The following is a 55,403-nucleotide window of genomic DNA, read 5'->3' on the forward strand; positions in this document are numbered from 1 at the left end:
GAACAGCGTGTCGGCGGCGAACAGCGTCTTCTCGGTATCGAACACGTAGGAGATGTGATCGAGCGTGTGACCGGGCGTTTCCAGCACGCGCCCCAGCAACGAGCCGACCTTGACCACGTCGGCATTGGCAACGCGCAGATCGACATTGGCGATCTTCGTCGTCTTGTCATGCGGCGCGACGACGCGGCAATTGTATTTCTGCTTGAGCTCGGCGACCCCGCCGACATGATCGCCGTGATGATGGGTGATCAGGATGTCAGTGAGCTGCCAGCCCTCACGCTCCAGCGCCTTGATGATGGGGCCGGCTTCGGGGGCGTCGATCGACGCGGTTGCCTTGGTTTCCACATCGTGGATCAGATAACCGAAATTGTCGTTTAAACAGGTGAAAGTACGAATTTCGGCGGCCATGACATCTCCATCGCGCTCAGCCCCGCCAGACAAATATGGCGTTAACGTTGCGCAGGCAATGCAATATTGGGCGCGCAGCCGCGCCCCAGCGCATGTTACATTGCCCTCATGACCATCGACGTCGTCGACCTCAGAGAATTCTATTCCCGCCGTCTCGGCATCGTGGCGCGGCAGATGATCAATCGCGGCATCAGGGAACGCTGGCCGGGCGCCGAGGGCCAGCGCGTGCTCGGCATCGGCTACCCCACGCCCTATCTCGGATTGTTCCGCGAGGACGCGGAGCGCTGTATCGCCTTCATGCCGGCAGCGCAGGGCGTGCTCAAATGGCCGACCGGGCGGCCCGCGCTGGCCGCGCTGGTCGATGAGTTCTCGCTGCCGCTTCCCGACGCTGCGGTGGACCGCATCCTGCTGATCCATGCGCTGGAGATGTCGGACGATCCGGCCGCGCTGCTGCGCGAGGTGTGGCGGGTGCTGTCGCCCTCAGGGCGCGTCATCGCGGTGATTCCGAACAGGCGCGGCGTCTGGACGCGGAGCGACAACACGCCGTTCGGCCACGGCCGTCCCTATTCGCGCTCGCAGATCACGGACCTGTTGCGCCAGACCTGGTTCACGCCGACCGGCTGGGGCGAGGCGCTGTTCATGCCGCCTTATGCCGGCCGCTGGGTGCTGAAGTCAGCGCAGATGTGGGAGCGGGCTGGAGCGGCGCTGTCGCTGCCCTTCGCCGGCGTCCACATCGTCGAAGCGACCAAGCAGGTCTATCGCGCGATCCCCGCCAAGCGCGAACGTGCCAGGCTGATTCCCTCGCTGGCGAAGCCGGTGCTGGTGCCGTCCTCGACCACGGTGAGGCGGGGCTGAAAACAAATCGTCCCGGCGAGGCCGGGACGATTGCAATCCATCACGATCGGAAGTGTGGCTTACTCGCCCGGGGCGAGATCGTCGCTGGTCGCGGCCGGAGCGGCCTCGCGCTCGGGACGCGGGCCACCATGCGGCCGGCGGCGTCGCCGCGGATAACGCTCGCCCCCGCCGCCATTGCCACCTTCGAAGCCGCCGGGCGCCCCGTTGGTCTGCGGCTGCGCGCCGGTGATGAAGGACGGCAGGCGATCGACGCTGCCGGCATCGGCGACGACAGGTTGCGGCTGGTTCTGCGGCTGCGGCTGCTGATGATATTGCGGCTGCGAACGATGGTCGCGCTCGCGATGCTCGCGCGGTTGCTGATCGCGCTGATAGGGCTGCTGGTTGTCGCGCTGCTGGTAGTCACGCTGGTGATCGCGCTGGCCGTCGCGGTCGCGCATGAAGGGCTGTTGCTGCGGCGGCTGCGGAACGAAACCCGGCTCCTGGCCGAAGGCCGAGAAATTATCGCCGTCGTCCTCGCCGTCATCGCTGCTGGTGCTGACGGGCTCGTCGCCGCGCGGTTGCTGGCTCTGGCGGAACTGCTCCTGGGCCGCCGCGATCAGGCGGAAATAGTGCTCGGCATGCTGGTAGTAGTTTTCGGCGGCAACCGGGTCGCCCGAGGAGCGGGCGTCGCGCGCCAGCTGAAGATATTTTTCGGCGATGTGGGAGGCAGTGCCGCGGATCTTGATGTCGGGGCCGTTCGATTCGTAGACCCGGGTCATCGGGTTCTGGCCGCGTCGGTTGTTGTTATTGTTGTTGTTGTTGCGGTTGCGCATCCGCTGCTTGTTCTGACCGTTTCTCATGTCCTGCCTTTAATTCCAGCCCTAGAGGTTGCACGCATTACTGATTGCTAGGAGCGACTGACGACAAGGGTTCACAGGCCTCGCGCGCACCGCGCGCAAGGGCGGTTTGAACCTTGCCAATGTTCGTCGGCCGTCGCGTTCAACAAAGACGCGTTCCCCACCCGCCAGCATCTATTGCCAGCGAACCCATTCATATCGCCTGCCGAAACAAGCCCAGCTTTGTTGCGTAAGTCTTCAAGCGCAATATCAGGCTTTCGTTCACGTTGCGGTCGGAGAACAGCGCAGCTCTACTGGCCATCGCGCTCAACAGGACCTGCGGCTTGGAACCTATAATCAGTAAAGCTCTCGCCCGAGAGCCCGGCTTTCGCCCGTTGGTCTACGGGGCCGGCACCGATGTGTTGACCGGAACGTAGTCGTTCCCACGGGATATTCCAAGAGGTTTTTCGAGCCCAATCCGGCTTTTATGGGGGCATTTTTCGGGCCGAGACGGCCCTGGGAATGCCCGCCAGGTCAGCCTTGGGGGGCCGGTCGATCGATAACGCGGCAGCTGCCATTAAGGTTTCAATCATCGGCGCCTGTCCCTGGCCGGCCTCGACGATCAGCGCCCCGCCGGGGGTGAGCAGGCCGGCTGCCTGGGGAATCAGGGCACGGTAGGCATCGTATCCGTCATTGCCGCCATCAAGCGCCAGGTGCGGATCGTACTCGCGGACCTCGATGCCCAATTTCGGAATCTCCCCTGCGGGAATATAGGGCGGGTTGGACACGATCAGATCGAACGGGCCGCGAAGGGCCGCCGCATACGAGCAGGCGACGAAGCTGGCGCGGTGGGCAAGGCTGAGGGCGGCGGCATTGACCCTGGCGGTATGAAGCGCGGTCAGGCTGAGATCGGTGCCGACACCAAAGGCTTCGGGAATCTCGTGCAGCAGCGCAAGCAGGATCGCGCCCGATCCGGTGCCGATATCGGCGATAACAGGCGGATGAGAGCGACCGAGCTCGCGAAAATGCTCGAGTGCACGCTCGACCACCGTCTCGGTATCGGGTCGGGGGACCAGGGTTGCTTCCGACAAACGAAACGGCAGACCCCAGAATTCCCTGATGCCGAGAATGCGGGCGACCGGCTCATGTGCGAGCCTTCGCTGCGCGTACCCTTCGAGCCGCGCTGCCTCCTCTGGCGTGAGCGGTCGCGCCGCCTCCGTGATCAGGCCGGTCAGATCGAGCCCCAGTGCAGCGCCAACAAGCAGGCGCGCATCGAGGGACGGCTCCTCGACGCCGGCCGATTGCAGCAGCGCCGACAGCGCACGTCGCGCGCTCTCGATGCTCTGTCCGGGATCAAGGCCTGTCGCCAAGGGGAACCATCCTGCCTGGCATCGTGGATAGATCGGCTGCCTTGCTTGCGTCAACGGAAACGAGCACGCTTGATCACCGCGCAGCGCAGGAGGGACATCCCCATCGGATAGCTGTGCATCCGTGACATCGGCCGGTTGGTCCGGCTACGGCCGCTTGCTACTTTAGGCTAAGCCTCCCGCGACGGCGGGCGGCATGGTCGAGGCAGGCATGGCTCAAGCCAAGAGGGCGCGGCGGTTGAAGGTGGTGGCATCGGCGAGGCGCAGCACGATGCGTGACTCCGATTACGCAGCACTGGCGCAGTTTCGCTACCAGATCCGAAGCTTTCTGGCATTCAGCGAGGCGGCCGCCGCCGTACAGGGATTGACGCCGACGCAACATCAGGCGCTGCTCGGCATCAAGGGCTTTGTCCGCCCGGGCCCGGCAACCGTCGGCGACGTCGCGAAATTTCTGCTGATCCGGCATCACTCCGCTGTCGAGCTGATCAATCGCCTCGAAAAGCAGGGCCTTGTCGCTCGCCTCGCCGATCCGGAGGATGCCAGGCGCGTGCATCTCAAGCTGACGAAAAAAGGCGAGCAGAAGCTCCAGGCGCTCTCGCGCAAGAACCTCGAGGAGCTCCGCCGCGCCGCGAGCCCGGCGCTGAGCCGTCTGTTGAAATCCTTCGGAGCGCCCGGCGAGGCCTGAACGCCCCGCGGCCTGTCAGGCCGCTGCGCCCTGTGCGGCGAGCTGCGCGGCCTGGTGCTCCGTGGTCAGCGCATCGGTGAGTTCGCCGAGCGCTTCGCCTGATATCACCTGCGGCAGCTTGTAGAGCGTCAGATTGATGCGGTGGTCGGTGACGCGGCCTTGCGGGAAATTATAGGTGCGGATGCGCTCGGAGCGGTCGCCGGAGCCGACCTTCTCCTTACGCTCGGCCGAACGTGCGGCATCGACGCGCTGCCGCTCGGCATCGTAGATGCGCGAGCGCAGGATGTTCATCGCCGAGGCGCGGTTCTTGTGCTGCGAGCGGCTGTCCTGCATCATCACTACGATGCCGGTCGGAATATGGGTGATGCGGATCGCCGATTCCGTCTTGTTGACGTGCTGGCCGCCGGCGCCTTGCGCGCGCATGGTCTCGATGCGCAGATCCTCGTTCTTGATGTCGACGTCGACATCCTCGACCTCGGGCAGCACCGCGACGGTGGCCGCCGAGGTGTGGATGCGCCCCTGCGTCTCGGTGTCGGGCACGCGCTGCACCCGGTGCACGCCGGATTCGAATTTCAGCTTCGAGAACGCGCCGCGGCCCTGCACCTCCGCGATGATTTCCTTGTAGCCGCCGACAGTGCCTTCGCTCGCCGAGATCACCTCGACCTTCCAGCCCTGCAGGGCGGCGAAGCGCTCGTACATCCGGAACAGATCGCCGGCGAACAGCGAGGCCTCGTCGCCGCCGGTGCCGGCGCGGATTTCCAGCACGACGTTGCGGTCGTCCATGGCGTCCTTGGGCAGCAGCGCGATGCGGATCTTCTGGACGAGCTCCTCGATCTTCGGATTGAGCTCGTCGCGCTCGGCTTCGGCCATGCTGCGCATCTCGGCATCGGTCGCGGGATCGGCGATCAGCGCCTCGGTGTCGGCGAGCTCCTTGACGGCAGAGCGATACGTCTTCACCGCCTCGATCAGCGGGGTGATCTCGGCGAGCTCGCGCGTGACCTGGACGTAGCGCTCGGAGGAGAGCTGTCCGAGCGACTCGGCCTCGAGGGACGCGTGATGCGCGAGCAGGAGGTCCAGTTTGGCTTCGGGGAGTGACGACATGGTTCAGTCTCGAATGGCGGAGGGAAGCGAGGCGGCGACGGCGAGCGGCAGGTCCGCTACAACGCCAGGCCCTCGGCCTCGGCAAATTCCGTCAGCTTCTGCCGGATCGAAACGCTGCCGCTAGGTGCATCCAGCAGGGGTCCAAGCATGGCTGCGGCCTTGTTGACGTCGAGGTCGATCACCATCGCCTTGACCGGGCCGAGCGCGGTCGCCGACAGCGACAGCGAGCGGTAGCCCATCGCCAGCAGCGCCAGCGCGCCGATCGGCTTCGAGGCCATCTCGCCGCAGAGCGACAGCGATTTCTTCGCGGCCAGCGTTTTTTGCGCGATGTCGCGCAGCGCGCGCAGGATCGGCGTCGACATGGTGTCGAAGCGCTCGGAGACCTTGGCATTGCCGCGGTCGACCGCGAACAGGAACTGGAACAGATCGTTGGAGCCGACCGAGATGAAGTCGACCTTCTTCAGGAGTTCGTCGAGCTGGTAGAGCAGGGCGGGCACCTCGACCATGGTGCCGATGTCGATGCGCTCCGGCAGGGTGTGGCCATGCTGGCGCAAATAAGTCAGCTCGCGCTCGACCAGCGCCTTCGCCGAATCGAATTCGGCGACCTCCGTGATCATCGGGAACATGATCCGCAGTGCGCGGCCGCCGCCGGCGCGGAGCAACGCGCGGATCTGGCCGCGTAAGAGGCCGGGACGGTCCAGTCCGAGCCGGATCGCGCGCCAGCCGAGCGCGGGATTCTCCTCGATCACCGTCTCCATATAGGGCAGCGCCTTGTCGCCGCCGATGTCGAGGGTGCGGAAGGTGACGGGCTTGGGGCCTGCGGCGTCCAGCACGGCGCGGTAGAGCGCGAGCTGGTCGCTGGTGCGCGGCAGGCTCTGTCCCACCATGAATTGCAGCTCGGTGCGGAACAGGCCGATGCCGGCGCTGCCGGTGTCGTCGATATGCGGCAGGTCGATGGCAAGGCCCGCATTGATCAGGAGCTCGACCTTCTCGCCGTCCTTGGTGACGCAGGGCCGGTCGCGCAGCGCCAGATATTGCGCCTGGCGGCGGGCACGGAAGCGCACCCGTTCGGCATAGGCTGCTTCGATCTCCTGCGACGGGCGCACATAGATCGCGCCCGAGGTGCCGTCGACGATAATGGCGTCGCCTGGATCGGCAATGCCGGGCGCATTCGGCACTTCGCCGACCGCGGGAATGCCGAGCGCGCGGGCCACGATCGAGACGTGGGAGTTGGCGGTGCCTTCCTCCAGCACGATGCCGCGCAGGCGCTTGCGGTCGTAATCGAGCAGTGCCGCCGGGCCCATCGCACGCGCGATGACGATGGCATTGTCGGGCAATTGTTCGCGCGAAGGCGCGTGGTCCTGGCCGACCAGCTGCCGCATCAGGCGGTAGCCGAGGTCTTCCAGGTCATGCAGGCGATCGCGCAGGTATGGATCGGTGGAGCGCAGCATGCGGGCGCGGGTGTCGGATTGGACGCGCTCGACGGCGGCTTCCGCGGTGAGGCCGGTGGCGACCGCCTCGTGGAGCTTGTGCGACCAGCCCTGATCGTTGGCGAACATGCGGTAGGCTTCGAGCACGTCGCGGTGCTCGCCGCCCTCGGCGACATCGCCGCGCTCCAGCATGCGGTCGAGATCCGAGCGCAGCTTGGCCAGCGCGGTGTCGAGCCGCTTGATTTCCTTCGGCAGGTCCTCGGCAATGTAGTCCTTGATGACGACGCGCGGCTCGTGCAGCACGACATGGCCGAGCGCAATGCCTTCCGAGAGGATCGCGCCGGCCTTCTGCGTCGAATGGCGCGCGGCCGGCTCCAGGCCCGGCTGGGCCAGCGCGGACAATTCGCCTGACGCGATCAGCTCCGCCAGCACCATGGCGGTGGTCTGCAGCGCCTCGAGCTCTTCCTCGACATAGGTGCGCTTGGCGCGGTTCTGCACCACCAGCACGCCGAGCGTGTTGCCGGCGCGCAGGATCGGCACGCCGAGGAAGGAGTGATAGATCTCTTCGCCGGTCTCCGGGCGGAACGAGAAGGCCGGATGGCTCTGCGCGTCGTTCAAGTTGAGCGGCGTCGCCTCGCTGGCGACAAGGCCGACCAGGCCCTCATGGGCGCTGAGTACGGTGTGGTGCACGGCCTCGCGGTTGAGGCCTTCGGTGGCGTAGAGCTCGAGGGTGTTGTCAACGCGCAGCACATAGACGGAGCACACCTCGGCCACCATGTTGGCGGCGATCAGCACCACGATCTTGTCCAGCCGCTCCTGGGCCGAGACCTGCTCCGCCATGGTTTCGCGGAGCCGTCTCAACAAGACGCGGGGACCTCCCGACGCGCTCCGCATGAACCGTCAATCTCCTCCGTCTGCCCGGTCCGGCGATATTGGCCGGCGGCTGGCCTAAAATTCCAGAAAAACAATTAAATTGTTTGTCCGGCGCAGGCGCAAACGCAAATCTTCCTGAGATCTTGTGCTTGCGTCGAATCAGCGCCGCCTGAACTGGGACACAGTCTGCGGCAGCCCACCCTGTCCGCCGTATAGCGAATTGAGGCTTGTTTTGCCAAGCAAAACGCCTGCCAAACGCGAAGGTGTGTACACCCCAGCGTTTGCTGCGACCGCTAAGAGAAAATTAGCCTTGGTATGGTCCGGAAAAGTGCGAAGCGGTTTTCCGGCAAGACCATGCGACGGTCGCGCTTCAGGCCTGATCGAGGCCGTAGAGCGTGTGCAGCGTGCGCACCGCAAGCTCGGTATAGGCGGCGTCGATCAAAACCGAGAATTTGATCTCGGAGGTTGTAATGGCCCGGATGTTGATATTCCGTCCTGCGAGGGCCGAAAACGCCTGGGCCGCGACGCCGGCATGGCTGCGCATGCCGCTGCCGATCACCGAGATCTTGGCGACGTCGGTCGCGGTATCCAGCCGTGCATACCCGATCTTGGCCTTGGCGGCGGTAATCGTCTCCTTGGCCCTGACGTGGTCGGCGGCCGGCACCGTGAAGGTCAGGTCGGTGGTCTTGCCGTCTTCAGACACGTTCTGGACGATCATGTCGACGTTGATATTGGCATCCGCGAGCGGGCCGAAGATCGATGCGGCAACGCCAGGCTTGTCCTCGATCTGGCGCACCGAGATCTGGGCCTCGTCCTTCGAAAAGGCGATACCGGTGACGACGTGGTTTTCCATGATCTCCTCCTCGCCGCAGATCAGGGTGCCGGGCGGCTGGTTGGCATGCGGGTCGATATCCTCAGGCTTGTCGAAGCTCGAGCGCACGAAGATCGGCATGTTGTGGACCATGCCGAGTTCCACCGAGCGCACCTGGAGCACCTTGGCGCCCTGGGAGGCCAGTTCCAGCATGTCTTCGAATGCGATCTTGTCGAGCCGCTTGGCCTTCGGCACGATGCGCGGGTCGGTGGTGTAGACGCCATCGACGTCGGTGTAGATGTCGCAGCGATCGGCCTTGACGGCGGCGGCAATCGCCACGGCCGAGGTATCGGAGCCGCCACGGCCAAGGGTGGTGATGCGGCCCGTCCTGGGATCGATGCCTTGGAAGCCGGCGATGACAGCGACCTCTTTCCGTTCCTGGAAGCGCTTGATGATCTCGCTGCCGTCGATGTCCTCGATCCGGGCCGAGGCATGAGCATCGCTGGTCTTGATCGGGATCTGCCAGCCCTGCCAGGAGCGGGCCTGGATGCCCATGCTCTGGAGCACGATGGCCAGCAGGCCCGAGGTGACCTGTTCGCCGGAGGCGACGACGGCGTCGTATTCGCGCGCGTCGTGCATCGGCGAGGCCTCGGTGCACCAGGCCACCAGCTCGTTGGTCTTGCCCGACATCGCCGAGACGACCACAGCCACTTCATGGCCGGCGTCGACCTCACGCTTCACATGGCGTGCGACGTTGCGGATACGTTCGATGTTGGCGACGGACGTGCCGCCGAATTTCATCACGAGACGGCTCATGACGACGCGTGCATTCCCTCTTGAGGATCAGTATGGTGACCCGCGCCGGACGGATGCCCTGGGGGATACCGACCGCGCGTATACAGAGGGGCGGGGCCGGGGGCAAGCGGGTTCCTGCACCGGCCAATCCAGGCAATGGGTCATCAGAGGTCATGGCGCGCTATATTGACGAAATCCTGCAGCCCGGCGAGCGGGTGCTGTATTCGACCAATGCGCACTGGATCTTCTACTTCCCGGCCATTCTGGCCTGGATCGTGGCGATCGCCCTGTTCGTGGTCTCTCGCCGGACCGACATCTACGGCGTGATGATCATCTGTCTGTTCGGCTCCGGCCTGGTGGCGCTGGCCGCCCTGTTCTGGACCGTGAAAGGCTGGTTCCATCGCTTCACCACCGAGACCGACGTCACCAATCTCAGGGTTGTGCATAAGACCGGGTTCATCAAGCGTCGCACCTTTGAAATGGCGCTGGATAAGGTCGAGAGTGTTGATGTCGACCAGACGATTCTTGGACGAATTCTCAACTATGGCGACGTGACCATCCGCGGCGTCGGCGAAGGGATCGAGACGATCAAGACCATCGCCGATCCGCTTGCCTTCCGTAGTTCGATCACCACGCGTTAGGACCGCGCGTATCCATGAGCATGCAGCAAGATAGTTCCGCAACTGCCACCGTGCCGCCGGGCTCGACCGTCGACGCCGCCGAGATCGCGAAATTCTCAAAGCTGTCAGCCGAGTGGTGGGACCCCAAAGGCAAGATGGCGCCGCTGCACCGGATCAATCCGCTGCGCCTCGGCTATATCCGGGACGCCGCTTGCCGCAAGTTCGAGCGCAATGTGCGCAGCCTCAACAGCCTCGGTGGCCTGCGTGTGCTCGACATCGGCTGCGGCGCCGGACTGTTGTGCGAGCCGCTGTCGCGCCTGGGCGCACAGGTCATCGGCGTCGACCCGTCGGCCAGCAACATTGCGGCCGCGAAGCTGCATGCCGACAAGAGCCATCTGTCGATCGATTACCGCTGCACCACGGTGGAGGAGATCGATCCGCGCGAGCGCTTCGACATCGTGCTGGCGATGGAGGTGATCGAGCACGTCGTCGACGTCGGCGTTTTTCTCAAGCGCTGCGCCTCGATGCTGAAGCCGAACGGCCTGATGGTGGTGTCCACGCTCAACCGCAATTGGAAGAGCTTTGCGCTCGCCATCGTCGGCGCCGAATACGTGTTGCGCTGGCTGCCGCCCGGCACCCACGAATGGAACAAGTTCGTCACCCCTGACGAACTGACCAAACATCTCCTCGACAACCGCCTCGTCATCACCGAGCAGACCGGCGTCGTCTACTCCCCCTTCGCCGACAAATGGACGCTCTCGTCCGATATGGACGTGAACTACATGGTGGTGGCTGAAGCGATGGTGTGAGGGGGGCTGCTCGTCGTGGCCTAGCTGCTTCCACAAACACTGAGTTTGTGGCGCGAGCATCGCTCCCATGACGTTCGTGTGGTTGACCCATTGAATAGCTGACGGCACGGTGGCCGCAATCCTTTACCTGCATTAGCCACCCGTCCCATGTTCACCGTCACCAGTCTCTGGATTCCCTTCACCGTCATCGCTGCGCTCGGCCAGGTCGCGCGCAATGCGATGCAGCGGTCGCTGACGAAGCCGCTGGGGACATGGGGCGCGACCAATATCCGCTTCCTGTTCGGCTTCCCGTTCTCGCTGCTGTTTCTGGGGCTGGTGCTGATCGCGACCGGCGATCATCTGGGCATGCCGCCGTCGGCGTTCTGGCCATGGCTGCTGCTCGGCGCGCTCAGCCAGATCGTCGGCACCGGTTTGATGCTGCTCGCGATGAACGACCGCTCCTTCGTGGTGACGACGGCCTACCTCAAGACCGAGGCGATCCAGACCGCGATCTTCGGCTTCGTCTTCCTCGGCGATCACCTGACCTGGCTGAAGGTGCTGGCGATCGTGATTGCGACCGTCGGCGTCGTCGTCACGGCGCTTCGGCCCGGTGGCGAGAAGAGTTTTGCGGAGCTGCAGCCGACCATCACGGGGCTTGTCGCTGCAGCGGCGTTCGCGCTGTCCGCGGTTGGCTTCCGTGGTGCTATCATTAATGTGCCCGGTGTCTCCTTCGTGACCGCGGCGTCGTTCACGTTGGTGCTCGGCCTGTTCGTGCAAACGCTGATCCTGTCGATCTATCTGCTCTGGCGCGCGCCAAAAGTGCTCCGGGCGATCCTCGGCCTGTGGAAGCCATCGTTGTTCGCGGGCTTCATGGGCGCGTTCTCTTCGCAGTTCTGGTTTTTGGCGTTTGCGCTGACGGCCGCGGCCAATGTTCGCACGCTCGCGCTGATCGAGGTGCTGTTCGCACAAGGCGTCGCCTACTACTCGTTCAAGCAGCCGATCGCGCCGCGCGAGATTGTTGGAATCGTGCTGATCGTGGTGGGCGTGGCGTTGTTGGTTGGGGTGTAACTTGGTGTCATTCCGGGGCGCCCGTAGGGCGAACCCGGAATCTCGAGGTTCTCAGCGGCGCAATTGCGCCCCCGTAGTTCGATGCTCTGCATCGCCCCGGAACGACAGCAACCTTCAGTTCCGGTCTTCCGGCAGGGTCGGTAGCGGCGAGACCTCGATGCCCTCGTCGATCAGCGACTTCGCTTCATCAGGCGAAGCCTCGCCGTAGATCGGGCGATGTTCCTTGTCGCCGTAATGCATTGCGCGGGCTTCGTTGGCGAAGCGGTCGCCGACATTGTCGGCGTTCTTCACGATATGGTCGCGCAGCTCCTTCAGCTTGGCGCGCAGCTCGCGCTCCTGCGCCAGCATCAGCGAGGTCGGACCTGACGACGCAGCCTCGGGTGCGGCGGTTGTTGTCGGCTCCGCCGGCGGCGTGGCGCGCCCCTTCTTGCCGACGATGCGCGGCGCCATGATCGCCTTGTCGACCTTGGCCGAGCCGCAGATCGGACAGGTCACCAGCTTGCGCTTGACCTGCGAATCATAGGCCGACGAGCTCTGGAACCAGCTCTCGAACTCGTGGTTACGGTCGCAACGGAGCGCGTAGCGGATCATGCCGATCCTCGCACCAGGTGCAGATGATCCGGCCCGGCCTTGGGATCGGAGACGCCGAACCGGCGGCCGTGCTGGAGCGACGGGATGGCGCGGCGCGCGGTCTCGACCTTGGCCGGGTCGATCTTGGCCATGATGATGCCGGGCTCGACATCGCCCTCGGCGAGGATCTCGCCCCAGGGATCGATGATCAGCGAGTGGCCATAGGTCTCGCGCTTGTTCTCATGGATGCCTGCCTGGGCCGCCGCGAAGATGAAGCAGCCGGTCTCGATCGCGCGCGCACGCAGCAGGATGTGCCAGTGCGCCTCGCCGGTCTTGCGGGTGAAGGCGGAGGGAACGGTGATGAAATGAGCGCCGCTCTCGGCCAATGCGCGGTAGAGCGCGGGGAAGCGCACGTCGTAGCAGATCGTCAAGCCAACACGGCCCCAGGGCAGGTCGGAGATCACGGCGGTCTCGCCCGGCTGGTAATTGGCGGATTCGCGATAGCTCTCGCCGTCCGGCAGCTCGATGTCGAACATGTGGATCTTGTCGTAGCTCGCGAGCACATTGCCCTCGGGCCCGATCAGAAACGAGCGGTTGACCGCCTTTTCGGGCGAGAACCGCAGCGCCAGCGAGCCGACATGGATGTGGATCTTCAGCTCGGCCGCCAATGCGCGATAGGCCTTGAGCGAGGCGTCGTCCTCCTCGCTCTGCAGATGCTCGAACAGCGCCTGGCGGTTCAGCTGCATCATGTTGCTGACTTCGGGCGTCTGCACGTAGTCCGCGCCCTTGGCAGCCGCCTCCCGGATCAGCTTGCTGGCTTGCGCGAGGCTCGGCTCCGGCATCAGGCCGGTGCGCATCTGCACCATGGCGGCGGTGAAGGTCCTGTTCTCACTCATGAGACCGCCTTGACGCTTTCGAGCAGGCCGTCGAGCTTGCCTTCGCGGTCGAGCGCGTAGAGGTCGTCGCAGCCGCCGATATAAGTTCCGCCGATCCAGATCTGCGGGAAGGTCGAGCCCGCGCCGGCGCGGTCGTACATCTCCTCACGCCAGGACGGGTTCTTGGCGACATCGAATTCCGTGAAGCTCGCCTTCTTTCGGGTCAGAAGCGACCTGGCGGCGGAACAATAGCCGCATCCCGGCCTGGTATAGATCTCGACAGCAGCGGTCATGGTATCAAGCGCTCTCATGTCATGAATTTGTTGAATTATATGGGGGTTTACCTGGTCTCGACAACCCGGGCAAAGACCAGCACGTCGACCTGGGCTGCCTTGGCGCGCAGCAAAGCGCGGGCGCAGGCGTCCAGGGTCGCACCCGATGTCAGGACATCGTCGACAAGGACGATGCGTCGGCCCTGGACCTCGGACTGGTGGTCGGGGGATACCTGGAACGCGCCCTGCACATTGGTGGCGCGCTGCGCCCGCGACAGGCCGATCTGCTGCTCGGTGGCGCGCACCCGGCGCAGCACCTCAGCTCTCACCTTCACACCGCTCTGGCGTGCGATGATCTGTGCCAGCGCGCCTGATTGGTTGTAGCGGCGGCGCCAGGCCCGCCGCCAATGCAGGGGCACCGGCACCAGCATGTCGGCGCCGTTGAGCAACTCGCCGCCCGCGCGCGCCATCCAGCGGCCCATGGCCGGCGCGAGATCGGTACGGTCCTGGTATTTCAGCGCATGCACCAGCGTGCGCGCGACATCGTCATAGCGCACCGCCGCGCGTGCCCGCATGTAAGCCGGCGGGCTCGCGATCGCCTCCATCGACAGCATGTCGGGGCCGGGATCATAGACGAAGGGAATGCCGAGCCGTGGGCAATAGGGCCGTTCAATGAACGACAGCCGCGACCAGCACGCTGCGCACACACCCTCGCCATCGACCGGCTCGCGACAGGACACGCACAGCGTCGGCAGCGCAATGTCGAGCGCGAGCTTTGCCGCCCGTGTCAGCACATGGCGGCCAGCCGTCCACGCGGCACGCAAAGGCGCGGCAAGGGAACGGGACGGGGCGGCATCAGCTTCCATGAAAGGAGGCTAGCGTTCCACGGCAATCCGCTCAAGCCACGCTCTCGTGCACCCGGGCGCAGCGCTGAAAGCGCTGCTGCGCGTCCGGGACACGAGAGAGGACATTGCAATGGCCTGCATGATCGGCGTAACCAGCGGCATGGCTCAGACCCCACAGACCCCGCCCGCCTTGTTCGATCGCGCCCTGCTTCATGCGCGGCAGCGGCGTGCGCTGGCGCAGGGTCCCGAGAGCTTCCTGCTCGACCGGGTCGCCGAGGACATGGCCGACCGGCTTGCCGCAGTGATGCGCGAGTTTCATGCCCCGGCCGATCTCTGGACGCCTGGTGCGGGGCTCACAGGGCTGCGCGGACGGTTGCCGTCCATGCAACGGATCGCGCTCGACGCAGCGGGCTCCGAGACATTGCCCGTGCTGCCCGAAAGCCTCGATCTCGTCGTCTCGGCACTCGCGCTGCAATTCGTCAACGATCTCCCTGGCGTGCTCGCGCAGGTTCGCCGCGCGCTGAAGCCGGACGGGCTGCTGCTCGCCGCGATGATCGGCGGCGATAGCCTGACCGAGCTGCGGCAGGCCTTTGCCGCGGCGGAGGCCGAATGCGAAGGCGGGGTCTCCCCGCGCGTGGCGCCGTTCGCCGATTTGCGCGACATCGGCGCGCTGTTGCAGCGAGCGGGCTTTGCGCTGCCGGTCACCGACGTCGATCGTGTCGTGGTGCGTTATGGCGACGCGTTCACGTTGATGCAGGATCTTCGCCGCATGGGCGCGGCCAATGTGCTGATCGAACGGCGGCGCACGCCGAGCCGGCGCGCGACGCTGCTGCGCATGGCCGAAATCTATGCCGAGCGCTTTGCCGATGCCGACGGCCGTATCCGTGCGACCTTCGACATCATCTGGCTGTCCGGCTGGGCGCCACATGCGAGCCAGCAGCAGCCGCTGAAGCCGGGTTCGGCGAAAGCGAGCCTGGCGGAGGCGGTGAAGAAGGCGGGGGAGATTTAAGGCACTTACACCGTCATTCCGGGTTCGCGCTCGCGCGCCCCGGAATGACGATGAGGGCATCATCACATCAGCAGATCGATCAAATGCGGGATCAGCGGAATATCCGCCGGCGGCATCGGGTAGTCGCGCAGCTTGTTGGCGCGGACCCACGCCAGGTTTTGCCCCTCACGCGGCGTGACGATGCCTTCCCAGCGCCGGCAGATATAGAGCGGCATCAGCAGATGAAACGTCTCATAGCCATGGCTCGCAAAAGTCAGCGGCGCCAGGCACGGCTCGGCGACGGTGATGCCGAGCTCCTCGTGGAGCTCGCGGATCAGGCTTTGCTCGGGCCGCTCGCCCGGCTCGAGCTTGCCGCCAGGAAATTCCCACAAGCCCGCGAGCGTCTTGCCTTCCGGGCGTTGCGCGATCAGGACGCGCTTGTCGGCGTCGACGAGCGCGCAGGCCACCACCAGTGTCAGCTTCAGCTCGGCCATGATCCCTAAGACCGGTAATCGCCGTTGATCGCGACATATTCCTTGGTCAGGTCGCAGGTCAGCACGCGGTCGCGGCCCTTGCCGAGGCCGAGCGAGACCCGGATCGCGATCTCCGGCGCCTTCATCGCCTCCGACACCTGTGCTTCGTCGTAGGAGGGATCGCGCGCGCCGCTCTTGGCGACGCGGATGCCATTGAAGGAGATCGACAGTCTGTCGCGATCGGCCGGCTCGCCGGCCTTGCCGACGGCCATCACCACGCGGCCCCAATTGGCGTCCTCGCCGGCGATTGCGGTCTTCACCAGCGGCGAGTTGGCGATCGACATTGCGATCTTGCGGGCGGAAGCCTTGGTCTTGGCGCCCTCGACCGTGATCTCGACCAGCTTGCGCGCGCCTTCGCCGTCGCGGGCGACTTGTTCAGAAAGATTGGCGAGGATCTGGTTGAAGGCCTTGGTGAAGGCCTTCAGGCGCGGATCGCTGGCGCGGCTGATTTTTGGCGCGCCGTGTTCGGCAGCCGCACCCGTCGCGAACGCCAGCAGCGTGTCCGAGGTCGAGGTGTCGCCGTCAATCGTCACCGCATTGAACGTGTCCTCGACGCCGGACTTGAGCAGCGCCTGCAGCGCGGCGGGCGCGATCGGCGCGTCGGTGAAGATGAAGGACAGCATCGTCGCCATATCGGGGGCGATCATGCCGGCGCCCTTGGCCATGCCGTTGATGGTGACCTTGGCCTTGCCGAGCTTCACGGTCGCGGTCGCGACCTTGGGGAAGGTGTCGGTGGTCATGATCGCTTTCGCCGCGGCGAGGTAATCGCCTGGCTCGGCGGTCTCGGCGAGGCGGCCCAGCACGCCGTCGAATTTGGTCGCGTCCAGCGGCTCGCCGATCACGCCGGTCGAAGCCAGGAAAATCTCGCTCTCGCTGCAGCCGACGGCCTTGGCAGCGATCTTCGCGGTCAGCGCCGTGGAGGCCCGGCCGGTCTTGCCGGTGAAGGCGTTGGCATTGCCGGAATTGACGACCAGTGCGCGCGCCTTGCCGCCCTTCAGCTTGGCACGGCACCATTCAACCGGTGCGGACGGGCACTTCGACTTGGTGAAGACGCCGGCGACGGCCGTGCCCTTGTCCATGATGGCGAGCAGCACGTCGGTGCGGTTCTTGTAGCGGATGCCGGCCTCGGCCGTCGCAAGACGGACGCCCGCGATCACGGGCATATCAGGGACATTCTTGGGGGCGAGGGGAGAGACGGAGGAGGACATCGCGGGGGCCTTGGTGAGGTCTGGATATGCAGATGCCCGGCCCCTCTTTGCGGGGGCCGGGCATCAGGTAGGCTTAGATACTCTCCGCGTCACCGAAGTGACAGCAAATTCTTACTTCTTGGCCGGAGGGGCCATCTTGCTGTCGGCCGGCTTGGCATCCTTGGACGCGTCGGCCGCCGGCTGGTCCAGCCGCTCGACCTTGGCTTCGGTGCGCAGCTTGGCGACGTAATCGGCCTGGGCCTTGCGGGTGACGTACTGCTCGATCTGGGGCTTGACCTGGTCGAACTCGGGCGCCTTGCGGTTGCGCTTTTCCTCGACCTTGATGATGTGCCAGCCGAACTGCGACTTGACGGGGTCGGAGATCTTGCCCGGCTCGAGCGTGAAGGCGACGGCCGAGAATTCCGGCACCATCTGTTCCTTGGTGAAGAAGCCGAGGTCGCCGCCGTCGGCAGAGCCCGGGTCCTTGGACTTCTTCTTGGCGAGGTCGGCGAAATCGGCGCCCTTGTCGAGCTCCGCCTTCACCGCCTTGGCCTCGTCCTCGGTCTCGACCAGGATGTGGCGGGCGCGCACTTCCTGCTCGCCGGTGATCTGCTTGGAGGCCTCCTCATAGACCTTCTTCATGGCGTCGTCGGTGGTCGCCGCCTTGCCTTCCTGGGCCAGCAGGCTGTCCATCAGCAGGCGGTTGCGGGCGAACGCCATGCGCTTCTTGAACTCCTCACCGTCGGCGACCTTCTTGTCCTCGGCGGCCTTGGCCACAATCTTCATGTCGATCAGGAACGACAGGACGTTTTCGTCCTTGGTCGCCGGATCCATCTGGGCGAGGCTCGGTCCGAGCTCTTCCTCGGCCATGGTGACGTCGCTCTTCTTGATTTCAGCGCCATTGACCTTGGCCAGGACCGGATCGTCGGCCGCCCGGAGCGGCCCTGCGAACGCCAGGGTCAGCGCCAAGCAGGCTGCCAAGCCGAGGCTGCCAGCCAGGACGGACGCTTGGCGGAAACGCAGGCCGGTGGTTACCGGGAACGAGGTGGTCATGGAAAATCCTTTTGTTGAAGCAGGGGGCTGCTCGAGCGGGGCGGACACTCGCCCAATTCAGGGGGGCTTGGCAACGCGAAAAGTCTGTCAAAATGATGAATTAGCCGCAATGCGCCCGCCGTTGACAAGGCCCTGACCGGGCCATATCTCTGCGCGGTCGCGACCATGGCGATGGCGTTTATTTTGCTGCGTTTTTGGCCGTTGAACCCAGACTAGCCCAATTCCCACCCATATGGCGGATGACCCCCCGCAGTCCGGGCTCTGGTGCCATAAGGCGTCACGGTGAGTTGATAGGCCGGAGGGTGACAACTTCTTAGGCCAACGCGGTTAAATCGCGAACACAGGAACTAGGCATGATCGGCGCGCTCGCCCGCAAGTTTTTCGGTTCCGCCAACGACCGGCGGGTGAAGGGATATCAGTCCCGCGTCAACGCGATCAACGCGCTGGAGCCCGAGCTCATCAAGCTCTCCGACGAGCAGCTCAAGGCCCGCACCGCCGAGTTCAGGAAGCAGCTCGCCGAGGGCAAGACGCTGGACGACCTGCTGGTGCCCGCCTTCGCCACGGTACGTGAGGCTGCCAAGCGCACGCTCGGCCAGCGCCATTTCGACGTTCAGCTGATCGGCGGCATGGTGCTGCACGAGGGCGACATCGCCGAGATGAAGACGGGTGAAGGCAAGACGCTGGTGGCGACGCTCGCCGTCTATCTCAACGCGCTCGCCGGCAAGGGCGTCCACGTCGTCACCGTCAACGATTACCTCGCCCGCCGCGACTCCGGCTGGATGGGCCAGATCTATGGCTTCCTCGGCATGACCACGGGCGTGATCGTCCACGGCCTGGACGATGCCGAGCGCAAGGCCGCCTATGCCTGCGACATCACCTACGGCACCAACAACGAATACGGCTTCGACTATCTTCGCGACAACATGAAGTACCGGCTCGAGGACATGGTCCAGCGGCCGCACTTCTTCGCCATCGTCGACGAAGTCGACTCCATCCTGATCGACGAGGCGCGCACGCCGCTGATCATCTCCGGCCCGCTCGACGACCGCTCCGACTTCTACAACACCATCGACGGCTTCCTGCCCAGGCTCGACAAGACCGACTACGAGGTCGACGAGAAGCAGCGGACCGTGACGCTGACCGAAGGCGGCATGGAGAAGATCGAGACGCTGCTGCGCGATGCCGGCCAGCTCAAGGGCGAATCGCTCTACGACGTCGAGAACGTCTCCGTCGTGCACCACATCAACCAGGCGCTGCGCGCCCACACGCTGTTCACCCGCGACAAGGACTACATCGTCCGCGACGGCGAGGTCGTGATCATCGACGAGTTCACCGGCCGCATGATGCCGGGCCGGCGCTATTCGGAAGGCCTGCACCAGGCGCTGGAAGCCAAGGAGCACGTCCAGGTTCAGCCCGAGAACCAGACGCTCGCCTCGATCACCTTCCAGAACTATTTCCGCATGTACGAGAAGCTCGCCGGCATGACCGGTACGGCCGCGACCGAAGCGGACGAGCTGTTCGACATCTACAAGCTCGAGGTCGTGGAGATTCCGACCAACCTGCCGGTGGCCCGCCTCGACGAGGACGACGAGGTCTACCGGACCCAGAAGGAAAAATACCAGGCGATCCTCGCCGAGATCGAGCGGGCGAACGCGCGGCTGCAGCCGGTGCTGGTCGGCACCGCGTCGATTGAAAAATCAGAAGTGCTCGCCGAATTCCTCAAGGCCAACGGCTACAAGCAGATCGACTTCGGCAAGGAGAACGCGCTCGACAAGCTCTATGCCGCCGCGCGCGCCGGCAAGCCGGCAAAGCTGTTCGCGGTGCTCAACGCGCGCTTCCACGAGCAGGAAGCCTATATCGTGGCGGAGGCCGGCGTGCCCGGCGCGATCACGATCGCGACCAACATGGCTGGCCGCGGTACCGACATCAAGCTCGGCGGCTCGCTCGAGATGCGCATCCAGCAGGAGACCGCGGGCATCGAGGACGAGGCCGAGAAGGCCAAGAAGATCGAGCAGATCAAGGCCGACATCGCCCATTTCCGCGACATCGTGCTGAAGGCCGAGGAGACCGTGGAGGTCGAGCCGGCCAAGGGTTCAAAGCCTGCCAAGACCGTGAAGAAGCCGGGCGGCCTCTACATCATCGGCTCCGAACGTCACGAATCCCGCCGCATCGACAACCAGCTCCGCGGCCGTTCCGGCCGTCAGGGCGACCCCGGCCGCTCGAAGTTCTTCCTGTCGCTGGAAGACGATCTGATGCGGATATTCGGCTCGGACCGCCTCGACAGCATGCTGCAGCGTCTCGGCCTGCAGGAGGGCGAGGCGATCATCCATCCCTGGATCAACAAGGCGCTGGAGAAGGCGCAGCAGAAGGTCGAGGCGCGCAACTTCGACATCCGCAAGAACCTGCTCAAGTTCGACAACGTCCAGAACGACCAGCGCAAGGTGATCTTCGACCAGCGCGTCGACCTGATGAAGGACGACAGCGTCGCCGAGACCGTCAGCGACATGCGTCACGCCTTCATCGAGGATCTCGTCGCCAAGCACGTGCCCGAGCATGCCTATGCCGAGCAGTGGGACGTCGCGGGCCTGAAGGACGAATTGAAGCGCGTGCTCGATCTCGACCTGCCGGTCGACGACTGGGCCAAGGAAGAGGGCATCGCCGACGAGGAACTGCTCAACCGCATCGAGACCAAGGCGGATGAGCACATGGCTGCCAAGGTGGGACAATGGGGTCCCGACGTGATGCGTTACGTCGAGAAGACCATCCTGCTGCAGACGCTGGACCATCTCTGGCGCGAGCATCTGATCATGCTCGACCATCTGCGCCAGGTCATCGGCCTGCGCGGCTACGGCCAGCGCGATCCGCTGCAGGAGTACAAGACCGAGGCCTTCAACCTCTTCCAGGAGATGAGCGCGCATTTGCGCGAGGCCGTCACGGCGCAGCTGATGCGGGTCGAGATCGTGCCGCCGGAGCAGGAAGCCCCCGTGCTGCCCGCGATGGAAGCGCACAAGTTCGATCCGAGCACCGGCGAAGATGAAATGGCCCTCGCCAGCGTCACCCTCGCCCCGCAGCACACCGACGCCGCGCTGCGCGACCCGAAGAATCCCGCCAGCTGGGGCAAGGTCGGCCGCAACGAGGATTGCCCGTGTGGCAGCGGCAAGAAGTTCAAGCACTGCCACGGGCGGTACGCGTAGCGACTGGACGATACTGTCATGCCCCGCGAAGGCGGGGCATCCAGTACGCCGCGGCTTCTCGGCTCAATCACATCAGTCTCTGGAATACTGGATCGCCCGATTAAATCGGGCGATGACACTGTGTGGCGTTCAGGTATTTCCGCGTCGTCTTTAGGTCGGCTGGCTGCATCGCAACTCTCGTGCGTAACCGCCCGCTCAATTCGAGCTGTCGATCAAGCTCTCCAGCAGCCGCTTGAGCTCGCTCGTCGACTTGTCGCCGTAGCTCTCCAGGATGTGCTCTTCCTGGTCCACCGCGAGCGAGTTGAGCTTCTTGCACAGCACCTTGCCGCGATCGGAGATGAACATCAGCACCTTGCGGCGGTCGTTGGGGTCCTGCACGCGATAGACCAGCGTGTCGGAGACCATGCGGTCGATCATCTTGGTCAGCGTCGGATGGTTGAGCAGCACCGCGTCCGCAAGCTCGCCCATCGAGTGGCCATCGCCGTCAGACAGCACTTTCAGGATGCGCCATTGCTCGACGGGAACTCCTTCCTTGCTGAGGCGCAGTTCCAGCTGGCGGTTGATCTCTCGGTTGGCTTGCGCGAGCAGGTAGGCGAGGTGTTCGGTGATGGGAGCGTTCGATTTTGCCACGGCTAAAGACTTCGTCTTGACCCAATTGAGTGAATGTCTTGCAATCAATGCTGCATCTATATGCACTTCAATTGTTGAATATTCAATATTTTCAAAATAGGATGATTGCCCAACAAAAGGGCGGATGCCGCGGCCGCCTGCTCAACGGGCTTTCAGGTCTGGGACCGGACAGGAGTTGGCGTGCACGCGACGGTAAACTTCCCGGCTCACGGCGGTCCGGCGTTGCCGCCGTCCTTGCTGTTCAGGAATCTGTCGTCTTCGGCGGCTGATGGCGCGCTGTCGCCGCGCGATCACGCCCTCTTCAAGCGGCGCGGCGCCAACAAGCTGCGTGTCGGTGGCTTCATCTGCTGCACCGGATCGCCGGGGATCTGGGGCCCCTGCGCAACCAACAGCGCGCAGCTCGCCGTTGCCGAAATCAACAAGCGCGGCGGCATCCTCGGCCGCGAGATCGAGCTTTCCGTTTACGACGCCGGCGGTCCGCTGGACGAGGTGCTGACCCGTGCCGAGCAGGCCATCGCCTTCGACGAGCTCGATCTCATCGTCGGCCTGCACACCAGCGCGGTCCGCGTTGCCTTGCGCGACATCACCACGCGGCATCGCATCCCCTATATCTACACGCCGGTCTATGAAGGCGGCGAGCGCACGCCGGGCGTGATGGCGATCGGCGAGACGCCGCGCTGGCAGAGCCGGCCCTCGATTCACTGGCTTGCCGACGTCAAGAAAGCAAAGCGCTGGTACCTGATCGGCAGCGACTACGTCTGGCCCTGGCAGTCGCACCGCGCGGTGAAGAACTACATCAGGGAAACCGGCGGCCACGTCGTCGGCGAGGAGTTCGTTCCCTTGGGCGAGGACAATCACGAGCCGCATCTGGCGCGCATTCGTGCCGCGCGGCCGGACGTGGTCCTGATCTCGCTGATCGGCACCGACAGCAGCACCTTCAACCGCGCCTTCGGCGAATGCGGCCTGGGCGCCACCACGCTGCGGTTCGCGGGCGCCATGGACGACACCGTGCTGCTAGGCATCGGCGCCGACAACAGCGAGAACATGTTCTGCGCCTCCGGCTATTTCACCGGCACCGGCGCGCCTGCCAATGACGACTTCCAGAGCCGCTATCGCGCGATGTTCGGGCCGAACGCGCCGCCGATCGGTTCGGTCGGACAGTCCGGCTACGAGGGCATGCGTTTCCTCGAAGCGGTTGCCAACAAGGCCGGCTCACTGGCGGTGGGGCCGATGCTCAAAGCCGGCCGCAACATCGTCTACAGCGGCGCGCGGGGGACGGTCACCGTTCGCGACGGGCGCGCGCGGATGCCGATGCATCTCGCCGAGGCCGACGGCCTCGATTTCAAGCTGATCAAGCCGATCTGACCCGCGCGGGGCAAGCCGCCGGGGAGGCTTCTGCAAAATAATACTTGAAAAGGAAAATATTTCCGTTTTGAATGTTTCAGCGGGGCCGGTGGTGCGCCGCGCCGGGGCGGCCACGCCCATCTTCGTTTCAAGAAACTTCAGGAGAGCGCCGTGACAGTTGTCCTTCCCACGCCAGCCCAGCTTCGCAGCGTCGCCGAGCAGTGCGGCCTTTCGCTGACCGACGACGATGTCGCCTCGTTCCGCGGCCTGATGCAGGGCTCGATCGAGGCCTACAATCTCGTCGCCGCGATGCCCGACGAGCTGCCCGAGGTGAAATACCCGCGCACGCCGGGCTACCGGCCCTCTGCGGAGGAGAACCCTCGCAATGCCTGGTATCGCAAATCGACAGTAAAGGGTGCGGCGAGCGGCAAGCTCAAGGGCAAGACGGTGGCTCTGAAGGACAACATCATGCTGGCCGGCGTTCCCATGACCAACGGCTCATCGACCCTGGAAGGTTATGTGCCCGATTTCGATGCCACCATCGTCACGCGCATGCTGGATGCCGGCGCCGAGATCAAGGGCAAGGTGCATTGCGAGCATTTCTGCCTGTCGGGCGGCAGCCACACCGGCTCCTACGGGCCGGTGCACAATCCGCACAAGATGGGCTACTCGGCCGGCGGCTCGTCGTCAGGCTCGGGCGTCGTGGTTTCGCTCGGCGAGGTGGACATGGCGATCGGCGGCGATCAGGGCGGCTCGATCCGCATGCCGTCCTCGTTCTGCGGCGTCTACGGCATGAAGCCGACCTGGGGCCTCGTGCCCTACACCGGCATCATGCCGATCGAGATCTACGTCGATCATACCGGTCCGATGACGGCGAGCGTCGCCGACAACGCGCTGCTGCTCGAAGTGCTCGCCGGCGATGATGGCTACGACCCGCGCATCAAGGCGCCGAAGGTCGAGGAATACACCAAGGCGCTCGGCCAGGGCGTCAAGGGCATGAAGATCGGCATCCTCAAGGAGGGCTTCGAGCAGCCGGGAGCGGAAGCCGCGGTGAATGAAAGCGTTCGCGAGGCGGCAAAGCGCTTCAAGGATCTCGGCGCCAGCGTCGAGACGGTGTCGATCCCGATGCATCTCCTCGGCGGCGCGATCTGGACGCCCATCGGCACCGAAGGTCTGACCCAGACCATGATGTTTGGCGATGGCTACGGGCTCAGCCGCGGCGATCTCTATTCGACTTCGCTGATGGATTTTCATCGCGGCTGGCGCCGACAGGCCGATTCGCTGTCCGAGACCACGAAACTGTTCATGATGCTCGGCACCTACATCAACAATAACTTTGGTCCTCGCTTCTACGGCAAGGCGCTGAACATCTCGCGGCGGCTGACCGCAGCCTATGACAAGGCGTTCAGCGATTACGATCTGCTGCTGATGCCGACCACGCCGATGAAGGCGACCAAGCTGCCGGAGCCCAATGCCAGCCGCGAGGAGTACGTCGCCCGCGCGCTGGAGATGATCTCCAACACCGCTCCGTTCGACATCACGCATCATCCCGCGATGTCGTTGCCCTGCGGCATGGTCGACGGCCTGCCGGCCGGCCTGATGCTGGTCGGCCGCATGTTCGAGGAATCCACGATCTACCGCGCCGCGCATGCGTTCGAGCAGATCGGCGACTGGAAGAAGATGTGAGCGAAGTGTTGATACAGACGGGCGGACCAGAGCGTTTTCGAGCGAAGTGGATGCCGGTTCGCGTGAAGAAAACGCGTCAAAACAAGAATCCATCGCATGGCTAACGCGTTCGTCGCAGCGTTCGAGATCCTGAGCTTTGGTGCGATCATCGTCCTGATCGTGCTGGGGCTCGGGATCATCGCCAGCATGATGGGCATCTTCAACTTCGCGCAGGGCGAGTTCGTCCTGCTCGGGGCCTACATCACCTATCTCGCCTATTCCAGGGGCCTGCCGATCTGGGCCGGCATGGTCGCCGCACCCTTCCTGGTCGGTGCGCTCGGCTTCGTGCTGGAGGCGCTGATCATCCGCCGCTTCTATGCCGCGCCGATCGTGGCCATGCTCGGCACCTACGCGCTCGGCCTGATCATCCGCGAGGCCGTGCGCGGGCTGATCGGCGGCTTCTATCTTACCGTGCCCGAGCCGATCGGCGGCTCGATCGACATCGGCACCATGCACATCTCGGCCTGGCGCTTCACCATCATCGTCATCACGCTCCTGGTGATGGCCGGTTGCTATCTGCTGCTGTCGCGCACAAGCTTTGGCCTGCGCATGCGCGCCACGCTGGAGAACCCGTCGCTGGCCCGGGCGTCGGGCATTTCGACGCCGCTGATGTACGGCGCCACATTCGCCTTCGGGTCGGCGCTGGCCGGCCTTGCCGGTGCGCTGATCGTGCCGGTGTTCAGCCTCTATGCCGATCTCGGCATCCGCTTCCTGATCCAGGGCTTTGTCGCCGTCATGGTCGGCGGTGTCGGCTCCTTCATTGGTCCGGTCGCCGGTGCCGGCGTCATCGGAACGCTCAGCGCCGCGCTGCCATGGATCATGGCGCCCGTGGTCGCCGATGTCCTCGTTTTCGTGCTCGCAATTGCCTTCATCAAATTCCGGCCGCAGGGCCTCATCGCTGGAAAAGGGGTTTAGTCATATGTTCGATCGTCAACTCTCACGCCGCCGCTTCCTGTCCAATTTCGCTTTTGCCTCCGGCGCAGTCGCAACCGGGGTCGGCAGCTGGGTGATCCCGGCGCCCTGGGCCAACGCGGCCGAAGCCCCGATCAAGGTCGGCATCGCCACCGACCTCACCGGACCGATCGCCTATGCCGGCAATGCCGACGCCAATGTCGCCAAGATGGTGATCAAGGACATCAACACTGCAGGCGGTCTGCTCGGTCGTCCGCTCGAGCTCTATATCGAGGACACCGCGTCGAATGAATCGGTCGCCGTCGGCAACGTCCGAAAACTGATCCAGCGCGACAAGGTCGACATGGTGCTGGGCGGCATCACCTCGTCGATGCGCAACGCGATCAAGGACCCGATCGTGGCGCGCGGCAAGACGCTCTATATCTATCCGCAGCTCTACGAGGGCAAGGAGTGTACGCCCTATCTGTTCTGCACCGGCCCGACGCCGGCGCAGCAATGCGACGAGTTCATTCCCTGGCTGATCAAGAATGGCGGCAAGAAGTTCGCGCTGCCGAGCGCCAATTATGTCTGGCCGCACACGCTCAACGTCTACGCCCGCAAGGTGATCGAGCAGAACGGCGGCGAGGTCGTGTTCGAGGAATACTATCCGCTCGACCAGATCGACTTCTCCTCGACCGTCAACCGGATCATCTCCAACAAGGTCGACGTCGTCTTCAACACCGTCATCCCGCCTGGCGTCGGTCCGTTCTTCAAGCAGCTCTATGAAGCCGGCTTCCTCAAGAACGGCGGGCGTCTCGCCTGCGTCTACTATGACGAGAACACGCTCAACATCAATCAGGCGAGCGAGATCGAGGGCCTTGCGAGCTGCCTCGACTATTTCAAGGTGCTGACCAAGGAGAACCCGTTCGACGCCAAGATCCAGGCGGCTTACGAGAAGGATTTTCCAGGCAACTTCCTGTTCGCCGCCGGCAGCGCGGCGACCGGCACCTATCGCGGCCTCAAGCTGTGGGAGGCCGCCGTCAAGGAAGCCGGCAAGATCGACCGTGACTCGGTTGCGGCCGCGCTCGATCACGCCAAGATCGCCGAAGGTCCGGGCGGACCGGCCGAGATGGTGCCGGGCAAGCGGCACTGCAAGATGAAGATGTACACCGCGGTCGCGAAGGGCGGGAATTACGAGATCGTCGGTCGCAGCGACGGCCTCGTCGATCCCAAGGAATGCTGATCTTTCTGCACCTCTCCCACAGGGAGAGGTCGGATCGCATCGGCGATGCGAAGCATCGTCCGGTGCGATCCGGGTGAGGGGATCCGGTCCCACTGGATGCTGCGGCCCCTCACCCGGATTGCTCCGCAATCGGACCTCTCCCCGACGGGGAGAGGTGCAGCGTCAGCCACAAGGTGCTTTAGTTCGAAATGCTGAAATCTATGAGCGCTGTGAAACAGGCGATCCCCGCCGAGATCGGCGGGGAGACGGACGCTGCCATGACTGAACGCATAGCGACGGCCCGGGCTGTCGCTGGTCGAAAGGTCCTGCCGATCGTCGAGGGCGTGGTGCTGATCGCCGCGCTCGTCGCGCCGCTGGTGCTGCAGGATTATCTCACGGTGTTCGCGACGCGGGTGGTCATCCTGGCGCTGTTCGCGCTGTCGTTCGATCTGGTCTGGGGCTATGCCGGCATCATGAGCTTCGGCCAGGCCTTGTTCTTCGGTTCGGCCGGCTATGGCGTCGCGCTGCTGGCGCGCGATCTCGACGTCACCAACATCTTCCTGGTGCTGCCGGCGGGCACGCTCATCGGCCTCACCTTCTCGCTGCTGCTCGGCGGCTTCCTGCTGCTGGGACGGCATCCCTCCAGCGTGATCTTCGTCTCGCTCGGCACGCTGACCGGCTCCTACGCCGCGGATCGTCTCGCCCGCGGCTGGTATTATCTCGGCGGCCAGAACGGCATTCCCTCGATCGCGCCGATGACGCTTGGCGGCTATGAATTCTCGGAAGGCCCGGCGTTCTATTATCTCGTGCTCGGCATTCTCGTCGTGGTCTATCTGCTGTGCCGCTTCCTGGTGCGCTCGCAATTTGGTCTCGCACTCGCGGGCCTGCGCGAGAACGAGCAGCGCATCGCCTTTTTCGGCTACAAGGCGCAGCACCTGAAAGCGATCATCTTCGCGATCGGCGGCGCCGTCGCAGGCCTTGCCGGCAGCCTCTATGCCTTCCACGAAGGTTTTGTGTGGCCCAACATGGTCGGCGTCGTGGTCTCGACCCAGGTCGTGCTCTACGTGCTGTTCGGTGGCTCCGGCACGCTGATCGGCGCCGTCATCGGCACCGTCATCGTCGAGGGCGTCAGCTTCTGGCTGTCGGATAATTACCGCGACATCTGGCCGATCATTCTGGGCGTGTTGCTGCTGCTCGTCATCCTGTTCCGTCCGCTCGGCCTGATCAGTTTTGTGCTCGGCGAGCGCGAGCGGGTCGGCAGCTTCGGCGCAACAATCAAGGGGAAGCGAAATGCCGCTCCTTGAAGCCGCCGGCATCTCGAAAATCTTCGGCAAGCTCACCGCGCTCGACGGCGCCGCGCTCAGCGTCGGCGAGAACGAGTTTCATGGCCTGATCGGGCCGAACGGCTCCGGCAAGAGCACGCTGATGAAGTGCATCGCCGGCGCCGAAGTGCCGACGCAGGGCAAGGTGAGCTTCATCAACACCGACATCACCGCCTTCACGCCGACCGAGCGCGCTCGCGCCGGCATGAGCCTGAAATTCCAGATTACGTCGGTGCTGCCGTCGCTGACGCTGTATGACAACATCCTGCTCGCCCTGCAGGCGCAATCCTCGCTGCTCGATCTCGTGTTCTCGCGCACGCGCGGTGCGCTCCATGATCAGGTCATGACCATGCTGACGCAATTCCGTCTCGCCGACCGCGCCTTCGATGCGGCGGCCGCGCTGTCGCACGGCCAGCAGCAATGGCTGGAGATCGCGATGGCGCTCGCGGGCAAACCCAGATTGCTGCTGCTCGATGAGCCCACCGGCGGCATGAGCCTGGAGGAGCGCCGTGTCACCGGCGAGTTGCTGCAGCCGATCAAGCAGCATTGCTCGCTCGTCATCGTCGAGCACGACCTCGATTTCATCCGCGACATCTGCGATCGCCTCACCGTGCTCGACCAGGGCAAGGTGCTGGCGTCAGGTACCGTGCCCGAGATCCAGGCCAACCCATCCGTCCAGGAGATTTATCTGCGCCGTGCCTGAATTTTTGCACATCAAGCATCTCGACGCCGGCTATGGCCGCAGCCAGGTCCTGTTCGACGTCAACCTCGGCATCCCCTGGCGCGGCGGTGTTGCCGTGCTCGGGCGCAACGGCGCGGGCAAGACCACGCTGATGAAGACTATCGTCGGCGAGCTGCCGGCGTGGAAGGGCGAGCTCGGCTTCGACGGCCGCGACATCAGCCGCAGGCGGCCCGAGCAGCGCGTCCGCGCCGGTATCGGCTATGTGCCGCAAGAGCATTCGGTGTTCGCGCGCCTGTCGGTGCGTGACAATCTCGCGGTCGGCTCGCTTTTCAGCAAGGATGCCACCGCGGTCGACCGCGTGCTGGCGATCTTCCCGAAGCTCGGCCAGCGTCTCGACCAGCCCGCCGGCACGCTCTCCGGCGGCGAGCGCAAGATGCTCGCCATCGGCCGCGCCATGCTGGGTGATCCCAAGCTGTTGCTGCTGGACGAACCCACTGAAGGCGTCTGGATCGGTGTGATCGAGGAGATCACCGAACGCCTGATCGAACTCGCGAAGAATATCGCCGTCATCATCGTCGAGCAGCACCTCGATCTGGCACTGCGCGTCGCCGACTACGCCTACGTCCTCGACCGCGGCCGCGTCGCGCTGCAAGGCGCGGCCGGCGAGGTGCGGGGCAATCCGGAGCTGATGCGGTATCTGGCGCCGTAGGTGGAGTCGAATTACGTGGCTCTCACCCCGATCTCAACTGTCATGCCCCGCGAAGGCGGGGCATCCAGTACGCCGCGGCTTCTCGATTGATAACGACTGCTTCTGGAATACTGGATGCCCCGCCTTCGCGGGGAATGACAGCGTCAGTCTTGGACAGTTCGGCGGGAACGTGCGAAGCCTGCGCCTACTTCACCGCGCTAAAGCGGCTGTCGAACGAGTTCGACGACACCACCGGCGCTGCGCCAGCGAGCTGGCCGCTGCTGCTCGTCGTATCGCCCGCACCATTGCCCACGGACGGTCTCAGCGCGGGCCGGGTCGCCGCGACCTTGGTCTCGGCAGGCTTGGTCGGCTCGGCAGGCTTGGCGGCAACGGCCGGAGCGTCCTTCGACTTGTCGTGGCCGGGTATCAGCTTGGTCACCGCGGCCTTCAGCTTGGAGGTCGTGCTTGGCGCCGCGGGGGCCGGGGTCACCGATGCGGTGGCTTGCGGCGGCGGCGTGGTCGCCGTGGTGTCGGCGGTGCTGAAGCCCATCTTGCGGCCGAGATTGGAGAAGAAGCCGCCGGACTTCTCGGGCGCGGCGGCGGAGGCGACGCGGGTGTTGGTTGCGGGCGCGCTGACGGCGACGACCGGCTCTTCCTGCGGGGCAGAGGCGACCGGCTCGAGATTCGGCTTCGGCGGGTTGACGGTGCCGGGGATGGTGCCCGGCGCCTTCGCCATCGCCAGCATCTGCAGCGTGTTGCCTTCGGCGCCTTCGGACAGGCCGGTCGAGCCTTCCGGAATCTTGGCAGCGAAGATCTTGTTCATGCCGCCGTCGATGCCGGTGTTCATGCGCGCCACCGGCGTGCCCTTGGCGACGAGCTTGTTGTACTCGGCCTCGTCGCGCTCCTGCTTCTCGCGCACGGCGCTGGCGATCTCTTCGGGGATCACATAGGCCGGGCACTTGGCGGAGGCGTCGAACACGGGTTCGCGCTTGGCGTCGGGTGCCTTGGCCGCGTCGAACACGTATTTCTTCTCGCAGAAGTCGACCTTCGGCTCCTGCCGCGTCACCTCGAAATGATCATAGCCTTCCTTGATCATCTTCCAGAAGGCCATGTTCGGATTGTTGCGGTGCTTGGCCATGTTCACCGGCGTCATCCGGAACGGATAGGCCTGGAACTGGAACGCCTTCTGGCCGCCGAAGAAGGATTCGCGCCCGAGCGAATAGATCTCCGCGATCTGCTCGTCCGTCATGGCGTAGCAGCCGCGCGAAGAACAATCGCCGTGCACCATCAGCTGCGAGCCGGTGCGACCCAGCGCCTTGTCGAAGGCGTTGGGGAAGCCGGTGTTGAAAGAGAGGTAATAGGCCGACTGCGGATTCATCTGGCTCGGATTGATCGAGTAGAATCCTTCCGGCGCCTGACGATCGCCTTCGCGCACCTTCGGTCCCAAATCGCCCGACCAGCGGCAGATCGGATAGGTCTTGAGCAGTGCGAACCGGCCTGATCGGGTCTGCTTCCAGATCTCGAGCTCGGCCTCCTGCTTGAACAGGCGGATCAGGATCGGCGAATTCAGATCCATGTCCTTCTCGGCCATCGCGGCGACGAGCTTGGGCGGGACCGGCTGATTGGCCTTGGCGTTGGTCGCCAGCGACATCTGATCGGTATCGCAGCCGGCGAGCACAATGCTGGCGGCAAGCGCAACCGAAGCCAAGAGCGCGCGAGCAAGCGAACGAGAATTCAAGATGGACCCCACAACGTGCCGGGCGGAAGCGCGAACCCCTGATCTTGGAGCAAGGCCTGACCGGACAACCGGACGTTTTTCAGACCCAGCCCCAGCGCTTATGCCCTGAAGCCATTGATTAAAATTCTAACCTCCGCCCCTTCAGGTCGCAACCCGATCGGAAATCACGAGCCCGTTGGCGCGGCGGCGTGGTCAACAGAGACTTAAACTGGGCCGGAACTTGGACTTGGCAGCGAACCGGTACTGAGATCGCCGATTTGGGCAAAAAAAGGGTTAATGCGGGGTTACCCGGGGGCTCGGGGAGGTGCCGTAGGGTGGGCAAAGGCGCAAAGCGCCGTGCCCACGACTTGGTTCTTACGGCCTGGAATGGTGGGCACGCTTCGCTTTGCCCACCCTACGGCACCGGAATCGAGGCGAATCAGCCCAGTTTCCGGCCGATATCGAGGAATTTCTGCCGGCGCTGCTTGCGGATGGCCTCGCCGTCCATGCCGCGGAGCTCGTCGAAGGCCTTGGCGATGGCGTCCCCGGTGGTGGCGATCATGGCGGCGGGATCGCGATGGGCGCCGCCGACCGGCTCCTTCAGGATGGCGTCGATCACCCCGAAGCGCAGCATGTCCTGGGCGGTGATCTTCATGTTGTTGGCGGCTTCCTGCGCCTTGGAGCCGTCGCGCCAGAGGATCGAGGAGGCGGCTTCCGGCGAGATCACGCTGTAGATCGCGTGCTCCAGCATCAAGACCTTGTTGGCGGTGGTGATGGCGATGGCGCCGCCCGACATGCCCTCGCCGGTGATGATGGCAACGTTCGGCACGGTCAGCGCCAGGCAGGCATCGGTCGAGCGCGCGATCGCCTCGGCCTGTCCCCGCTCCTCGGCGCCGATGCCGGGATAGGCGCCGGCGGAATCGGCCAGCGACAGCACCGGCAGGCCGAACCGCTCGGCCATCTCCATCAGCCGCACGCATTTGCGATAACCTTCCGGCCGCGCCATGCCAAAGTTGTGCTTGATGCGGCTCTCGGTGGAATCGCCCTTTTCCTGGCCCATCACGCAGATTGCTTCGCCGCGGAAGCGGCCGAACCCTGCGACCAGCGCCTCGTCCTCGCCGAACTTGCGGTCGCCGGCGAGCGGGGTAAATTCGGTGATCAGGCCCTTGATGAAATCGTTGAAATGCGGCCGCTGCGGATGCCGCGCCACCAGCGTCTTCTGCCACGGCGTCAGGTTTTGATAGAGGTCGGCCAGCGCCTGCGCGGCCTTGTCCTCGATCCGGCCGATCTCCTCGGCAATGTCGGTGCCGGAGGCGGCCAGCGTCCTGAGCTCGTCGACCTTGGAGTCGAGCTCGGCGACGGGCTTTTCGAAGTCGAGATAGCTGCGCATCTGGTCTGGCATCGTTTCAATATAGGGGGACGGGACGACGAGGCGAAGCGAGGTTGGCTTCAGATAAAGAAGTGTAGCTTCTTCAAGGGCTTGACCTGTGCGCATCATGGAAGCGCGCCAAATCAGTGACAAGGCCACGGCTCTTTCTGCGGAGATGTGGCCGAAGTCAAGGCGGTTTCGCCCGCCGCGGAGCGGCGGCGGCTACTTCTCCGCCAGCGGGTGCAGGTCGCGCACCAGGCTCTTCAGCCGCTCCTCGACCACATGGGTATAGATCTGCGTCGTCGAAATGTCGGTGTGGCCGAGCAGGGTCTGCACGATGCGCAAGTCCGCGCCGTTATGCAGCAGGTGGCTGGCAAAGGCGTGCCGCAGCACGTGCGGAGAGACCAGCCGCGCCTGCAGTCCCGAGGCGACCGCGAGCTCCTTGAGGTCGCGGGCAAAATGCTGCCGCGTCAGATGCCCGCTCTCGCCGAAGGAGGGAAACAGCCATTTCGAGGCGGCGAGGCTGCCCTTCTTCTCCCCTTTCGCAGCTTCCGTTGCGGCGAGGTAATCCGCCATCGCCTGCCGCGAAGCCTCGTTCAGTGGTACCAGCCGTTCCTTGTTGCCCTTGCCGCGCACCACGATCATGCGGGCGTCGCGCTTGGCGGCCGAGCGCGGCAGCGACACCAATTCGGAGACGCGCAGGCCCGTGGCGTAGAGCACCTCGAGCAGGCAATAGAGCCGCAAGGCCCGCAGCCGCTGCGAGGGCGAGGCGTCCGCCGCCTCGCTCATCTCCTTGGCGCGGCGGAGCATGCGGTCGACGTCCGAGATCGACAGCACCTTGGGCAGGCCGCGGCCACGCTTGGGGCCGGACAGGATCGCGGCGGGATCTTCAGTCCGGATGCGCTCGTTCAGCAGAAAGCGGAACAGATGCCGCATCGCCGACAGCCGCCGCGCCACGCTGGAGGATTTGAAGCCGCGCGCATCGAGGTCGCCAAGATAGTCGCGCAGCGTTTGCGTCTCGGCGTCGACAAAGCTGTGGCCGACACGGGTCAGAAACTCGGAGAAATCGGTGAGGTCGCGTCTGTAAGCATCGAGTGTGTTGGGCCCGGCGCCCTGTTCCGCCGCGAGCATGTCGAGGAACAGGCCGGTGAGCTTGGCATCGGAGGGCATGACGGCAGAGGGCTTGACGTCTGGGGGCTTGGCGGAGGATTTGCGCATGCCCTTCAGGCTAGCTCCTATTTCTTGAGAAACTTATCCGGCGGGATCGTCACCGTCATTTCCCGCGGCTTCGGATTGACGAAGTTGGCCAGCGCGAACACCGCGCCATAGACGATGCCGGCGATCACGGCGACGACCGTCAGGAAGCGGAACAGGCTGGGCATCGGGCAAGGTCTCGACGAGGGTCTTGATACGGGTCTTGAACAGGCAAATTAACCAATGAAATCATCCAACATGTTCGCCGTTTCGTGGCAAGAGTCCTCTGGCGAGGGCCCCGAGGGGGTCGTATAGGTGGCCCGGATGCCGCCTTTAGCGGCAGTGTGAGATCCAATCGAGCGAGATAATGTCCGACGCCGTATTGCCAGCACAAGCGAGCCCGGAGGCCGACATCCTGTCGGCGCTGGGGCTGCGTTCGATCGTGCTGGTCGGCATGATGGGCGTCGGCAAGTCCACCATCGGCCGCCGCATGGCTCTCAGGCTCAAGCTGCCCTTTGTCGACGCCGACACCGAGATCGAGGCGGCGGCCGGCATGACCATACCGGAGATTTTCGAGCGCCACGGTGAGCCGTATTTCCGCGACGGCGAGGCCCGTGTGATCGCGCGCTTGCTCGAGGGCGGGCCGGTGGTGCTGGCAACCGGCGGCGGCGCCTTCATGCGCGAGGAGACGCGCAGCCGCATCGCGGCGAAAGCGATCTCGATCTGGCTCAGGGCAGACCACGACGTCATCATGCGGCGGGTGCGCCGCCGCGCCGATCGTCCCTTGCTGCAGACCGCCGATCCCGAGGGAACCGTGACGCGGCTGCTCACCGAGCGCGAGCCGGTTTATGGCAAGGCCAACATCACCATTGCCTCGCGCGACGTGCCGCATGACAAGATCGTTGAGGAATGCATCGAGACGCTGCACGCCTATCTCTGTGGTCCACCACCAGCCCAATCTCCTGCCGATGTCGCGAGTGCCGTTCGATGACCGCACCCCTGAAACATTCCGACCCTGTTCATGTCGACGTCGCGCTCGGGGATCGCGCCTATGACATCGTCATCGGCCGCGGCGTGCTGGCCTCGCTCGGCGAGCGCGTTGCCGCGTTGCGCCCGGGTGTGCGCACCGCCATCGTCACCGACCGCACCGTCGCAAAATACTGGCTCGAGCCGGCGGAAGCCTCGCTCGCAGCTAGCGGCATTCCGACCGCGCGCGTCGTCGTCGAGGAAGGCGAGATTTCGAAAACCTATGCGGGCCTGGAAAAGGTCAGCGAGGCCCTGATTGCCGCCAAGATCGAGCGCAACGATCTCGTCATCGCGCTCGGCGGCGGCGTGGTCGGCGATCTCGCCGGCTTTGCCGCTGCGATCCTGCGCCGCGGCGTCGATTTCGTGCAGGTGCCGACCTCGCTGCTGGCGCAGGTCGATTCCTCCGTCGGTGGCAAGACCGGGATCAACTCGCCGCAGGGCAAGAATCTGCTCGGCGCCTTCCACCAGCCGGTGCTTGTCATTGCCGACACCGCGGTGCTCGACACGCTGTCGCCGCGGCAATTTCGCGCCGGCTATGCCGAGGTCGCCAAATACGGCGTGCTCGGCGACGAGGCCTTCTTCACTTGGCTGGAGAAGAACCATTCCGACATCTTCAAGGGCGGCTCGGCTCGCGAGCATGCGATCGCGACCTCCTGCCGCGCCAAGGCGGGCGTGGTCTCGCGCGACGAGCGCGAGACCGGCGAGCGCGCGCTGCTCAATCTCGGCCACACTTTTGGCCACGCGCTGGAAGCCGCGACCGGTTTTTCGGATCGCCTGTTCCACGGCGAAGGCGTTGCCATCGGCATGACGCTGGCGGCGCAGTTCTCCGCAAAGCTCGGCATGATCGCGGAGGCGGACGCGATGCGCGTCGAGCGCCACCTGATCGCGGCAGGCCTCCCGACCCGCTTGCAGGACATTGCCGGCTTTGCGCAGGAAGGTCTTGCGGATGCCGACGCGCTGATGGCGCTGATGGCCCAGGACAAGAAGGTCAAGCGCGGCAAGCTCACCTTCATTCTGCTGGAGGCCGTCGGGCGCGCCGTCATCGCCAAGGATGTCGAGCCGGCGCCGGTGCGCGACTTCCTGAAGGACAAGCTCGCGCAAAAGGCTTGATGCGCGGCTGAACGATCAAAGCGTTTTCGAGCGAAGCGGATACCGGTTCGCGTCAAGAAAACGCGTCAAAACAAGAGCTTTGAGAGTCTCATGGATTGGCTCGGCTTCACCATCGTCATCATCTGCCTGCTGGTCTCGGGCTTCTTTGCCGCGAGCGAGACCGCGCTCACCGGTGCCTCGCGCGCCAGCATGCTCAGACTCTCCAAGCAAGGTAATCGCGACGCCGACGTGGTCTCGCAGCTGCTCGACATGCGCGAGCGCCTGATCGGCGCACTGCTGCTCGGCAACAACATCGCCAATATCACCGCCTCGGCGCTTGCGACTTCCATCTTCACCGCTTGGTTCGGCGATGTCGGCGTGCTCTATGCCACCGGCGTGATGACGGCGCTGGTCGTGATCTTCGCGGAGGTGCTGCCCAAGACCATCGCCATCAACGCGCCGGATCGCATGGCGCTCGCGGTGGCGCGCCCGATGCGGCTGACCATGTATGTGCTGGGGCCGCTGCTGCGGGTGGTGGAGGTCATCGTCCGCGTCTTGATGCGTCTGTTCGGCCTCGCCGGCGAGCACCAGGCGATCCTGTCGCCGACCGAGCGCCTGCGCGGCGCGGTCGATCTGTTGCATCACGAGGGCAAGGTCGAGAAGCAGGACCGCGACATGCTCGGCGGCCTGCTGGACTTACGCGAGCTCCAGGTCTCCGACGTCATGATCCATCGCACCGAGATGATGATGATCAACGCCGACATGCCGCCGGACGATCTGGTGCGCGAGGTGCTGGCGACCGAATACACCCGCATCCCGCTCTGGCGCGAGAAGCCGGAAAACATCATCGGTGTGCTCCACGCCAAGGATCTGTTGCGCGCGATCCGCGCCTCCGACGGCGATACCTCGCGCATCGACGTCTCCACCATTGCGCTGCCGCCCTGGTTCGTGCCGGAGATGCGGCCGCTCGCCGAGCAGCTCAAGGCGTTCCGCCGGCGAAAAACCCATTTCGCGCTCGTGGTCGACGAGTATGGCGAAGTTGAAGGTCTGGTGACGCTGGAAGACATTCTGGAAGAGATCGTCGGCGACATCTCCGACGAGCATGACGTCGTGGTCGCGGGCGTGCGCGCCCAGCCTGACGGCTCCGTCGTGGTCGACGGCTCGGTACCGATCCGTGACCTCAACCGCGCCATGGACTGGCGCCTGCCTGATGAAGAGGCAACCACGGTCGCTGGCCTCGTCATTCACGAAGCGCGCTCGATCCCCGACCGCGGCCAGAGCTTTACCTTCCACGGTTTCCGTTTCCGCGTCCTGCGCCGCGAACGCAACCGCATCACCGCGCTCCGTATTTCACCGGTCCCGCGCGAGGCCGAGATGGAAGAGGTGAAGCCGAGACGGGCGGGGACGTCGTTCTAGCCTTCAGTCATTCCGGGGCGATGCGAAGCATCGAACCCGGAATCTCGAGATTCCGGGTTCGGCTCTTCGAGCCGCCCCGGAATGACTGAGCTAATTTTCCCCCGGCGCCTGCGCGTGGATCGCCAGCGCATGCACGCGGCCGGAAAGTTCCGCGGCCAGCGCCGCATTTATCATGCGGTGACGGTCGACCCGGCTCTTCCCTTTGAAGGCCTCAGACACGATATAGACACGGAAGTGCGTCTCGCCGCTCGGCCGATGGCCGGAATGGCCCTCATGCAAATGTGACTCGTCGACGACTTGCAGGCTTTCCGGCGTGAAAGCTTCCTGCAACTTGTTGCTGATAGTATCTTTCATAACCATGAGTGCCATTAAATCCTGCGATCGCGCTCCGTCAATTGCATAGGCCGCCTCCGGCGGCCGTACTTCAACGGATGCCGAAGTGAAACTTCGGCTACGGGTTTCGTTCTAATTGCAATGTCAAGACTTGAAGGTTTTTGCATTGCGTAGTCAAAGTCAGCCATGCCGATCGATTCATCAAAGTTCTTCGACTCCATCCGTGTGAAGCCGCGGGGCAAGCAGGCCGAAGTGAAGCCGCGCGACACTGCGGTCGGTTGCGAATGGGCCGGGTGCCAGAACAAGGGCGCGCACCGCGCGCCGAAGGGCCGCGAGAACCAGCGTGAGTACTGGCACTTCTGCCTGGACCACGTGCGCGAGTACAACCAGAACTACAATTTCTTCTCCGGCATGAACGCCGACGCCGTCGCGCGCTATCAGAAGGACGCGCTGACCGGCCATCGCCCGACCTGGAAGATGGGCGCCAATGGCGGCAAGAAGGGTGCGGAAGCCGAGATCGACATGGCGTCCGATCCGTTCAGCATGTTCAGTGAGATCAACGGCCGCGCCAGCTGGCGCAAGGGCCCGGAGGCCGAGCCCAAGGCCGAAACGCGCAAGGTCATGAACGCCGAGCGCAAGGCGCTCCAGGTCATGGGCCTCGGCCCGAATTCCACCCTCGCCGACGTCAAGAGCAAGTACAAGGCGCTGGTCAAGCAGCACCACCCCGACGCCAACGGCGGCGACCGCTCCACCGAGGATCGCCTGATCGAGATCATCAAGGCGTATAATTATCTGAAGACGGTGGTGCGGGAGGCGTAAGGGCTTCCCGGTGTCGTCCCGGCTTTCGCCGCGGCGACAGTATCGTAGGGTGGGCAAAGCGTAGCGTGCCCACGCATTTTTTTGTGATCGAGAGAGATGGTGGGCACGGCGCAAACGCGCCTTTGCCCACCCTACGATTGCTTGCTCGCGGCGACATCCGCGATACCTCACCCCTCCGGCATCGCCCCCACATAGGACGAGCTCGGCCGGATCAACCGCCCGGTCCGCTGCTGCTCGCGTGCATGCGCGGTCCAGCCGGCGCTACGCGCCACCGCGAAGATCGGGGTGAACGCCTGCCTTGGGATCGCCAGCGCATCGAGCAGGATCGCGGTGAAGAATTCGACATTGGTCTCCAGCGGCCGGTCCGGATTCTTCTTGCGCAAGGCTGCGCGGATATAGGCTTCGACCTCGCCGGCAAACGGCAGGTCGGTGCCGTTGGAGGCCAGCGCCTCGACCGCGGTCTTGAGCACATCCGCACGCGGATCGCGCACGCGATAGACGCGATGGCCAAAGCCCATCATGCGCTCGCCGCGTGCCAGCGCCGCATCGACCCAGGGCTGGATCCGCTCGCGCGTGCCGATCGCATCCAGCATTTCCAGCACCGGCTCCGGCGCGCCGCCATGCAGCGGACCGGTCAGCGCGCAATAGCCGGCGGTGACGGCGGCGAACAGATCGGCCTGTGTCGAGGCGACGACGCGCGCGGTGAAGGTCGAGGCGTTCATGCCGTGGTCGCTGGCGGTGACGAGATAGGCATCGAGGGCGGTGATCTCGCGCGCTGCGGGCGCGCGCCCGTGCAGCATACGCAGCGTATCGGCGGCGTGGCTCACGGTCGGATCAGGCGCGACCGGGTCGAGCCCTTTCGCGCGGCGGACCAGCGCGCCGGCGATCACCGGAAACGCGCCGACGATGGTCGCTTCATGCTCCAGCCCGTGCTCGGCGCGGAGGCCCGCAACCGCTGCACGAAATCCGTCGATGATGCCCATGCCGCGCGCTGCCGGCAGCAGCTCGTTCAGCCGCGCGAAGGCCCGCTCGCGTGCCGCGCCGAGGCTCGCCCGCACATTGGCTTCGGTGAGGGTGGTCTTGCTGGCGCCGTTCCAGAGCCGGGCGGTGACGCCCTCGAAGCTGGAGATCGCGGCGAGGCGGCCGACATGCTCGCCCGCGATGATCAGCTCGCCGCGTTCACCGTCGACATGGCTCAGCACGGTTTCGGCCGCGGGAACGCCGTCCAGCCCGATCTGGCTTTTGGTGAGGTGGATGTTCATGGCCCAAATCTCCCTTTTTGCACTGCACCTGGAGAAGATCAGGCCTCTCGACAGATTGATCAATCTTGATTACATGAATCAATATGAAAAATTCCGACGGCCTTTACCTCTCTGCCCGGGAAGCTGCTGCCGAGCTCGCGATCTCGCCGGCGACCCTTTACGCCTATGTCAGCCGCGGCCTGATCCGCTCCGAGCCGACGCCGGACTCGCGCAAGAACCGCTATCGCGCCGAGGACGTCCGCGCCTTGAAGGAGCGCCGGGTGCCGTCGCCGGAGCCGCGCGGCCTGCGCAGCTTCGATGCCGACTTGCCTGTGATGGACACGGAGATCTCGACCATCACCGAGGAGGGCGCGATCTATCGCGGCGTGAACTGCATCGATCTCGCCGAGAACGACACGCTGGAGCACACGGCGACGCTGCTCTGGGACGTCTCCGACGTCGATCCGTTCGCGCCTGACAACCAGCCGAAGATCTCCGAGGAGATGCGCACGATCGCGCAAGCCGCGCGGCGCGCAGCGCCGATCGATCGCGCCATCGCGGTGCTTGCATTGGCGGCCAGCGCCGATTCCCGCGCCTTCACCCGCGCGCCCGATGGCCGTGCGCTGGTCGGCGCGCGCATCGTCCGGCTCCTTGTTGCCACCATGCTGAATGCCGAGCCGTCATCCGAGCCGCTGCATCAGCAGATCGCGCGCGCCTGGGCCCCCGATAACAAGCACGCGCCTGATCTGATCCGACGCGCACTGGTGCTGCTCGCCGACCACGAATTGAATGCGTCGACCTTCACCGCGCGCTGCGCGGCCTCGACCGGGCTCAATCTCTATGATGCCGTGATCGCCGGCCTCGCTGCGCTGAAAGGCCCAAAGCATGGTGGCGCCGGCGTGCTCGCCTCGCAACTGGTCAAGGCGCTGGTCGATCGTGACGTCGAGCCGATGGTGCGCGAGCGCGTCGCGCTGGGCGAGCGCATTCCGGGCTTTGGCCACGGCGTCTACAAGCGCGGCGATCCCCGTGCACAATCGCTGCTGAACGCGCTGGCGCGCACTGGGGCGCCGCGCAAATTCACCAAAGAAGTGCCGGAGCGGATCGCGGAAGCGACCGGCGAGTTCGTCAACATCGACTACGTTCTCGCCGTGCTCGTCCACGCGCTGCGGCTGCCTGCCGGCAGCGAGCTCGCCTTGTTTGCCATGGCCCGCAGCGTCGGCTGGATCGCCCATGCCAGTGAGCAATTGCAGTTCGGGAAGTTGATCCGGCCAAGGGCGAGATATGTGGGGCCGGCGCCGGGGCGGAGGGCGGCAGCTGCGAGTTAAATATCTGGGCGCTCTACCCTCCGCTGTCGTCCCGGCGAAGGCCGGGACCCATACCGCGTGATCTATCGGTTGCGGACGCTAGCAGTACCGGACGACGAGTCTTCGCCAAACCGCTCTGTGGTCATGGGTCCCGGCCCCCGCGCGCAATTGCGCGCTAGGCCAGGACGACTCGGGGAGGGCCTACACCCGCGGCTTGGCCTCCGCGACGGTGCCGCCATTGCGCCGGCGATAGATCCACACCGTCACGCCGACCACGATCGCCACGGCAACCACCGTCAAAATCCACATGTGCTTGAACGGATGCCCCTCGTGCGGCACGCCGAAATATTGGTGGAAGGCCGATACCGCCAGCACGCCTGGCAGCACATGGGCGGGCGCCCAGACCAGGATCGCCGGGATGTTGACCGCGTAAAACCGCGCCGGCTCCATCCCCAGGGCACCCGCCGTGACGGGCACGAAGGCGCGGATCGGCGGCACGAAGCGGGCGAAGAACACGGCCCAGGTGCCGAAGCGGTGGAAGAAGGTCTCGCTCTCCTCGACCACGCGCGGGTAGTTGGTCAGCGGCCAGGTGTTGAGGATCTTGCGCTGCTGCCGGTGTCCGATCCAATAGGCCGAGCCGTCGCCGAGCACGGCGCCAAGCGCGGCTGCCAGCAGTACCCATTGCAGTTTGAGTTCGCCGCCCGGAACCAGCGCGCTCAGCGCCAGAATGATGGTCGAGCCGGGAATGACCGAGCCCACCACCGGGACGGCTTCGAGCAGCGCCGCCAGGAACAGGGTCAGGTAGGCCAGCCACGCATGGACTGAGACGAAGGAGATGAGGGGGTCAAGGAAGGACGTCACGAGGTCTCTGTAGCGGACTGGAGCAATCGGGTTCAGACCCTTACATAAGTAAGCGGCGGCGATGGAAGTGCCATTCGCGTTGCCATTCCCTTGGGCAGGCGCCTGTTTGGCGCGAAATTTGGGCGAGATTTGCAGGGCAGCCTTCCAAAAATCGCGTTCCTTGCCTATCTAAATGAAAAGACAACGGAACTTTGATTGCGGGGCGGGCTTCTGCCGGCACGTTGTCTCTGATAGGTTCGAAAGCGCACCCAGCCGCAGCCAACGTGCAAATAACTGGTCTCGGGATCGCCCGGGGCCTCGGAGGATTGATGACGACCGCCGCCCTGTCCAAAGTTGAGGAAGTTTCCGGTTTGCCTGACATGAAGGTGTCGGTGCGCCAGGTGTTCGGGATCGACAGCGATCTCGAAGTGCCGGCCTATTCCGAAGTCGATCCTCACGTCCCTGAAGTCGATTCCGACTACCGTTTCGACCGCGCCACCACGCTTGCCATTCTCGCCGGCTTCGCCCGCAACCGCCGCGTGATGGTCACCGGTTATCACGGCACCGGTAAATCCACCCATATCGAGCAGGTCGCTGCCCGGCTGAACTGGCCCTGCGTGCGCGTCAACCTCGACAGCCACATCAGCCGTATCGACCTCGTCGGCAAGGACTCGATCGTGGTCCGCGACGGCAAGCAGGTCACTGAGTTTCGTGACGGCATCCTGCCCTGGGCGCTGCAGAACAACGTCGCGCTGGTGTTCGACGAATACGACGCCGGCCGCCCCGACGTGATGTTCGTGATCCAGCGCGTGCTGGAAGTCTCCGGCCGCCTGACGCTCCTGGACCAGAACAAGGTGATCAAGCCGCATCCGGCGTTCCGCCTGTTCGCGACCGCCAACACGGTCGGTCTCGGCGACACCTCGGGCCTCTATCACGGCACCCAGCAGATCAACCAGGGCCAGATGGACCGCTGGTCGATCGTCACCACGCTCAACTATCTCAGCCACGACGAGGAAGTCGAGATCGTGCTGGCCAAGGCCAAGCATTATCGCACCCAGGAAGGCCGCGACATCGTCAACAAGATGGTGCGCCTTGCCGATCTCACCCGCAACGCCTTCGCCAATGGCGACCTGTCGACGGTGATGAGCCCGCGCACGGTGATCACCTGGGCGGAAAACTCCGACATCTTCGGCGATATCGGGTTCGCCTTCCGCGTCACCTTCCTCAACAAGTGCGACGAGCTCGAGCGTCCCCTGGTCGCCGAGTTCTACCAGCGCTGCTTCAACGCAGAGCTGCCGGAATCGGCGGTGAACGTGGCGCTCAGCTGATACTTCTTGCGGTATGTCGTCCCGGCGAAGGCCGGGACCCATATCGCGTGATGTCTCGATTGAAGCGACGTTGATAGTTTCCCTGACCCAACGAACGCCGGTGGTTATGGGTCCCGGCTCCGGTGCGCAATTGCGCACCAGGCCGGGACGACGGTGAGATCGAGATGAGCACGCCTTCCAACTCCAAATTCCGCAACAGCAAGGAAGCCCCGACCGAGCCGTTCAAGCGCTCGGTGGCGTCCTGCCTGAAGGCGATCGCGAAATCGCCCGAGCTCGACGTCTCCTTCGCGGCCGAACGCCCGGGCCTCGCGCCGGGCAAAGCCCGCTTGCCCGAGCCGGCGCGCAAGATGACAAAACGCGACGCCGCGATCGTGCGCGGCCACGCGGACTCGATCGCGCTGAAGATCGCCTGTCACGATCCGAAAGTTCATCGCAAGTTGATGCCCGGCAATCCGCAGGCGCGCGGCGTGTTCGAGGCGGTCGAGCAGGCGAGAGTCGAGGCGATCGGTGCGCGCCGCATGGCGGGCGTTGCCAGGAATCTCACCGCGATGCTCGACGACCACTTCCACCGCGGCAAGTTCGACGAGATCACCGACCGCGCCGATGCGCCACTGGCCGATGCGCTGGCGATGCTGGTGCGCGAGCGCCTCACGGGTCTGGCGCCGCCCACGGCCGCCAGGAAGATGGTCGATCTCTGGCGTCCCATTCTCGAAGACAAGATCGGCAAGCGGCTCGACCGGCTCGATGGCGTGGTCGAGGACCAGACCAAGTTCGGCGATGCCGTGCATGACCTCCTCACCGCGCTCGACCTCGGCGACGAGCGCAGCGCCGACAGCGAGGACGACGAGGACAACGACGAGAACCAGGACGGCGACAACGATCAGTCCGGCGCGGAAGGCTCGCCCGATTCCGACGCCGCGCAGGAGATGAGCGCCGACCAGGCGCAGGCTTCATCAGAGGAGATGAGCGAGAGCGCGATGGAAAGCGCGCAGGCCTCGACCTCCGATACCTTCGACGACGGCGAGCTCGGCGACGACGAGACGCCGGGCGAGGCGACGCGTCCGAACCAGCACGGCAAGAACGAGCCGCGCGGGCCGGAATATCACGCCTTCGCGCCGAAATTCGACGAGGTCATCGCCGCCGAGGATCTCTGCGACCATGACGAGCTGGAGCGCCTGCGCGCCTATCTCGACAAGCAGCTTGCGCATCTGCAGGGCATCGTTGCCCGCCTCGCCAACCGCCTGCAGCGCCGGTTGATGGCGCAGCAGAACCGCGCCTGGGAGTTCGATCTCGAAGAGGGCATTCTGGACCCCGCCCGCCTGTCGCGCGTCGTCACCGATCCCTATCACCCGCTGTCCTTCATGCACGAGAAGGAGGCGACGTTCCGCGACACCGTCGTCACGCTGCTGCTCGACAATTCCGGCTCGATGCGCGGACGCCCGATCACGGTCGCCGCCACCTGCGCCGACATTCTGGCGCGCACGCTGGAGCGTTGCGGCGTCAAGGTCGAGATCCTCGGCTTCACCACGCGCGCCTGGAAGGGCGGGCAATCGCGCGAGGCGTGGCTGGCCGCCGGCAAGCCGGCCAATCCCGGCCGCCTCAACGATCTGCGCCACATCATCTACAAATCCGCCGACGCCCCCTGGCGCCGTGCGCGGAAGAATCTCGGCCTGATGATGCGCGAGGGGCTGCTGAAGGAGAACATCGACGGCGAGGCGCTGGACTGGGCGCACAAGCGCCTGCTCGGCCGCCCCGAGCAGCGCAAGATCCTGATGATGATCTCGGACGGCGCGCCGGTCGACGATTCCACGCTGTCGGTCAATCCCGGCAATTATCTCGAGCGGCATCTGCGCCACATCATCGAGGAGATCGAGACCCGCTCGCCGGTCGAGCTGATCGCGATCGGCATCGGCCATGACGTGACGCGCTACTATCGCCGCGCGGTGACGATCGTGGATGCCGAGGAACTCGGCGGCGCCATCACCGAGAAGCTCGCCGAACTCTTCAGCGAGACCAACGCCGCGCCCACGCAACCAGCCGGTCGCCCGCGACGCAAACTGCATTCGTGAGCACAGATCAATCCCGCCGCAGCTTTCTTGGTCACGCGGCGGCGGGATTTTCCACCCTCGCTTTGCCCAGGCTCGCACAAGCGCAGGTCAAGCCGGCGCAGCTCGAGCATGCCGTCAACGAGCCCGTCAGCATCGAGGTCAATGCGCGGCCAATCCCGTTCTTCGAGCCGCGCGATCGTTCGCGCGTGCGCTTCGGCTCATTGCAATATCGCAGCGGGCTGGTGCTGACCTCGCCGCATCGCGGCTTCGGCGGCCTCTCGGGCTTCCGCTTCCTCGATGCCAAGGGCGAGCGCTTCCTCGCGCTGTCGGATCAAGGCACCTGGTTCACCGGCGCCATCCGCTATGACGGCGGCAAGATGGCCGGCCTCGCCGATGTCGAGGCCGCGCCGGTGCTGAACGCGGAGGGCCGCCCGATCACGGAGAAGCGGCTCTGGTACGACACCGAGTCGCTCGCGCGCGACGGCTCGCTGGTCTATGTCGGGCTCGAGCGCGTCAACCAGATCATGCGCTTCGACTTCGCACACGGGGGCACGCGCGCCCGCGGCGAGGTGATCCCGACGCCATCAGCGATCCGCAAGCTGCCGGTCAACAAGGGGCTCGAAGCGCTGGTGTTCGTGCCGAAAGGCAAGAGCACGCCGCTCGCCGGCACGCTTGTAGCGTTCTCCGAGCGCGGGCTCGATGCCGACGGCAATCTGGTCGCCTTCCTGATCGGTGGCCCGTCGCCCGGCCAGTTCGCCGTGCGCCGCACCGACAAGTTCGACATCAGCGACGCCGTGCTGCTGCCATCAGGCGAGCTGCTCATCCTCGAGCGCAAATTCTCCTGGTTCACCGGCATCGACATCCGCATCCGTTCGATTCCCCTGAAATCGATCGCACCGGGGGCGCTGGTCGACGGCTTCGAGCTGTTTCGCGCCGATCTCGGCCACGAGGTCGACAACATGGAGGGCATCGACGCCCACGTCACTGATAACGGCGAGACCGTGCTGACCATGGTGTCGGACGACAATTTCTCCCTGCTCCAGCGCACCCTGCTGCTGCAATTCACGCTGGTGGAGTAGGTTGAACGTGGGCTGCCCCTGCGCCGACACACCATCATGCCCGACCGCCGCGCCGTCCTCGCTTTGCTCCTCGCCTTCGCCGCCTCGCCGGGCATGTCGCCCGCTTTGGCGACGGCCGAGCACAAATACGGCAAGGGTGAATACGCCATCATCCAGGGTGGCAAGGCGCCGAACGGAAAGCTCTCTGTTGCCGCGCATGGCGAGGGCGATGCCGGCTCGGAGAATTTCCGCCTCTCATTGATGGCGGAGCCCGCGCATCGCAAGCTGATGACCCTTCCCAATGTCAAGGAAGACAACATCCTGGACTCGGCGCCGGATGCCTTCCACGCCGCCTGGTCGGCGGATTCGCGCATCGTCGCGGTGTCGTTCCGCAGCGAGCGCCACGTCGTCACGCTGAACATCTATGACATCAACGGCACCAGGGCGAAGCTGCTCGATAGCCCTGATCTATTCCGTGACGTCACCGGCCGCAGCGTCGACAGTGCCAACGATGTCCAGGTGCGCTCCTCCGTCCCTGATTTCACCTGGGCGGCGCCGCGCCGTTTCCACCTCACCGAATACCGGGTCCTGGTTGCTGATGACGCCAAGCTGCTCGACAAGCTCGGCCCTCTCGCCAGGACGCTGAAGTATGACGGTGACGGGACGATGATCGAGTTCTCCGCGGAGGCGGATGGGGAGCTTCTGCCCGACGGCAAGATCCGCATGGGCAAGCCGACGCCGGGGAAGTTCGTGGATTCGCCGTAGGGCGCGCGCTTCCCGCAATGCATGGCCCCGCCATCCGCCATGCCGCCCGCGCATCTCGCAATTCGCCGCCCAGCCACTAAACTTCATGCAATCGCTTCCATCCCTCGCTGTCCCGGATCCCCCTCGCATGAGCGCCCTGTTTTCCCCGATCAAGTTGCGCGGCCTGACCCTAGAGAACCGCGTCGTGGTGTCGCCGATGTGCCAGTATTCGGCCGAGGACGGCGTTCCCACCGATTGGCACTTCACCCACATCAACAACCTGGCGCTGTCGGGGGCTGCGATGTTCTGCATCGAGGCGACCCATGTCGAGGCGATCGGCCGCATCACGCCGGGCTGTCTCGGCCTCTACAGCGACGCCTCCGAGGCCGCGCTGAAGCAGATCCTCAGCTCGGTGCGCAAGTATTCGCACACCGCCATCGCGATGCAGCTCGCCCATGCCGGCCGCAAAGCCTCCAGTGCGCGCCCCTGGGACGGCGGCCAGCTCATTCCGCTCGAGCAAGGCGGCTGGCAGACGGTGGCGCCGTCGGCGATCCCGCACAAGGAGGGCGAGGCCGCGCCGCTCGCGCTAGATAGCGCCGGCCTGAAGCGCATCCGCGAGGCCTTCGTCGACGCAGCGAAGCGCGCGACGCGCATCGGCATCGACGCGATCGAGCTGCACGGCGCGCACGGCTATCTCATGCACGAGTTCCTGTCACCGCTCTCGAACAGGCGCACCGACGAATATGGCGGCTCCTTGCAGAACCGCATGCGCTTCCCGCTGGAAATCTTTGAGGCCGTGCGCGCCGTGTTCCCGGAAAACAAGCCCGTGGGCATGCGGGTGTCGTCGACCGATTGGGTCGAGGGCGGCTGGGACTTGGGCCAGACCATCGAATTTGCGCGGGCGTTGAAGGCGCGCGGCGTCGACTGGATCGATGCCTCCTCCGGCGGCATCTCGCCGCTGCAGAAGATCGCGCTCGGCCCCGGCTATCAGGTACAGTTCGCCGACGCCATCAAGCGCGAGACCGGCGTGCCGACCATTGCGGTCGGCCTGATCACCGAAGCGAAGCACGCCGAGGAGATCGTCGCGAGTGGCAAGGCCGACATGGTCGCGCTCGGTCGTGCCATGCTCTACGAGCCGCGCTGGGGATGGCACGCCGCCGCCGAACTCGGCGGCGAAGTCGAGGCCCCGCCGCAATATTGGCGCTCGCAGCCCTCCACCCAGAAGGCGCTGTTCGGCAGGACGACGTTCGGGGCGAGGTAGCTTGTTCGCCGCCAAATTCGCACCAGGTCGTCATGCCCGGGCTTGTCCCGGGCATCCACGTTCTTGATGCCGCGAGACAAGGCGTGGATGGCCGGGACAAGCCCGGCCATGACGGAGAGAGACTCGCTCGCGCCCCACTTCACGCATCCGTAACCCCCCTTAGCTTTCACCGGCCGGCAAACTGGCCTAACCTCTGCGCCTCATCACGGAGGGTCCGCCATGCGGTTTCGTGTTCGCAAGACTGCCCACGTGTTCGAGCGATTGGGCCTCGCCATGGCTGGCGCGGCGTGCGGGCTGTTCGTGGGCGCCTATGTCGGATCGGCGATATCAGCGCTGACAACGCAGGGCTTCCTGCTGCTGATGATGGTGCTCGGTGCCATCGGCTTCTATCTCGGCATCGACACGCCGCAGCTGCCGTTCGACGACGCCCACAGCCACATCGACGCCGCCGAGCTGCTCAGTTCCGCCGGCACGCTCTGCGCCACGCTCACCGCGCTCGTCTCCGTCGCCGTCATCGTGCTCCGCCTCGAGCCCCACGACGCGCTGACCTGGCTGGCGCTGCTGGGCTGGATCGGCGGCGTCGCCATGCAGATCGTCGCGGGGGCGAAGGCGCGGATGCGGAAGGCGTGAGGGAAGCGGGTCAGGCTTCGCCCAGCATTCCGCCGTCGTCCTGGCGAATTAAAACACCACGCCCACCCGCGTGCCGCGTTTCCACGCGATCCTGCAGCGCTTCTTGGTGTTGACGTGCAGCAGCTCGAACCGATCGGGGATCTTCACCTGCCCGCCGAGATCGACGCAGGCCCCGCCGGGCGAATAGTCGATCAGCGTGCACGGGATCACCGGCGCGCGCGGGTCGGTGATGATCTTGGCCTGGCGCGACACCAGGCCTGATGGCTTCACACGGGCAAACCTTCGCGGAAATTGTGGCACGTGTCCTCCTGCTCCGCCGCTCATGCGGAGGTCTCGACGGTCATGATGCCGGTGATGTGATGCGATCGCGCTAAAGCGAGGGCGAGAATTTTAATGAAAAGTAGCGGCGATTGCAGAATGCGGAGGTAGTGGGGTGGGGATTCTTCCCCTCTCCCCTTGCGGGCCCCTTGGGGGAGAGGGTGGCTCGCGAGCCTGCCTCCCCACACTCCGTCATTGCGAGGAGCCCTTGCGACGAAGCAATCCAGACCGCCTTCGCCGAGGCTTCGGCGGACAAGTCGCTTCGCTCGCAATGACGCGGAGAGGCCGGCGCCCGTCACTCTCCATCATCCCGTCACGACCTCCTCCACCCCCGCCGCCAGATCCACCCCCGGCGGCACCGGCATCGGCACCGTCACGAAATCCTTCGGCAAATTCACCGGCCGATAGTCCGGCTCGACGTCCAACCGTTTCAGCACGCTCTCATGCACATGCGCGCCTTCGGGGATGAAGCGCGGCTCGGCGTCGGGAATGTAGAAGCCCGCCACCACCTTCCGCTCCCGCCATTCCCGATATTTCGCGCGCTTCGGCAGATATTCCAGCACGCGCCAGAGTGCCGTCATGGAATTGTGCAGCACGCCCGCCTTGCCCGTGAACGCGGGCGGGACGTATTGGAACGGCGAGTTCTTGCGCTGGATGCCCCAGGCGAGCTGGTTCACGGTGCGCCTGTTGAAGTTGAGCCCGGCCTTTTCCGCTTCCTCGATCATCCAGAGCAGCGGGTATTTCGATTCCGCGCTCGTCGCCTCCGGATAGCCGCCGCCGACGTCGCAATGCACGCCTGAGAACCACACCTGCAAAATGTCCTGCCCCACCTTTTTCTCGTCGGGCACGTAGCGGTTGCTCCAATATTCCTGCGGCTCCTCATACGCCTTCAGGCGGAACATGCGCCGCCGCTCGTCGATCGCGATCGCCTGGCGGAAGATGTTGACGCTCGGATTGCGCCTGACGAAGGCGAGCTCCTCGAGCGTGAACACCAGGAAGAACACGTCGCGCCGCGGCACGATCACGCTTGCCACCGTGTCCCACACGCCGATGAAGTGGATGGTCGGCCAGCGCGTCGAGGTGATGCGCGCGAACTGCGCGGCAAGGTCGAATGCATCCTTCGGCAGCGGCCCCTGGTCGTCGACCACGATATCCTTGAGGTCCTCGATATCGTTGCCGCGCCCCAGCCCGGAATATTGCTTGTAGGCGACGAGGCCACTGCCTGCGAGGTTCGCCTGCTCCGGCGAGATCAGGCCGACTTTATGGATCAGCCCCGCCAGCACGCGCACGGTATAGGCGCCGCGCGAAAAGCCGAACAGATAGATGCGGTCGCCGGGCGCATAATGCTCGATCAGGAAGCAATAGGCGGACAGCAAATTGTCATCGAGCCCGTAGCCGGTGGCGAGCCCCAGCACCAGCCTGATGTTGGCCTTCCACCTGTTCCAGGTCGACGGCTCCGTCACCGTGCCGACCCCGGGATCGTAAAACACCATCTGCCGCGGCTGCGTCTTGTCGGTCTTGCGCAGGCAGCGATACAGCTTCAGGACGTTGGAGATGTTCTCGCTGATCTCGTTGCCGGTGCCGTCACAGCAGATGACGAGGTTCTTCGACTCGGGTTTGGCCGCGTACTCCATGGGATGCGCCTCCGGGTGATGCTACCGGGGCGAGTATAGCCGAAATGCGCGGCGGCGAGGAGACGGCAGTGGCGCCGCGAAGACGGTGCGCTCCCTCGCCCCGCTCTTGTCCGCCGAAGCCTTGGCGAAGGCGGATGCGGGGGCGCGACGAGCTTCGCTCGCGGGGAGAGGGTTGGGGTGAGGGGTGCTTCCGCAATCACGGTGAGAGTTGGGCGCGCGATCGCTCCACAAACTCGTCATGCCCGGGCTCGTCCCGGGCATCCACGTTGTGGTCTCCACGGCGCAAGAACGTGGATGGCCGGGACAAGCCCGGCCATGACGGGCTCCGCGATGCAGCCGACGCTATATCTCTCGTTACTTCTTCTTCCCCGGCCCGAAATCCGGCTGCCAGTTCGCCTCCTTGCGGCTGGGCGCTGCGGCGATCACCTTGGCCTTGTCCTTCTTCGGCTTCTTGGCTTCACGATTGCTGCGCTGCTGTCCCTTGGCCATTTTCGTCTCCTCCAAAAGGTTTGGAATGAACTTGGCTTGACCGATGGCAACGTGTGCATCCCGCGCGACGTGCAGGCGCATAACAGAGGTACGCCTGTAGCGCACCGATAGCGAGAGCTAAAACGCCGCGCGTGCAAGCGCGCTAACCCCCTCAACTTCTATGCCGCACTCCCGGCCGAAGAACACCCGCCACCGCGCGCCGGTGACCGCACTGTTCGACGATTTCGCGAGACTTGGCGGAGATAGTTGAAGCGGGCGACGGGCGCCTGCGGTAGCCACGGCTCGCGCCCGGAAATAAGTATCGTCCCGGCCTAGTGCGCAAGGGAGCCGGGACCCATAACCACCGCAGCGAGTTGTTGCGGATAGTTGTGCCACAGCGTGCTTCGACAAGAGTAGACGGGGGGTAATGGGTCCTGGCTCCGCAGCCTCCGCTGTTGACATTAACCACCTGTTAACCATGCGGTCGCCTAATGTCGGCGATGGGGGGATTCACCATGCCGGCCCATGTGACGCGACTGAAGTTGATGCCTGTTTCGGCCGATCCGGCCATCCAGTCGGTGGCGAGGCTGGCGGCACGCGCCAGGGCCGTCCTACAGGGCAAAACGCCTGTCCTACGGAGCAAAGCCATGTTCGGAAAGGATGACCTCGTGGACCATCTCAGCCGCGATCTCGATCGCGCGCGCGAAAGACGCGACGCACTCGCATCCGAAGCCACGACCCTGACGGCCCAGATCGCCGAAATCGAAGCCCGCCTCATCGAGGAAAAGAAAAGGCGGGAGCGCGAGCGCGTCCTGGGCGAGATCGAAGCGATCAAGACGCGAATCAAGCAAGCCGCCGGCGCATTTGCACCTGTCGTCGACGGTCTCTCGAGGGCGATCGAGCAGGCTACGGCAGTCGTGCCCGAGGCGCGCGAGCTCAATAGTTTCCTGGTGTCGGTGGCGAGCGAGATCGACAGCGTGCTCGATCCCCTGTTGCGCGAACTTGATCAGCGCGCGGATGGGGTGCGAGGGGGACAGGCCGTGCCGGAGCTGCCGAGTCCGGCCCATGAAGCGCCGCCGGTCGAGCTGCCGAAAGACACCAACGAGCGCCTGCTTCGCTTCCCGGCGTGGCTGTCTCGCGACAAGGAGGCGGACAAGAAGGAAACCGCAGAGAGCCCGCGCAGCACGGCAGCGTGAGCCTGGGTTGCGCTGCGCACGCTCGCAGCGCTCCATGTCCGGTCCTGGAGAGTTATTGTTTGCTCGTCATTCCGGGGCGCGCCTTTTGGCGCGAACCCGGAATCCATCTCTCGACGTTTACTGCGGCCAGATGGATCCCGGGCTCGCGACTTTGTCGCGCCCCGGGATGACGAGCTGTTGTTGGGCTCGCTGGTCGCCGAGCAGGTAACCCCGCCTCGTCCACTCAATTGGCCGCGCGGCGCAGGAAGGCCGGGATATCGAGAACGGCCTCGTCGGGCGCATTGCGCGCAGGCGCGCGGCCTTGGGGATGCAGCGGCTGAATTGCCGCCTGGCGCGCATACTCCATGCCCGGCCTTGCTGGTGGTCCCACGGGATGATGCGGCTGCGGGCGGAGCGGCGGGCTTTCTCCTTGCGGAAGGGGTGCGCTGCGCTCGATGCGATCGGCGATGCGCCGGCCGTCATTGCGCAGCTTTCCGGCGAGTTGGGCGAGGGCGGTTTCCACCGGCAGCGCCTGCGCCGCGTCGAGATTGTCTATGCCGGTCGCCACCACCGAGACGCGGACGATGCCTTCGAGGCCTTCGTCAAAGGACGCGCCGACGATGATGTTGGCGTCCGGGTCGGCCTCGTCGCGAATGCGGGTGGCGGCTTCGTCGACCTCGTACAGCATGAGATCCTTGCCGCCGGTGATGGAGATGATGAGGCCGCTGGCGCGCTTGATCGAGGGATTCTCGATCAACGGATTGGAGATCGCGGCCACGGCGGCGGCAAGCACGCGCTTCTCGCCCGAAGCCTCGCCCCGTCCCATCATGGCCTTGCCCTTCTCCTTCATGACGGAGAGGACGTCGGCAAAATCGAGATTGATCAGGCCTTCCTTGACGATGAGGTCGCTGATGCAGGCGACGCCCGAATACAGCACCTGGTCGGCCAGGGCGAAGGCATCGGCGAATGTGGTCTTCTCGCTGGCGACCCGGAACAGGTTCTGGTTCGGGATGATCAGGAGGGTGTCGACCGTCTTCAGCAGCTCCTCGATGCCGGCTTCGGCGAAGCGCATGCGGCGCTGGCCCTCGAAGTAGAACGGCTTGGTGACCACGCCGATGGTGAGAATGCCGAGCTCGCGCGCGATCCTCGCGACGACGGGTGCGGCCCCGGTGCCGGTGCCACCGCCCATGCCGGCCGTCACGAACACCATGTGCGCGCCGGTCAATTGATCGCGGATCGTATCGATCGCCTCTTCGGCCGCGGCGCGTCCCAGTTCCGGCTGCGAGCCGGCGCCGAGGCCCGCGGTCACCTTCGTGCCGAGCTGGATGAGGCGGCTTGCCTTCGACATGGCCAGCGCCTGCGCGTCGGTATTGGCGACGACGAACTCGACCCCCTGCAGCCCGGCGGTGATCATGTTGTTCACGGCATTGCCGCCGGCGCCGCCGACGCCGAACACGACGATGCGGGCCTTCATTTCATGGATATCGATATTGCCAGCCATTTTTCCCTCTCGATTGGTCCGGCAAGCCGGGGATTAGAGAAAGTCTCAAATGCTACCCGCATGATTCGGAAAAGTGCGCTGCGGTTTTCCGAATAAGATCATGCGCAAATAACAACCTAGAGCGCGATGACTACTCATCCTGACCTCATCGCGCTCTAGCCATGCGGTCTGCTTGCACGATCGAAGCGGCCAGGTGTCCCAAGCGAAGCGCGGCGTGCCCGATGAGCGAGCCGCCCGCGCGGCGATCGGTCCGCAGCGCCGTCATTTCGTCTTCCAGTCGTGCCGCCCACGCATTGGCGGCCGTCGCCTCGGCGCTCGCCTGCTGCAGCTCGACGGCGAGGCGCTCGGCGCGCTCCCGCTCGCGCTCGAACACTTGCCTGTAGGCGGTTGCCACGTCTTCGAGCCGCGCGATCTCCGCCTTGAAGACCTCGGTCTCAGAAGCGTTTTCGAGCGAAGTGGATACCGGTTCGCGCAAGGAAAACGCGTCAGAATAAAAATTTAGAGTCCCGTTCCGACTCCGTCGGAACGGAAATGGCTCTAACGCTTCGATCCTCGCGATGGAGTCCCCGATGGGGTCGGCCCGGCGACCCGTTCTTGGGCGGGGCGTGTACCGCAGTTCGGAGAAATCAACCCTCACCAGGGCCTTGCCGTCATCCGAACGCGAGCGCGGCAGGCGGCGACGTCTCGCCAGCGACCGCGCGGCCTCGCGCGAGATATTGAGGCGGGCACCCAGATCGGCATACGTCAACAACGCAACAGACATCGGCGCTTCTCCTGGAGCGAACCGGGAAGGCATTTCGGGCTAATGATGGCTGGACGATTACAGCAGGCTAGGCTGCGTTGGTTAATGCGTGGTTAACACCCGCGCGGGTGCTGTTTACCGGTGCTGTCACCGTGCCGCCCCTGGGGATCGGAGCGCCGACCTGGGGATTGGAGAGCACCATCTGTCGCCACTGCGTCTTGGCGGACTTGCGCCGGCAGCAAGTTGGGCGCGCGATCGCTCCACAAACTCGTCATGCCCGGGCTCGTCCCGGGCATCCACGTTGTGGTCTCCACGGCGCAAGAACGTGGATGGCCGGGACAAGCCCGGACATGACGGGCTCCGCGATGCAGCCGACGCTATATCTCTCGTTACTTCTTCTTCCCCGGCCCGAAATCCGGCTGCCAGACCGCGTCCTTGCGGCTCGGCGCCGCGGCGATCACCTTGGCCTTGTCCTTCTTCGGCTTCTTGGCTTCGCGGTTGCCGCGCTGCT

At 64.9% G+C, this 55,403-nt stretch carries 53 protein-coding genes (2 of these 53 cut by a window edge); 26 read left to right on the forward strand and 27 right to left on the reverse strand.

The genetic code is table 11. From position 1 onward, the window contains the following. Positions 1–408, reverse strand: the 5' portion of a protein-coding gene (gene gloB, locus XH98_RS29320) for a hydroxyacylglutathione hydrolase (protein WP_220001247.1). 360 nt of this gene lie to the left of the window's left edge; the window shows 408 of its 768 coding nt (coding positions 1–408); it begins with the start codon at positions 406–408; its stop codon lies beyond the left edge, outside the window. Positions 409–516: 108 nt separating this feature from the next. Between gloB and XH98_RS29325 the strand changes: the two genes are divergently transcribed. After that, positions 517–1,263: a methyltransferase domain-containing protein gene (locus XH98_RS29325; protein WP_057747414.1), complete on the forward strand. Its 747-nt coding sequence runs from the start codon at positions 517–519 to the stop codon at positions 1,261–1,263. 59 nt (positions 1,264–1,322) lie between these two features. On the opposite strand, the gene XH98_RS29330 is transcribed toward XH98_RS29325, so the two are convergent. Both XH98_RS29330 and prmC read right to left on the reverse strand, forming a co-directional pair. Then, positions 1,323–2,102, reverse strand: a complete 780-nt coding sequence (locus tag XH98_RS29330; RefSeq protein WP_271620680.1) for a DUF4167 domain-containing protein — start codon at positions 2,100–2,102, stop codon at positions 1,323–1,325. A 461-nt stretch (positions 2,103–2,563) separates the two neighbouring features. Beyond that, the gene (prmC, locus tag XH98_RS29335) at positions 2,564–3,448 is read right to left on the reverse strand and encodes a peptide chain release factor N(5)-glutamine methyltransferase (RefSeq protein ID WP_271620681.1); all 885 of its coding nucleotides are present in this window, start codon (positions 3,446–3,448) and stop codon (positions 2,564–2,566) included. Positions 3,449–3,656: 208 nt separating this feature from the next. On the opposite strand from prmC, the gene XH98_RS29340 reads away from it, so the two are divergent. Then, positions 3,657–4,130, forward strand: a complete 474-nt coding sequence (locus XH98_RS29340) for a MarR family transcriptional regulator (protein WP_271603367.1) — start codon at positions 3,657–3,659, stop codon at positions 4,128–4,130. Positions 4,131–4,145: 15 nt separating this feature from the next. Here the strand turns inward: XH98_RS29340 and prfA are convergent, their stop codons facing one another. The 3 genes from prfA to XH98_RS29355 form a co-directional block, all read right to left on the reverse strand. Beyond that, positions 4,146–5,231, reverse strand: a complete 1,086-nt coding sequence (gene prfA / locus XH98_RS29345; RefSeq protein ID WP_271620682.1) for a peptide chain release factor 1 — start codon at positions 5,229–5,231, stop codon at positions 4,146–4,148. Positions 5,232–5,287: 56 nt separating this feature from the next. Further along, positions 5,288–7,555, reverse strand: a complete 2,268-nt coding sequence (gene ptsP, locus XH98_RS29350) for a phosphoenolpyruvate--protein phosphotransferase (RefSeq protein WP_220001253.1) — start codon at positions 7,553–7,555, stop codon at positions 5,288–5,290. 349 nt (positions 7,556–7,904) lie between these two features. Continuing rightward, a complete protein-coding gene (locus XH98_RS29355) occupies positions 7,905–9,161 on the reverse strand; it encodes an aspartate kinase (protein WP_271603369.1) in 1,257 nt (418 codons plus the stop codon). Between the two features lie 152 nt (positions 9,162–9,313). Between XH98_RS29355 and XH98_RS29360 the strand changes: the two genes are divergently transcribed. The 3 genes from XH98_RS29360 to XH98_RS29370 all read left to right on the forward strand — a co-directional run bounded on the left by XH98_RS29360 (position 9,314) and on the right by XH98_RS29370 (position 11,616). After that, positions 9,314–9,781: a PH domain-containing protein gene (locus XH98_RS29360; RefSeq protein ID WP_057747421.1), complete on the forward strand. Its 468-nt coding sequence runs from the start codon at positions 9,314–9,316 to the stop codon at positions 9,779–9,781. Positions 9,782–9,795: 14 nt separating this feature from the next. Further along, on the forward strand, positions 9,796–10,569 hold the full coding sequence (gene ubiG / locus XH98_RS29365) for a bifunctional 2-polyprenyl-6-hydroxyphenol methylase/3-demethylubiquinol 3-O-methyltransferase UbiG (RefSeq protein WP_271603370.1): 774 nt from the start codon (positions 9,796–9,798) through the stop codon (positions 10,567–10,569). Positions 10,570–10,716: 147 nt separating this feature from the next. Next, positions 10,717–11,616, forward strand: a complete 900-nt coding sequence (locus tag XH98_RS29370; protein WP_271620683.1) for an EamA family transporter — start codon at positions 10,717–10,719, stop codon at positions 11,614–11,616. 114 nt (positions 11,617–11,730) lie between these two features. Here XH98_RS29370 and XH98_RS29375 read toward each other — a convergent pair whose 3' ends face one another. Genes XH98_RS29375 through XH98_RS29390 form a run of 4 tightly spaced genes read right to left on the reverse strand, consistent with a single transcriptional unit; the run spans position 11,731 to position 14,199 of the window. Further along, complete coding sequence (locus XH98_RS29375) at positions 11,731–12,207, reverse strand: DUF1178 family protein (protein WP_271603372.1); 477 nt, start codon at positions 12,205–12,207, stop codon at positions 11,731–11,733. Then, the gene (locus tag XH98_RS29380; RefSeq protein ID WP_271603373.1) at positions 12,204–13,082 is read right to left on the reverse strand and encodes a carbon-nitrogen hydrolase family protein; all 879 of its coding nucleotides are present in this window, start codon (positions 13,080–13,082) and stop codon (positions 12,204–12,206) included. Before XH98_RS29380 ends, XH98_RS29375 begins: the two co-directional genes overlap by 4 nt. Continuing rightward, positions 13,079–13,354 carry a glutaredoxin 3 gene (gene grxC, locus XH98_RS29385; RefSeq protein WP_271603374.1) on the reverse strand — a complete coding sequence of 92 codons (276 nt, stop codon included), beginning with the start codon at positions 13,352–13,354 and terminating at the stop codon, positions 13,079–13,081. Before grxC ends, XH98_RS29380 begins: the two co-directional genes overlap by 4 nt. Before the next feature lie 47 nt (positions 13,355–13,401). Further along, the gene (locus tag XH98_RS29390) at positions 13,402–14,199 is read right to left on the reverse strand and encodes a ComF family protein (protein WP_271603375.1); all 798 of its coding nucleotides are present in this window, start codon (positions 14,197–14,199) and stop codon (positions 13,402–13,404) included. Between the two features lie 118 nt (positions 14,200–14,317). Between XH98_RS29390 and XH98_RS29395 the strand changes: the two genes are divergently transcribed. Next, positions 14,318–15,187, forward strand: a complete 870-nt coding sequence (locus XH98_RS29395) for a methyltransferase domain-containing protein (RefSeq protein WP_271603943.1) — start codon at positions 14,318–14,320, stop codon at positions 15,185–15,187. Between the two features lie 62 nt (positions 15,188–15,249). Here XH98_RS29395 and XH98_RS29400 read toward each other — a convergent pair whose 3' ends face one another. From XH98_RS29400 to XH98_RS29410, 3 genes are all read right to left on the reverse strand, one after another. Further along, entirely contained in the window at positions 15,250–15,660 is a 411-nt protein-coding gene (locus XH98_RS29400; RefSeq protein WP_057747428.1) for a (deoxy)nucleoside triphosphate pyrophosphohydrolase, read from the reverse strand. A 5-nt stretch (positions 15,661–15,665) separates the two neighbouring features. Beyond that, the gene (argJ, locus tag XH98_RS29405) at positions 15,666–16,907 is read right to left on the reverse strand and encodes a bifunctional glutamate N-acetyltransferase/amino-acid acetyltransferase ArgJ (protein WP_271603376.1); all 1,242 of its coding nucleotides are present in this window, start codon (positions 16,905–16,907) and stop codon (positions 15,666–15,668) included. Between the two features lie 111 nt (positions 16,908–17,018). Further along, positions 17,019–17,939 (reverse strand): peptidylprolyl isomerase, encoded by a 921-nt coding sequence (locus XH98_RS29410; protein ID WP_271603377.1) that lies wholly within the window; start codon positions 17,937–17,939, stop codon positions 17,019–17,021. 353 nt (positions 17,940–18,292) lie between these two features. On the opposite strand from XH98_RS29410, the gene secA reads away from it, so the two are divergent. Then, a complete protein-coding gene (gene secA, locus XH98_RS29415; protein WP_271603378.1) occupies positions 18,293–21,133 on the forward strand; it encodes a preprotein translocase subunit SecA in 2,841 nt (946 codons plus the stop codon). Between the two features lie 195 nt (positions 21,134–21,328). Here the strand turns inward: secA and XH98_RS29420 are convergent, their stop codons facing one another. Further along, positions 21,329–21,763 (reverse strand): MarR family winged helix-turn-helix transcriptional regulator, encoded by a 435-nt coding sequence (locus XH98_RS29420; protein ID WP_057747431.1) that lies wholly within the window; start codon positions 21,761–21,763, stop codon positions 21,329–21,331. 180 nt (positions 21,764–21,943) lie between these two features. Here XH98_RS29420 and XH98_RS29425 point away from each other — a divergent pair, with 180 nt between their 5' ends. The 7 genes from XH98_RS29425 to XH98_RS29455 all read left to right on the forward strand — a co-directional run bounded on the left by XH98_RS29425 (position 21,944) and on the right by XH98_RS29455 (position 29,658). Further along, positions 21,944–23,128 (forward strand): substrate-binding domain-containing protein, encoded by a 1,185-nt coding sequence (locus tag XH98_RS29425; protein WP_271603379.1) that lies wholly within the window; start codon positions 21,944–21,946, stop codon positions 23,126–23,128. 150 nt (positions 23,129–23,278) lie between these two features. Further along, positions 23,279–24,793 carry an amidase gene (locus tag XH98_RS29430; RefSeq protein ID WP_271603380.1) on the forward strand — a complete coding sequence of 505 codons (1,515 nt, stop codon included), beginning with the start codon at positions 23,279–23,281 and terminating at the stop codon, positions 24,791–24,793. 96 nt (positions 24,794–24,889) lie between these two features. Continuing rightward, positions 24,890–25,747, forward strand: coding sequence for a branched-chain amino acid ABC transporter permease (locus XH98_RS29435; protein ID WP_271603381.1), 858 nt, complete (start codon positions 24,890–24,892; stop codon positions 25,745–25,747). Positions 25,748–25,751: 4 nt separating this feature from the next. Then, the gene (locus tag XH98_RS29440) at positions 25,752–26,966 is read left to right on the forward strand and encodes a substrate-binding protein (protein WP_220001267.1); all 1,215 of its coding nucleotides are present in this window, start codon (positions 25,752–25,754) and stop codon (positions 26,964–26,966) included. A gap of 188 nt (positions 26,967–27,154) precedes the next feature. After that, complete coding sequence (locus tag XH98_RS29445) at positions 27,155–28,249, forward strand: branched-chain amino acid ABC transporter permease (protein WP_271620684.1); 1,095 nt, start codon at positions 27,155–27,157, stop codon at positions 28,247–28,249. Then, a complete protein-coding gene (locus tag XH98_RS29450; RefSeq protein ID WP_271620685.1) occupies positions 28,236–28,970 on the forward strand; it encodes an ABC transporter ATP-binding protein in 735 nt (244 codons plus the stop codon). The genes XH98_RS29445 and XH98_RS29450 overlap by 14 nt, the downstream gene beginning before the upstream one ends. Beyond that, on the forward strand, positions 28,963–29,658 hold the full coding sequence (locus tag XH98_RS29455; RefSeq protein WP_271620686.1) for an ABC transporter ATP-binding protein: 696 nt from the start codon (positions 28,963–28,965) through the stop codon (positions 29,656–29,658). Before XH98_RS29450 ends, XH98_RS29455 begins: the two co-directional genes overlap by 8 nt. Positions 29,659–29,842: 184 nt before the next feature. On the opposite strand, the gene XH98_RS29460 is transcribed toward XH98_RS29455, so the two are convergent. The 4 genes from XH98_RS29460 to XH98_RS29475 form a co-directional block, all read right to left on the reverse strand. Next, positions 29,843–31,375, reverse strand: coding sequence for a L,D-transpeptidase family protein (locus tag XH98_RS29460; RefSeq protein WP_271620687.1), 1,533 nt, complete (start codon positions 31,373–31,375; stop codon positions 29,843–29,845). A gap of 418 nt (positions 31,376–31,793) precedes the next feature. Further along, a complete protein-coding gene (locus tag XH98_RS29465) occupies positions 31,794–32,756 on the reverse strand; it encodes an acetyl-CoA carboxylase carboxyltransferase subunit alpha (protein ID WP_220001272.1) in 963 nt (320 codons plus the stop codon). A gap of 189 nt (positions 32,757–32,945) precedes the next feature. After that, the gene (gene xerD, locus XH98_RS29470) at positions 32,946–33,893 is read right to left on the reverse strand and encodes a site-specific tyrosine recombinase XerD (RefSeq protein ID WP_271603944.1); all 948 of its coding nucleotides are present in this window, start codon (positions 33,891–33,893) and stop codon (positions 32,946–32,948) included. Positions 33,894–33,958: 65 nt separating this feature from the next. Continuing rightward, positions 33,959–34,105, reverse strand: coding sequence for a hypothetical protein (locus tag XH98_RS29475; protein WP_057747440.1), 147 nt, complete (start codon positions 34,103–34,105; stop codon positions 33,959–33,961). Between the two features lie 179 nt (positions 34,106–34,284). On the opposite strand from XH98_RS29475, the gene XH98_RS29480 reads away from it, so the two are divergent. The 3 genes from XH98_RS29480 (at position 34,285) to XH98_RS29490 (ending at position 37,448) form a co-directional block, all read left to right on the forward strand. Continuing rightward, entirely contained in the window at positions 34,285–34,908 is a 624-nt protein-coding gene (locus XH98_RS29480; protein ID WP_271620688.1) for a shikimate kinase, read from the forward strand. Continuing rightward, a complete protein-coding gene (gene aroB, locus XH98_RS29485; RefSeq protein ID WP_271603388.1) occupies positions 34,905–36,053 on the forward strand; it encodes a 3-dehydroquinate synthase in 1,149 nt (382 codons plus the stop codon). Before XH98_RS29480 ends, aroB begins: the two co-directional genes overlap by 4 nt. Positions 36,054–36,143: 90 nt before the next feature. Next, entirely contained in the window at positions 36,144–37,448 is a 1,305-nt protein-coding gene (locus tag XH98_RS29490; protein WP_057747443.1) for an HlyC/CorC family transporter, read from the forward strand. Between the two features lie 90 nt (positions 37,449–37,538). Here the strand turns inward: XH98_RS29490 and XH98_RS29495 are convergent, their stop codons facing one another. Continuing rightward, positions 37,539–37,808 carry a BolA family protein gene (locus tag XH98_RS29495; protein ID WP_442868650.1) on the reverse strand — a complete coding sequence of 90 codons (270 nt, stop codon included), beginning with the start codon at positions 37,806–37,808 and terminating at the stop codon, positions 37,539–37,541. Between the two features lie 159 nt (positions 37,809–37,967). Between XH98_RS29495 and XH98_RS29500 the strand changes: the two genes are divergently transcribed. Next, positions 37,968–38,600, forward strand: a complete 633-nt coding sequence (locus tag XH98_RS29500) for a J domain-containing protein (RefSeq protein ID WP_220001277.1) — start codon at positions 37,968–37,970, stop codon at positions 38,598–38,600. A 167-nt stretch (positions 38,601–38,767) separates the two neighbouring features. Here XH98_RS29500 and XH98_RS29505 read toward each other — a convergent pair whose 3' ends face one another. Further along, complete coding sequence (locus XH98_RS29505) at positions 38,768–39,862, reverse strand: citrate synthase/methylcitrate synthase (protein WP_271620689.1); 1,095 nt, start codon at positions 39,860–39,862, stop codon at positions 38,768–38,770. An 83-nt stretch (positions 39,863–39,945) separates the two neighbouring features. Between XH98_RS29505 and XH98_RS29510 the strand changes: the two genes are divergently transcribed. Continuing rightward, positions 39,946–41,166 (forward strand): citrate synthase family protein, encoded by a 1,221-nt coding sequence (locus XH98_RS29510; RefSeq protein ID WP_271603391.1) that lies wholly within the window; start codon positions 39,946–39,948, stop codon positions 41,164–41,166. Between the two features lie 180 nt (positions 41,167–41,346). Here XH98_RS29510 and XH98_RS29515 read toward each other — a convergent pair whose 3' ends face one another. Beyond that, positions 41,347–42,006, reverse strand: a complete 660-nt coding sequence (locus XH98_RS29515) for a DedA family protein (RefSeq protein ID WP_271603392.1) — start codon at positions 42,004–42,006, stop codon at positions 41,347–41,349. 308 nt (positions 42,007–42,314) lie between these two features. Here XH98_RS29515 and cobS point away from each other — a divergent pair, with 308 nt between their 5' ends. The 6 genes from cobS to XH98_RS29545 all read left to right on the forward strand — a co-directional run bounded on the left by cobS (position 42,315) and on the right by XH98_RS29545 (position 49,054). Beyond that, positions 42,315–43,313, forward strand: coding sequence for a cobaltochelatase subunit CobS (gene cobS, locus XH98_RS29520; protein ID WP_025032652.1), 999 nt, complete (start codon positions 42,315–42,317; stop codon positions 43,311–43,313). Between the two features lie 164 nt (positions 43,314–43,477). Beyond that, positions 43,478–45,382 carry a cobaltochelatase subunit CobT gene (cobT, locus tag XH98_RS29525; RefSeq protein WP_057747448.1) on the forward strand — a complete coding sequence of 635 codons (1,905 nt, stop codon included), beginning with the start codon at positions 43,478–43,480 and terminating at the stop codon, positions 45,380–45,382. After that, a complete protein-coding gene (locus XH98_RS29530; protein WP_271620690.1) occupies positions 45,379–46,440 on the forward strand; it encodes an esterase-like activity of phytase family protein in 1,062 nt (353 codons plus the stop codon). Before cobT ends, XH98_RS29530 begins: the two co-directional genes overlap by 4 nt. Before the next feature lie 36 nt (positions 46,441–46,476). After that, a complete protein-coding gene (locus XH98_RS29535; protein WP_271620691.1) occupies positions 46,477–47,184 on the forward strand; it encodes a hypothetical protein in 708 nt (235 codons plus the stop codon). A gap of 127 nt (positions 47,185–47,311) precedes the next feature. Next, positions 47,312–48,424, forward strand: coding sequence for an NADH:flavin oxidoreductase/NADH oxidase (locus XH98_RS29540; protein ID WP_271620692.1), 1,113 nt, complete (start codon positions 47,312–47,314; stop codon positions 48,422–48,424). Positions 48,425–48,643: 219 nt separating this feature from the next. Beyond that, positions 48,644–49,054, forward strand: a complete 411-nt coding sequence (locus tag XH98_RS29545) for a hypothetical protein (protein ID WP_271603396.1) — start codon at positions 48,644–48,646, stop codon at positions 49,052–49,054. Positions 49,055–49,102: 48 nt separating this feature from the next. Here the strand turns inward: XH98_RS29545 and XH98_RS29550 are convergent, their stop codons facing one another. The 3 genes from XH98_RS29550 to XH98_RS29560 form a co-directional block, all read right to left on the reverse strand. Next, entirely contained in the window at positions 49,103–49,354 is a 252-nt protein-coding gene (locus tag XH98_RS29550; RefSeq protein ID WP_083514210.1) for a PilZ domain-containing protein, read from the reverse strand. A gap of 323 nt (positions 49,355–49,677) precedes the next feature. After that, the gene (locus XH98_RS29555) at positions 49,678–51,006 is read right to left on the reverse strand and encodes a DUF2235 domain-containing protein (RefSeq protein ID WP_271620693.1); all 1,329 of its coding nucleotides are present in this window, start codon (positions 51,004–51,006) and stop codon (positions 49,678–49,680) included. A 354-nt stretch (positions 51,007–51,360) separates the two neighbouring features. Further along, positions 51,361–51,495 carry a hypothetical protein gene (locus XH98_RS29560; RefSeq protein ID WP_271603398.1) on the reverse strand — a complete coding sequence of 45 codons (135 nt, stop codon included), beginning with the start codon at positions 51,493–51,495 and terminating at the stop codon, positions 51,361–51,363. 626 nt (positions 51,496–52,121) lie between these two features. Here XH98_RS29560 and XH98_RS29565 point away from each other — a divergent pair. Further along, a complete protein-coding gene (locus tag XH98_RS29565; RefSeq protein ID WP_228749228.1) occupies positions 52,122–52,670 on the forward strand; it encodes a hypothetical protein in 549 nt (182 codons plus the stop codon). 223 nt (positions 52,671–52,893) lie between these two features. On the opposite strand, the gene ftsZ is transcribed toward XH98_RS29565, so the two are convergent. The 3 genes from ftsZ to XH98_RS29580 form a co-directional block, all read right to left on the reverse strand. Then, a complete protein-coding gene (gene ftsZ / locus XH98_RS29570; RefSeq protein ID WP_271603399.1) occupies positions 52,894–54,150 on the reverse strand; it encodes a cell division protein FtsZ in 1,257 nt (418 codons plus the stop codon). A 145-nt stretch (positions 54,151–54,295) separates the two neighbouring features. Beyond that, entirely contained in the window at positions 54,296–54,913 is a 618-nt protein-coding gene (locus tag XH98_RS29575; RefSeq protein WP_271620694.1) for a hypothetical protein, read from the reverse strand. A gap of 368 nt (positions 54,914–55,281) precedes the next feature. Beyond that, positions 55,282–55,403: the final stretch of a hypothetical protein gene (locus XH98_RS29580; protein ID WP_271620695.1), read on the reverse strand. 226 nt of this gene lie beyond the right edge of the window; the window shows 122 of its 348 coding nt (coding positions 227–348); the start codon falls outside the window, past its right edge — the gene reads right to left on this strand; the stop codon is at positions 55,282–55,284.

The sequence above is a fragment of the Bradyrhizobium sp. CCBAU 51745 genome, assembly GCF_028128715.1.
In the GTDB taxonomy this organism is placed as follows: domain Bacteria; phylum Pseudomonadota; class Alphaproteobacteria; order Rhizobiales; family Xanthobacteraceae; genus Bradyrhizobium; species Bradyrhizobium manausense.

What these genes read in the sequence shown, in the direction of transcription:
- XH98_RS29390 (WP_271603375.1), bottom strand. Translation starts at nt 14,199, where the DNA reads ATGGAAGCTGATGCCGCCCCGTCCCGTTCCCTTGCCGCGCCTTTGCGT.
- XH98_RS29400 (WP_057747428.1), bottom strand. Translation starts at nt 15,660, where the DNA reads ATGGCCGAGCTGAAGCTGACACTGGTGGTGGCCTGCGCGCTCGTCGAC.
- XH98_RS29495 (WP_442868650.1), bottom strand. Translation starts at nt 37,808, where the DNA reads ATGGTTATGAAAGATACTATCAGCAACAAGTTGCAGGAAGCTTTCACG.
- secA (WP_271603378.1), top strand. Translation starts at nt 18,293, where the DNA reads ATGATCGGCGCGCTCGCCCGCAAGTTTTTCGGTTCCGCCAACGACCGG.
- XH98_RS29360 (WP_057747421.1), top strand. Translation starts at nt 9,314, where the DNA reads ATGGCGCGCTATATTGACGAAATCCTGCAGCCCGGCGAGCGGGTGCTG.
- XH98_RS29565 (WP_228749228.1), top strand. Translation starts at nt 52,122, where the DNA reads ATGTTCGGAAAGGATGACCTCGTGGACCATCTCAGCCGCGATCTCGAT.
- prfA (WP_271620682.1), bottom strand. Translation starts at nt 5,231, where the DNA reads ATGTCGTCACTCCCCGAAGCCAAACTGGACCTCCTGCTCGCGCATCAC.
- XH98_RS29545 (WP_271603396.1), top strand. Translation starts at nt 48,644, where the DNA reads ATGCGGTTTCGTGTTCGCAAGACTGCCCACGTGTTCGAGCGATTGGGC.
- ubiG (WP_271603370.1), top strand. Translation starts at nt 9,796, where the DNA reads ATGAGCATGCAGCAAGATAGTTCCGCAACTGCCACCGTGCCGCCGGGC.
- XH98_RS29450 (WP_271620685.1), top strand. Translation starts at nt 28,236, where the DNA reads ATGCCGCTCCTTGAAGCCGCCGGCATCTCGAAAATCTTCGGCAAGCTC.
- XH98_RS29440 (WP_220001267.1), top strand. Translation starts at nt 25,752, where the DNA reads ATGTTCGATCGTCAACTCTCACGCCGCCGCTTCCTGTCCAATTTCGCT.
- XH98_RS29355 (WP_271603369.1), bottom strand. Translation starts at nt 9,161, where the DNA reads ATGAGCCGTCTCGTGATGAAATTCGGCGGCACGTCCGTCGCCAACATC.
- ftsZ (WP_271603399.1), bottom strand. Translation starts at nt 54,150, where the DNA reads ATGGCTGGCAATATCGATATCCATGAAATGAAGGCCCGCATCGTCGTG.
- aroB (WP_271603388.1), top strand. Translation starts at nt 34,905, where the DNA reads ATGACCGCACCCCTGAAACATTCCGACCCTGTTCATGTCGACGTCGCG.
- XH98_RS29445 (WP_271620684.1), top strand. Translation starts at nt 27,155, where the DNA reads ATGCTGAAATCTATGAGCGCTGTGAAACAGGCGATCCCCGCCGAGATC.
- XH98_RS29510 (WP_271603391.1), top strand. Translation starts at nt 39,946, where the DNA reads ATGAAAAATTCCGACGGCCTTTACCTCTCTGCCCGGGAAGCTGCTGCC.
- grxC (WP_271603374.1), bottom strand. Translation starts at nt 13,354, where the DNA reads ATGACCGCTGCTGTCGAGATCTATACCAGGCCGGGATGCGGCTATTGT.
- XH98_RS29555 (WP_271620693.1), bottom strand. Translation starts at nt 51,006, where the DNA reads ATGGAGTACGCGGCCAAACCCGAGTCGAAGAACCTCGTCATCTGCTGT.
- XH98_RS29375 (WP_271603372.1), bottom strand. Translation starts at nt 12,207, where the DNA reads ATGATCCGCTACGCGCTCCGTTGCGACCGTAACCACGAGTTCGAGAGC.
- xerD (WP_271603944.1), bottom strand. Translation starts at nt 33,893, where the DNA reads ATGCCCTCCGATGCCAAGCTCACCGGCCTGTTCCTCGACATGCTCGCG.
- XH98_RS29560 (WP_271603398.1), bottom strand. Translation starts at nt 51,495, where the DNA reads ATGGCCAAGGGACAGCAGCGCAGCAATCGTGAAGCCAAGAAGCCGAAG.
- argJ (WP_271603376.1), bottom strand. Translation starts at nt 16,907, where the DNA reads ATGTCCTCCTCCGTCTCTCCCCTCGCCCCCAAGAATGTCCCTGATATG.
- XH98_RS29395 (WP_271603943.1), top strand. Translation starts at nt 14,318, where the DNA reads ATGATCGGCGTAACCAGCGGCATGGCTCAGACCCCACAGACCCCGCCC.
- XH98_RS29500 (WP_220001277.1), top strand. Translation starts at nt 37,968, where the DNA reads ATGCCGATCGATTCATCAAAGTTCTTCGACTCCATCCGTGTGAAGCCG.
- XH98_RS29370 (WP_271620683.1), top strand. Translation starts at nt 10,717, where the DNA reads ATGTTCACCGTCACCAGTCTCTGGATTCCCTTCACCGTCATCGCTGCG.
- XH98_RS29490 (WP_057747443.1), top strand. Translation starts at nt 36,144, where the DNA reads ATGGATTGGCTCGGCTTCACCATCGTCATCATCTGCCTGCTGGTCTCG.
- cobT (WP_057747448.1), top strand. Translation starts at nt 43,478, where the DNA reads ATGAGCACGCCTTCCAACTCCAAATTCCGCAACAGCAAGGAAGCCCCG.
- XH98_RS29575 (WP_271620694.1), bottom strand. Translation starts at nt 54,913, where the DNA reads ATGTCTGTTGCGTTGTTGACGTATGCCGATCTGGGTGCCCGCCTCAAT.
- XH98_RS29465 (WP_220001272.1), bottom strand. Translation starts at nt 32,756, where the DNA reads ATGCCAGACCAGATGCGCAGCTATCTCGACTTCGAAAAGCCCGTCGCC.
- XH98_RS29505 (WP_271620689.1), bottom strand. Translation starts at nt 39,862, where the DNA reads ATGAACATCCACCTCACCAAAAGCCAGATCGGGCTGGACGGCGTTCCC.
- cobS (WP_025032652.1), top strand. Translation starts at nt 42,315, where the DNA reads ATGACGACCGCCGCCCTGTCCAAAGTTGAGGAAGTTTCCGGTTTGCCT.
- XH98_RS29410 (WP_271603377.1), bottom strand. Translation starts at nt 17,939, where the DNA reads ATGACCACCTCGTTCCCGGTAACCACCGGCCTGCGTTTCCGCCAAGCG.
- XH98_RS29475 (WP_057747440.1), bottom strand. Translation starts at nt 34,105, where the DNA reads ATGCCCAGCCTGTTCCGCTTCCTGACGGTCGTCGCCGTGATCGCCGGC.
- XH98_RS29540 (WP_271620692.1), top strand. Translation starts at nt 47,312, where the DNA reads ATGAGCGCCCTGTTTTCCCCGATCAAGTTGCGCGGCCTGACCCTAGAG.
- XH98_RS29380 (WP_271603373.1), bottom strand. Translation starts at nt 13,082, where the DNA reads ATGAGTGAGAACAGGACCTTCACCGCCGCCATGGTGCAGATGCGCACC.
- XH98_RS29480 (WP_271620688.1), top strand. Translation starts at nt 34,285, where the DNA reads ATGTCCGACGCCGTATTGCCAGCACAAGCGAGCCCGGAGGCCGACATC.
- XH98_RS29340 (WP_271603367.1), top strand. Translation starts at nt 3,657, where the DNA reads ATGGCTCAAGCCAAGAGGGCGCGGCGGTTGAAGGTGGTGGCATCGGCG.
- ptsP (WP_220001253.1), bottom strand. Translation starts at nt 7,555, where the DNA reads ATGCGGAGCGCGTCGGGAGGTCCCCGCGTCTTGTTGAGACGGCTCCGC.
- XH98_RS29325 (WP_057747414.1), top strand. Translation starts at nt 517, where the DNA reads ATGACCATCGACGTCGTCGACCTCAGAGAATTCTATTCCCGCCGTCTC.
- XH98_RS29435 (WP_271603381.1), top strand. Translation starts at nt 24,890, where the DNA reads ATGGCTAACGCGTTCGTCGCAGCGTTCGAGATCCTGAGCTTTGGTGCG.
- XH98_RS29330 (WP_271620680.1), bottom strand. Translation starts at nt 2,102, where the DNA reads ATGAGAAACGGTCAGAACAAGCAGCGGATGCGCAACCGCAACAACAAC.
- XH98_RS29535 (WP_271620691.1), top strand. Translation starts at nt 46,477, where the DNA reads ATGCCCGACCGCCGCGCCGTCCTCGCTTTGCTCCTCGCCTTCGCCGCC.